50 protein-coding genes (2 of these 50 running past the window's edge) are annotated in these 56,618 nt (G+C 69.3%); 29 read left to right on the forward strand and 21 right to left on the reverse strand.

Translation table 11 applies throughout. The features are described 5' to 3' along the window. Nucleotides 1-360 carry the start of a hypothetical protein gene (locus ABDW59_RS05070; RefSeq protein WP_343628421.1) on the reverse strand. 372 nt of this gene lie to the left of the window's left edge, so 360 of the gene's 732 nt are visible here — the first part of the coding sequence; the start codon lies at nt 358-360; its stop codon lies beyond the left edge, outside the window. Between the two features lie 199 nt (nt 361-559). Here ABDW59_RS05070 and tssI (ABDW59_RS05075) point away from each other — a divergent pair, with 199 nt between their 5' ends. From tssI (ABDW59_RS05075) to ABDW59_RS05115, 9 genes are all read left to right on the forward strand, one after another. After that, on the forward strand, nt 560-2,599 hold the full coding sequence (tssI, locus tag ABDW59_RS05075) for a type VI secretion system tip protein TssI/VgrG (RefSeq protein ID WP_343628422.1): 2,040 nt from the start codon (nt 560-562) through the stop codon (nt 2,597-2,599). Between the two features lie 12 nt (nt 2,600-2,611). Continuing rightward, nucleotides 2,612-3,868, forward strand: a complete 1,257-nt coding sequence (locus ABDW59_RS05080; RefSeq protein WP_343628423.1) for a DUF2169 domain-containing protein — start codon at nt 2,612-2,614, stop codon at nt 3,866-3,868. Continuing rightward, the gene (locus ABDW59_RS05085; RefSeq protein ID WP_343628424.1) at nt 3,858-5,198 is read left to right on the forward strand and encodes a PAAR-like domain-containing protein; all 1,341 of its coding nucleotides are present in this window, start codon (nt 3,858-3,860) and stop codon (nt 5,196-5,198) included. Before ABDW59_RS05080 ends, ABDW59_RS05085 begins: the two co-directional genes overlap by 11 nt. Before the next feature lie 8 nt (nt 5,199-5,206). Beyond that, nucleotides 5,207-5,677, forward strand: a complete 471-nt coding sequence (locus tag ABDW59_RS05090) for a hypothetical protein (RefSeq protein ID WP_343628425.1) — start codon at nt 5,207-5,209, stop codon at nt 5,675-5,677. A 31-nt stretch (nt 5,678-5,708) separates the two neighbouring features. Continuing rightward, the gene (locus tag ABDW59_RS05095; protein ID WP_343628426.1) at nt 5,709-6,179 is read left to right on the forward strand and encodes a hypothetical protein; all 471 of its coding nucleotides are present in this window, start codon (nt 5,709-5,711) and stop codon (nt 6,177-6,179) included. Further along, the gene (locus tag ABDW59_RS05100) at nt 6,176-7,150 is read left to right on the forward strand and encodes a hypothetical protein (RefSeq protein WP_343628427.1); all 975 of its coding nucleotides are present in this window, start codon (nt 6,176-6,178) and stop codon (nt 7,148-7,150) included. The genes ABDW59_RS05095 and ABDW59_RS05100 overlap by 4 nt, the downstream gene beginning before the upstream one ends. Before the next feature lie 60 nt (nt 7,151-7,210). After that, complete coding sequence (locus ABDW59_RS05105) at nt 7,211-7,723, forward strand: hypothetical protein (protein WP_343628428.1); 513 nt, start codon at nt 7,211-7,213, stop codon at nt 7,721-7,723. A gap of 130 nt (nt 7,724-7,853) precedes the next feature. Continuing rightward, on the forward strand, nt 7,854-10,091 hold the full coding sequence (tssI, locus tag ABDW59_RS05110) for a type VI secretion system tip protein TssI/VgrG (RefSeq protein ID WP_343628429.1): 2,238 nt from the start codon (nt 7,854-7,856) through the stop codon (nt 10,089-10,091). Between the two features lie 101 nt (nt 10,092-10,192). Beyond that, nucleotides 10,193-11,449: a TIGR02270 family protein gene (locus ABDW59_RS05115; RefSeq protein WP_343628430.1), complete on the forward strand. Its 1,257-nt coding sequence runs from the start codon at nt 10,193-10,195 to the stop codon at nt 11,447-11,449. Between the two features lie 10 nt (nt 11,450-11,459). Here the strand turns inward: ABDW59_RS05115 and ABDW59_RS05120 are convergent, their stop codons facing one another. After that, nucleotides 11,460-13,199 carry an ABC transporter transmembrane domain-containing protein gene (locus ABDW59_RS05120; RefSeq protein WP_343628482.1) on the reverse strand — a complete coding sequence of 580 codons (1,740 nt, stop codon included), beginning with the start codon at nt 13,197-13,199 and terminating at the stop codon, nt 11,460-11,462. Between the two features lie 266 nt (nt 13,200-13,465). On the opposite strand from ABDW59_RS05120, the gene ABDW59_RS05125 reads away from it, so the two are divergent. The 4 genes from ABDW59_RS05125 (at nt 13,466) to ABDW59_RS05140 (ending at nt 18,524) form a co-directional block, all read left to right on the forward strand. Further along, a complete protein-coding gene (locus tag ABDW59_RS05125; RefSeq protein WP_343628431.1) occupies nt 13,466-13,990 on the forward strand; it encodes a MarR family transcriptional regulator in 525 nt (174 codons plus the stop codon). 88 nt (nt 13,991-14,078) lie between these two features. Beyond that, nucleotides 14,079-15,557 (forward strand): efflux transporter outer membrane subunit, encoded by a 1,479-nt coding sequence (locus tag ABDW59_RS05130; RefSeq protein WP_343628432.1) that lies wholly within the window; start codon nt 14,079-14,081, stop codon nt 15,555-15,557. A gap of 118 nt (nt 15,558-15,675) precedes the next feature. Next, nucleotides 15,676-16,926 carry an HlyD family efflux transporter periplasmic adaptor subunit gene (locus ABDW59_RS05135; RefSeq protein ID WP_343628433.1) on the forward strand — a complete coding sequence of 417 codons (1,251 nt, stop codon included), beginning with the start codon at nt 15,676-15,678 and terminating at the stop codon, nt 16,924-16,926. Next, nucleotides 16,923-18,524: a DHA2 family efflux MFS transporter permease subunit gene (locus ABDW59_RS05140; RefSeq protein WP_343628434.1), complete on the forward strand. Its 1,602-nt coding sequence runs from the start codon at nt 16,923-16,925 to the stop codon at nt 18,522-18,524. Before ABDW59_RS05135 ends, ABDW59_RS05140 begins: the two co-directional genes overlap by 4 nt. 88 nt (nt 18,525-18,612) lie before the next feature. On the opposite strand, the gene ABDW59_RS05145 is transcribed toward ABDW59_RS05140, so the two are convergent. The 8 genes from ABDW59_RS05145 to ABDW59_RS05180 all read right to left on the reverse strand — a co-directional run bounded on the left by ABDW59_RS05145 (nt 18,613) and on the right by ABDW59_RS05180 (nt 25,418). Beyond that, on the reverse strand, nt 18,613-19,578 hold the full coding sequence (locus ABDW59_RS05145) for a Gfo/Idh/MocA family oxidoreductase (RefSeq protein ID WP_343628435.1): 966 nt from the start codon (nt 19,576-19,578) through the stop codon (nt 18,613-18,615). Next, nucleotides 19,575-20,468, reverse strand: a complete 894-nt coding sequence (locus ABDW59_RS05150) for a class III extradiol dioxygenase subunit beta (RefSeq protein ID WP_343628436.1) — start codon at nt 20,466-20,468, stop codon at nt 19,575-19,577. Before ABDW59_RS05150 ends, ABDW59_RS05145 begins: the two co-directional genes overlap by 4 nt. Continuing rightward, nucleotides 20,465-20,863, reverse strand: coding sequence for a protocatechuate 4,5-dioxygenase subunit alpha (gene ligA, locus ABDW59_RS05155; RefSeq protein ID WP_343628437.1), 399 nt, complete (start codon nt 20,861-20,863; stop codon nt 20,465-20,467). The genes ABDW59_RS05150 and ligA overlap by 4 nt, the downstream gene beginning before the upstream one ends. 10 nt (nt 20,864-20,873) lie before the next feature. Next, nucleotides 20,874-21,869, reverse strand: a complete 996-nt coding sequence (locus tag ABDW59_RS05160) for an amidohydrolase family protein (RefSeq protein ID WP_343628438.1) — start codon at nt 21,867-21,869, stop codon at nt 20,874-20,876. Nucleotides 21,870-21,962: 93 nt separating this feature from the next. Continuing rightward, nucleotides 21,963-22,886, reverse strand: a complete 924-nt coding sequence (locus tag ABDW59_RS05165) for a DUF1932 domain-containing protein (RefSeq protein ID WP_343628439.1) — start codon at nt 22,884-22,886, stop codon at nt 21,963-21,965. A 2-nt stretch (nt 22,887-22,888) separates the two neighbouring features. Next, nucleotides 22,889-23,950, reverse strand: a complete 1,062-nt coding sequence (locus ABDW59_RS05170) for a tripartite tricarboxylate transporter substrate binding protein (RefSeq protein WP_343628441.1) — start codon at nt 23,948-23,950, stop codon at nt 22,889-22,891. A 43-nt stretch (nt 23,951-23,993) separates the two neighbouring features. Next, nucleotides 23,994-24,677: a 4-carboxy-4-hydroxy-2-oxoadipate aldolase/oxaloacetate decarboxylase gene (ligK, locus tag ABDW59_RS05175; protein ID WP_343628442.1), complete on the reverse strand. Its 684-nt coding sequence runs from the start codon at nt 24,675-24,677 to the stop codon at nt 23,994-23,996. Nucleotides 24,678-24,710: 33 nt separating this feature from the next. After that, a complete protein-coding gene (locus tag ABDW59_RS05180) occupies nt 24,711-25,418 on the reverse strand; it encodes a substrate-binding domain-containing protein (protein WP_343628443.1) in 708 nt (235 codons plus the stop codon). 138 nt (nt 25,419-25,556) lie between these two features. Between ABDW59_RS05180 and ABDW59_RS05185 the strand changes: the two genes are divergently transcribed. Then, on the forward strand, nt 25,557-26,444 hold the full coding sequence (locus tag ABDW59_RS05185; RefSeq protein ID WP_343628444.1) for a LysR family transcriptional regulator: 888 nt from the start codon (nt 25,557-25,559) through the stop codon (nt 26,442-26,444). 20 nt (nt 26,445-26,464) lie between these two features. Here ABDW59_RS05185 and ABDW59_RS05190 read toward each other — a convergent pair whose 3' ends face one another. Together ABDW59_RS05190 and ABDW59_RS05195 are read right to left on the reverse strand one after the other, a co-directional pair. Then, a complete protein-coding gene (locus tag ABDW59_RS05190; protein ID WP_343628445.1) occupies nt 26,465-26,767 on the reverse strand; it encodes an RES family NAD+ phosphorylase in 303 nt (100 codons plus the stop codon). 6 nt (nt 26,768-26,773) lie between these two features. Continuing rightward, a complete protein-coding gene (locus ABDW59_RS05195) occupies nt 26,774-27,250 on the reverse strand; it encodes a hypothetical protein (RefSeq protein ID WP_343628446.1) in 477 nt (158 codons plus the stop codon). Between the two features lie 332 nt (nt 27,251-27,582). Here ABDW59_RS05195 and ABDW59_RS05200 point away from each other — a divergent pair, with 332 nt between their 5' ends. Then, nucleotides 27,583-27,738: a DUF3309 family protein gene (locus ABDW59_RS05200; protein ID WP_343628447.1), complete on the forward strand. Its 156-nt coding sequence runs from the start codon at nt 27,583-27,585 to the stop codon at nt 27,736-27,738. Nucleotides 27,739-27,778: 40 nt separating this feature from the next. Here ABDW59_RS05200 and ABDW59_RS05205 read toward each other — a convergent pair whose 3' ends face one another. Continuing rightward, nucleotides 27,779-29,113, reverse strand: coding sequence for a 3-oxoacyl-ACP reductase (locus tag ABDW59_RS05205; RefSeq protein WP_343628449.1), 1,335 nt, complete (start codon nt 29,111-29,113; stop codon nt 27,779-27,781). 265 nt (nt 29,114-29,378) lie between these two features. On the opposite strand from ABDW59_RS05205, the gene ABDW59_RS05210 reads away from it, so the two are divergent. Further along, nucleotides 29,379-29,846: a DUF4148 domain-containing protein gene (locus ABDW59_RS05210; protein ID WP_343628451.1), complete on the forward strand. Its 468-nt coding sequence runs from the start codon at nt 29,379-29,381 to the stop codon at nt 29,844-29,846. Nucleotides 29,847-30,022: 176 nt separating this feature from the next. Here the strand turns inward: ABDW59_RS05210 and ABDW59_RS05215 are convergent, their stop codons facing one another. Then, complete coding sequence (locus ABDW59_RS05215; protein ID WP_343628484.1) at nt 30,023-31,069, reverse strand: alpha/beta hydrolase; 1,047 nt, start codon at nt 31,067-31,069, stop codon at nt 30,023-30,025. 422 nt (nt 31,070-31,491) lie between these two features. Here ABDW59_RS05215 and ABDW59_RS05220 point away from each other — a divergent pair, with 422 nt between their 5' ends. Both ABDW59_RS05220 and ABDW59_RS05225 read left to right on the forward strand, forming a co-directional pair. Next, a complete protein-coding gene (locus ABDW59_RS05220) occupies nt 31,492-32,649 on the forward strand; it encodes a hypothetical protein (protein WP_343628452.1) in 1,158 nt (385 codons plus the stop codon). 72 nt (nt 32,650-32,721) lie between these two features. Beyond that, entirely contained in the window at nt 32,722-33,498 is a 777-nt protein-coding gene (locus ABDW59_RS05225; RefSeq protein WP_343628453.1) for a FadR/GntR family transcriptional regulator, read from the forward strand. 25 nt (nt 33,499-33,523) lie between these two features. On the opposite strand, the gene ABDW59_RS05230 is transcribed toward ABDW59_RS05225, so the two are convergent. Then, the gene (locus tag ABDW59_RS05230) at nt 33,524-34,639 is read right to left on the reverse strand and encodes a sterol desaturase family protein (RefSeq protein ID WP_343628454.1); all 1,116 of its coding nucleotides are present in this window, start codon (nt 34,637-34,639) and stop codon (nt 33,524-33,526) included. A 56-nt stretch (nt 34,640-34,695) separates the two neighbouring features. Beyond that, nucleotides 34,696-35,481, reverse strand: coding sequence for a MipA/OmpV family protein (locus ABDW59_RS05235; protein ID WP_343628455.1), 786 nt, complete (start codon nt 35,479-35,481; stop codon nt 34,696-34,698). Nucleotides 35,482-35,870: 389 nt separating this feature from the next. Between ABDW59_RS05235 and ABDW59_RS05240 the strand changes: the two genes are divergently transcribed. The 9 genes from ABDW59_RS05240 (at nt 35,871) to ABDW59_RS05280 (ending at nt 47,908) form a co-directional block, all read left to right on the forward strand. Beyond that, complete coding sequence (locus ABDW59_RS05240; RefSeq protein ID WP_343628457.1) at nt 35,871-36,560, forward strand: response regulator transcription factor; 690 nt, start codon at nt 35,871-35,873, stop codon at nt 36,558-36,560. Between the two features lie 4 nt (nt 36,561-36,564). Beyond that, nucleotides 36,565-38,691: an ATP-binding protein gene (locus ABDW59_RS05245; protein ID WP_343628459.1), complete on the forward strand. Its 2,127-nt coding sequence runs from the start codon at nt 36,565-36,567 to the stop codon at nt 38,689-38,691. A gap of 261 nt (nt 38,692-38,952) precedes the next feature. Then, the gene (locus ABDW59_RS05250; protein WP_343628461.1) at nt 38,953-39,618 is read left to right on the forward strand and encodes a response regulator; all 666 of its coding nucleotides are present in this window, start codon (nt 38,953-38,955) and stop codon (nt 39,616-39,618) included. A gap of 27 nt (nt 39,619-39,645) precedes the next feature. Beyond that, nucleotides 39,646-41,184: a sensor histidine kinase N-terminal domain-containing protein gene (locus ABDW59_RS05255; RefSeq protein WP_343628462.1), complete on the forward strand. Its 1,539-nt coding sequence runs from the start codon at nt 39,646-39,648 to the stop codon at nt 41,182-41,184. A gap of 335 nt (nt 41,185-41,519) precedes the next feature. Continuing rightward, complete coding sequence (locus tag ABDW59_RS05260; RefSeq protein WP_343628463.1) at nt 41,520-42,620, forward strand: tripartite tricarboxylate transporter substrate-binding protein; 1,101 nt, start codon at nt 41,520-41,522, stop codon at nt 42,618-42,620. 233 nt (nt 42,621-42,853) lie between these two features. After that, complete coding sequence (locus tag ABDW59_RS05265; protein WP_343628464.1) at nt 42,854-43,939, forward strand: porin; 1,086 nt, start codon at nt 42,854-42,856, stop codon at nt 43,937-43,939. 85 nt (nt 43,940-44,024) lie between these two features. After that, a complete protein-coding gene (locus ABDW59_RS05270) occupies nt 44,025-45,077 on the forward strand; it encodes an ABC transporter substrate-binding protein (RefSeq protein ID WP_343628485.1) in 1,053 nt (350 codons plus the stop codon). A gap of 172 nt (nt 45,078-45,249) precedes the next feature. Next, nucleotides 45,250-46,851, forward strand: a complete 1,602-nt coding sequence (locus ABDW59_RS05275) for an iron ABC transporter permease (protein ID WP_343628486.1) — start codon at nt 45,250-45,252, stop codon at nt 46,849-46,851. Next, nucleotides 46,844-47,908, forward strand: a complete 1,065-nt coding sequence (locus tag ABDW59_RS05280; RefSeq protein WP_343628465.1) for an ABC transporter ATP-binding protein — start codon at nt 46,844-46,846, stop codon at nt 47,906-47,908. The genes ABDW59_RS05275 and ABDW59_RS05280 overlap by 8 nt, the downstream gene beginning before the upstream one ends. Before the next feature lie 289 nt (nt 47,909-48,197). Here ABDW59_RS05280 and ABDW59_RS05285 read toward each other — a convergent pair whose 3' ends face one another. Further along, entirely contained in the window at nt 48,198-50,660 is a 2,463-nt protein-coding gene (locus ABDW59_RS05285) for a DUF3772 domain-containing protein (RefSeq protein ID WP_343628466.1), read from the reverse strand. A gap of 262 nt (nt 50,661-50,922) precedes the next feature. Here ABDW59_RS05285 and ABDW59_RS05290 point away from each other — a divergent pair, with 262 nt between their 5' ends. Further along, the gene (locus ABDW59_RS05290) at nt 50,923-52,368 is read left to right on the forward strand and encodes an NAD-dependent succinate-semialdehyde dehydrogenase (protein ID WP_343628467.1); all 1,446 of its coding nucleotides are present in this window, start codon (nt 50,923-50,925) and stop codon (nt 52,366-52,368) included. 17 nt (nt 52,369-52,385) lie between these two features. Here ABDW59_RS05290 and ABDW59_RS05295 read toward each other — a convergent pair whose 3' ends face one another. The 3 genes from ABDW59_RS05295 to ABDW59_RS05305 are packed head-to-tail and all read right to left on the reverse strand — an operon-like array spanning nt 52,386 to nt 54,813. Continuing rightward, on the reverse strand, nt 52,386-53,003 hold the full coding sequence (locus tag ABDW59_RS05295; protein WP_343628468.1) for an OmpA family protein: 618 nt from the start codon (nt 53,001-53,003) through the stop codon (nt 52,386-52,388). A 21-nt stretch (nt 53,004-53,024) separates the two neighbouring features. Next, on the reverse strand, nt 53,025-54,263 hold the full coding sequence (locus tag ABDW59_RS05300) for a diguanylate cyclase (protein ID WP_343628469.1): 1,239 nt from the start codon (nt 54,261-54,263) through the stop codon (nt 53,025-53,027). A gap of 13 nt (nt 54,264-54,276) precedes the next feature. Continuing rightward, nucleotides 54,277-54,813, reverse strand: coding sequence for a YfiR family protein (locus ABDW59_RS05305; RefSeq protein WP_343628470.1), 537 nt, complete (start codon nt 54,811-54,813; stop codon nt 54,277-54,279). Nucleotides 54,814-55,017: 204 nt separating this feature from the next. On the opposite strand from ABDW59_RS05305, the gene ABDW59_RS05310 reads away from it, so the two are divergent. Beyond that, complete coding sequence (locus ABDW59_RS05310; RefSeq protein ID WP_343628471.1) at nt 55,018-56,382, forward strand: chloride channel protein; 1,365 nt, start codon at nt 55,018-55,020, stop codon at nt 56,380-56,382. Between the two features lie 83 nt (nt 56,383-56,465). Here ABDW59_RS05310 and ABDW59_RS05315 read toward each other — a convergent pair whose 3' ends face one another. Next, nucleotides 56,466-56,618: the 3' portion of an EF-hand domain-containing protein gene (locus ABDW59_RS05315; protein ID WP_343628472.1), read on the reverse strand. The gene runs 369 nt beyond the window's last position; the window shows 153 of its 522 coding nt (coding positions 370-522); its start codon lies beyond the right edge, outside the window — the gene reads right to left on this strand; its stop codon occupies nt 56,466-56,468.

Consider the following 56,618-nt stretch of genomic DNA (forward strand, 5'->3'; position numbering starts at 1 on the left):
GTACAGGCGCTCCTCCTCGACCGGAACGGTCTGAGCCACCGGGGTCAGGACTTGCGGGGCCGGGGTCGACACCGAGGTGGGATCGGCGGCCGGTCGCGGACCGGCCCGACGAATCGCCTCCTGCTTCGCGATCGCGATCCAGGTAGCCTCGTCAGGGCGAAGCTCAGGATGGTCGTGGACGGCGCGCTCCACCGTCTCAACCAGCACCGCGCTCATCGCGCGATCCAGCATCTGCCTGATGTCCTCATGCTCGACGCCCGGCGCCAGCAGCAGTGCCTGATGCAGGGCGCTGTCCAGCGCCGCGACGGCGTCGATGCCGCCATTCCTCAGCGCCCGGGCCGCGCCCAGCGTCAGGGTCATGGGGTCGTGAGCGGGGGGAGTCATGGCGTACGGGTGCGCGGAGCTGAAGACGCCCGCATTGGATCACGACGCGCCTCTCGCATCGAGTGCGCTCACCGCCCCCGCATCCCCGTCGGCGCCCCCGCCCGAATGACTTTCGTCCGTTGTTGCCCGGCGGGGTCCCCCTAACACTCGGGGTGTCGACCTGACCCTCCGTGCCATGGCCTCTCCCTTCCGACTCAAAACCTCCCTGCCCGACGACACGCTGCGCGTGCACAGCTGCGTCTCGCGCGAAGGACTGAGCGACGCCGGGGACACCACGCTCACCCTGCTCAGCGAGCGCAAGGACATCCAGGCCGCCGACTTGCTCGGCAAACCCGCCTCGCTCACCGTCGCCCTGCGCGACGACATGCCGCGCCACCTCAGCGGCTACGTCACCCGCTTCGCCCAGCGCGGCTTCGAAGGCAAGCACTGCGTCTACGAGATGCAGCTCAAGCCCTGGCTCTGGCTGCTCACCCGGACCTCGGACTGCCGCATCTTCCAGGAGATGTCCGTCCCCGACATCGTCAAGCAGGTCTTCGAGGACCACCCCGTCGCGCGCTACGAGTTCAAGCTCCTGCGCCCCTATCGCAGCTGGAACTACTGCGTCCAGTACCGCGAGACCGACTTCAACTTCGTCGCCCGATTGCTCGAGCACGAGGGCATCTACTGGTACGTCGAGCACGACGAGTCCGGTCACAAGGTCATCCTCTGCGACTCCGCCAGCGGCCACGACGCCGCGCCCGGTTGCGAGTCGCTGCCGTTCTACGGCTCGGGCGCGCAGGCCGCGCCGCAGCTCGAGTACGTGCAGAGCTGGACCAGCGCCCAATGCGTCAAGCCGGGCAAGGTCGTCATCACCGACTACGACTTCCAGCGGCCTTCCAGCGGCCTGGAGACCTCGCAGAACCGCAAGCGCGACTACGACCTGTCCGACGGCGAGGTCTTCGACTACCCCGGCGGCTACATCCAGACCGGCGACGGCTCGCAGTACGTCGAAGATCGGCTCGACGAGCTGCAGACGGGCTTCGAGACCTACGACGGCTCGACGAATGCGCAGGGCGTCCGTACCGGTCATCTGCTCTCGTTGACACGCCATCCGCGCGAGACCGAAAACGCGCAGTACCTGGTCACCGGCACCCTGCTCAACGTGCAGCAGGCCGCGTCGGAGGCGGGCTCGGGCGAGACCTCGCTGCGCTGCAGCTTCAGCTGCATTCCCGCCGCGCAGCAGTACCGGCCGCCGCGCCGCACGCCCAAGCCGCTGGTGCCCGGCCCGCAGACGGCCATCGTCACCGGCCCTGCTGGCGAGGAGATCCACACCGACAAGTTCGGCCGCGTGAAAGTGCAGTTCCACTGGGACCGCCGCGGTCAGCGCAACGAGCGCAGCTCCTGCTGGGTCAGCGTCGCCCATCCCTGGGCGGGCTCCAACTTCGGCGGCATCCACATCCCGCGCATCGGCCAGGAAGTCATCGTCGGCTTCATCGAGGGCGATCCCGATGCGCCCATCATCATCGGCCGCACCTACAACGGCGAGAATCTGCCGCCCTGGGACCTGCCGGCCAACGCCACGCAGAGCGGCTTCCTGACGCGCTCGACCAAGGGCGGCAGCTACGGCAACGCCAACGCGATCCGCTTCGAGGACAAGCAGGGCGCCGAGCAGCTGTGGATCCACGCCGAGAAGAACCAGGACATCGAGGTCGAGAACGACGAGACCCATTGGGTGGGCCGCGATCGGACCAAGACCATCGACCGGCACGAGACGGTCTTCGTGAAGGGAAACCGCACCGAAACCGTCGATCTGGACGAGACCATCACCGTGCATCAGAACCGCACGGAGCGCGTTGACCTCAACGAGACGGTCTCCATCGGGGACAACCGCTCGGTGACCATCGGCGGATTCAAGTCCGAGACCATCGCGCTGGCGAAGGCGGAGACCATCGGACTGGGCAAGGCGCTGACCATCGGGGCGGCGTATCAGACGACGGTGGGCGGGTTCATGAACACGACGGTCGCGCTCCAGCAGTCCGCGCAGATCGGGCTGAACAAGTCGACGACGGTGGGCAAGACCTACTCCATCGACGCGGGCGACGAGTTCCAGATCACCGTCGGCAAGGCCAGCCTGGTCATGAAGTCGGATGGGACGGTGCTGATCAACGGCACGCAGTTCGACTTCTCGGCCAGCGGACCGGTTGCCATCAACGGCAAAGACGTGGACATCAACTGATCGCCGCGTCGCATGGAATTCAGGAATCACACGCCGTTCCCGGGCTTGGCATTTCAGGGCGTCGATCAACGATCCCAAGCGTTTCACGTCGCCGTGCTCCGGCAGACGCTGACCTGGAATGACGCGGCGACGATGCGATTTGCCGACGAGCAGCTGCCGTTGTGCGAAGCGGACCTCGCGCTCTCGCCGGATCCCGACTCGCCCGTGCTGCAGGAATCGGATCTCTGCCACTTCAAGCCACGCTGCGATGTGATCGTCAACGCGACGGGGTATGCGCCGTCGCTCCCCAAGGCCGTGGCGTCGACCACCTTCCTCGTCGGCCTGCGCGTCAGCCGAGGCAATGAATTGCTGATCAACAAGGCCCTGCGCGTGCATGGCCCGCGTGACTTCGTCCAGGCCAGGAACATCCAGTCGAAGCGCCTTGAATGGCGCTTGACCCCGGCCGAGCCGATCGCGTCCTTGGCCTTGGACCTGCGCAGTGCCTGGGGCGGAGCCTGCCGCGTGGACGCAGGGACGGCGGCCGGTCAGCGTTGGCTGGACGACACCGGTGCGAAGAGCGCGGCCCCCGACGGCGCGCCCTTGAAGTGGGAGCACTGCGCGGAGAACGCTGCGGGCAGGGGCTTCATGAGGGATTGGTATCTGACGGCGGCCGGCGTGGAGCGGGTCCCCGCGCCGCAGCTCGAGACCATCGCTCAGCCGATCGGGGTCCGGCATCTGGAGGCGGTGCTCGCCGGAGACGACGCAGGATCCGAGGGGCTCGTCGCCGGACTGGGCGTGAGGCCCAAGGGCCATCCCGCGCGGGCGGCGATGGTCGGGACGGTGGATGAGGCCTTCATCTCCGGCGAGGATCCGCTGCCCGCGGACTTCGACTTCGCCGTGTGGAACGCCGCCTGGCCCGATCAGCAGGTGGATGAACTCCACGGTGATGAGCTCATTGAACTGGTGAACCTGGCCAACCCGCGCGATCGCGCCTTGCAAAGAGATGCGCACGGCAACTCCCGTCTGGTGCTGGCGCTGCCGGGTCACCGACCGTTCGTGCTGGTGCGATTCGAATCGGGTGCCATGGGCGAGCTGCCCGCCCGATTGGACACCGTCATCGTGGAGCCGGACCGTCGGCTGGTCCACCTCGTATGGCGTGCGGTGCTGGCGACGCAGCCGGCCGTGCGGGTGATCGAGTACCGCATGCTGGATCGCGACGTCGTCCAGGGCCACGCGGCGGGCGGTGCGGATCGGGACGCCGGTCGCCCGGGAGACGCCCATGGCGGCTAACCTCGGCGCCCGCAAGGACGGTGCATTCAAGGCGGTCTCGACCGCGCCCAGCATCAACAAGACGCCGGTCGGCAGCGCGACGCCGCCGCTGCCGTATCCCGTCACGCAAGACCTGGGCAGCAGCCAGGGGACCGTGGCGAGCGTGCGCTTCAACGGCGATCCGGCCTATGTGCTGAATCAGAGCTCGCAACCGAGTTGCGTTGGCGATGCGGCGGGCGCGGCCAAGGGCGTCAAGAGCGGGACGGTCAGCGGCGAGGTCAAGCCGGTCCGCGCCAGCACGACGGTGCGAGCGGGGAAGAAGCCGGTCCTGCGGGTGAACGATCCCTGCACGCTGAACGGGGGCAACTGCCCGGGAATCTATGTATCGCAGTCGGCGCCGGGATCGTCGCTGTCCGGCGGCGCGGCGCCGGCTGCCAACCCGCCCGCGGCGCCGGAGACGCCGGCCGAGGAGGGCTGGTGGAGCAAGGCCAGTCCCTGGGTGCATGGCGCGCTGGGCGTGGCGAGCTTCGTGCCGGGGCTGTCGGTGGTCACTGGCGGCGCCGACGCCTTGATCTACGCCGCTGAGGGCAATGTGGTCGAGGCCGGACTCTCGGCGGCCAGCATGATTCCGGGCGGCAAGGTGGTGACCACCGCGGGCAAGGCGGTGAAGGGCGCGGCCGGGTTGATGAAGGGCGCTCATGCCGCCGAAGAGGCGGCGAAGGCGGCCAAGGTTGCCGAGGAGGCCGCGCAGGCCGCCAAGCTGGCCAAGGAGGCCAAGCTCGCGAAGGAGGCGGAAGAGGCGGCGCGGCTGAAGAAGGCCGAGGAAGAGGCCCGCCATGCGAAGAAGCCTGATGCGGAGCCTGAAGCAGGAGCGGGTGGCAAGGGTGGGCGTGACGGCAAGAAGATCAAGCCCAAGAAGAAACTGAAGTGCGGCGAGTACGGCAAGTACGGGGATCTGAAGAAGAAGACCGGCGACGGCAAGTTCGATCGGGATCACATTCCGTCGAAGGCGGCGTTGAAGAAGCGTGCCGCCGAGTTGCTGAACCGCAAGCTCAAGCCAGCCGAAGAGAGGGCCATTGATAATGCCGCCGCGGCCATTGCGATCCCGCGTCAAGCGCACATCGACATCAGCCCCACGCATGGCCAGTCGCCGCTGGAGGCCGCGAAGGACGCGAAGGACCTCGCGGGCTCGGCCCGGCGCGACGTCGAGGCGATGCTGGGAAAGATCGACGAATACGATGCGGACGGTGGATGCAAGAAGGCCTATCAAAAGGCGGCCGGCCGCGTCCTGCGAATGAGCAACAAGGACTTCGACAAGTTCCTGGTCGACACCATCAAAAAGCTGAAATGAGAGAGCAAATGAGTACAGCGCTTCCCTACGATCTTCTCGGCATTGAGTTCGGCGACGCCCGCATCCAGGCGTTGCTGACCGAGTACGGACTGCCCCTGAAGCGACCGAAGGTGAAGCGAGGCGACTTCGATGTCGGTATCGAGGTGGAGAAGGAAGGCGTCGACCTGGTCTTCTCGCTGGTGGAGGCGATTCCGTCCATGGAGGGCAGCGGCCTGCCGGAAGGCGCTCTCGTCTTGTCCGCAGTGTTTCTCTATCCCGATGCCAAGGGCAAGCGGCCCGGATTCAAGTCGCCGCTGCCCGCAGGTCTCAGCTTCAACATGAGCAGACAACAGGTGGCTTCCGTGTTGGGCCAGCCGGATTCCACGAGTCCCGTCTTTCCGAATGACCGGTGGGACAAGGAAGGGCGATCGCTGATCGTCGATTTCGAAGAGAACGAGAAGGCCATCGACACCGTGACCATCCAGATCTCCGACGCTTGAAGCCGGCCACTCGATGTCAGGACTCCAGGCCATGGACTTTTCAGAGATCGCATCGCGACTCGGCTACTACTTCGGCGAGCGCGAAGTTTCCGAACTGGTGAATGCACTGGAGATCGTCGAGAAGCCCCAACTCCCCAAGGGCGACGACACCGCCTATCTGGTGAGCGAGCAACGGGGCGTCGAACTGACGTTCGTCGACGAACGCTACCTCGATGCGCCTCCGACGCGAGAGTATCCCGAGGGGGCGCTTGTGCTGAACAACGTGCGCTTCTATGGCGTGGCGGGATCTCGATTCAAGCGCTTTGACGGTGAACTGCCGCATGGGCTGGCGTTCGGACAGACGCTTGACGAATTGAAGGCCAAGCTAGGCGCGACCACTTGGGAGAGCTCGGACTCCGACCGGGCCAGGTGGGATCAGCCGGATCACCTGATCTTTGCCGGCTTCGATGACCAAGGGAGGGCGGATGTCTACGCGCTCCAGATGCTGGTGGTCGAGGAATGACGAACGCACTGGGATTCGATCGATTGCTGGCCACACTCGGCTGGTCGGCTGACTCGCCCGAGTTCGAGACTGTTTGGTCGGAGCTGAACACGCTCAGTCGCCCCGAGCATCCCGACGCCGAGGAGCGTCGATATCACGACTGGGTTCTGGTCCGCAGAAAGGGGCTGGAACTCGGCTTCGTCGATTCGGAATACCAGGCTGCCTCGGCGCGCTTCCGCTGGGGCCATGGCGACATGGTGTTGTCGCAGCTTTACTTCTACTCCGGGCATGACGACATCCAGCGGTATGCGGGAACGCTTCCCTTCGACCTGCAATGGGGCGATGGCCGATCAATCGCGCGCAGGCGTCTGGCCGCATTCGAAGACTCCCGCCATTCCCATCTGACGGACACCTGGGACGTGCCCGGGTATCGCCTGACGGCGGTGTACGCCGACGATACGGGCGGACTCTCTCGTGTCGTTTGCCGTCGTCTTCCCGAGCCGATCCCGAGTGGCCATGCCGCAGTCGTGCCGCCACTGCTTTCACTGATCGGGGCTTTCGGCGACTCGGTCGCCTCGCAGGCTTTCGCCGGCCTGTGGGATCCCGCGGTTTGGACTGCGGATCAACTGACGCAGGCCCGCGAGGAGGATGCGATCGATCTCAATGCGGCTTGCGGCGTCACGATCGGCGTCGTCGGAGAAGGCCGCGATCCGATGCTCAGGTCGGTGACCCTGCATCGGAATCGCGATCAGGATGGTTCGGGATGGAAGGGAACGCTGCCGTGTGGACTCGACTTCGAGGACAGCCCGGAAGCTCTGTTCAAGAAGGTGGGTTCCCATCCTGTTCAGCATGCCGATTCAGCCCTGACCGGGCATGCCGTGTGGCACGCGGAGTCATTCACGATGCATGTGCTGTACAGCAACGTCGATAACCGGCTGATTCGCGTGAAGCTGATGGCGCCAGGGACCTGGCGATGCGTCGCGGATGAATAGATGAAGACCTCGATCCAGATTTCCGACGCCTGACCCCACATCGCGGTATCGTCACCCCCCATGACCGCCACGCCGCCCATTCTTCCCGCCCACCTGCCCCAACTGATCGGCCTGACCGAGCTCGACGCCCCGCTCGTCGCCGCGATCCTCCAGTACGCCCCCGGCGTCGAGGGCGCGACCGAGCTCTCCCAGAAGCGCAAGAAGGAAATCCGCGCCGGCTTCGTGATGCTCAAGGAACTGGGCGTCGTGATGTCCTTCTCCCCGCGCGAGAGCCATGCCGCCGATTACGGCGAGCCGCATGGCGCGGGTGAATTCGTCCTCGGCGCGCTCTTCTACTACCCCGAGGGCAGCGAGGAGGTCGACGCCTTCGAGGGGCAATTGCCCTTCGCCGAGGGCGAGGTCGTCAATCGCGAGGACGCCCTGCGCGAGTACGGCGAGCCCGCCGACGGTGAGGAAGAGGACGATGTCGTCGAATGGGAGCAATGGCTGGTCGACGACTTCGAGGTCACCGCCGACTACGACGAGGACGGCACGGTGCTGACCCTCACTGTCGCGCGGCCCGTCGTGATCTGAGCCGGGCCGCGCTCCGCGTCACCCGCTCCGGTGACATCGCGTCACCTCCGTTTCCCTCGATGACATCGGGCCGCGCCGTGAATGACTTTGGTCGCTATCGGCGCAGATCGCACATGCCTACCGTGCGGGCATGGCCGTACCCTTCCGTCTCAAGACCGCCTTGCCCGCCGAGGACCTGCGCGTGCACGCCTGCGCGGCGCGCGAAGGTCTGAGCGAGCTCGGCGAGACCACGCTCACCCTGCTCAGCGAGCGCAAGGACATCCTCGCCTCGGACCTGCTCGGCAAACCGGCCACGCTCACCATCGCGCAGCGCGACGACGCGCCGCGCCACCTGTCGGGTTACGTCACCCGCTTCGCGCTGTCGGGCTTCGAGGGGCGCCACAGCGTCTACCAGATGACGTTGCGGCCCTGGCTCTGGCTGCTGACCCGCACCGCCGACTGCCGGATCTTCCAGGACCAGTCCGTCCCGGACATCGTCAAGGCGGTCTTCGACGACCACCCGGTCGCCAAGCATGAGTTCCGCCTGCAGCGTCCCTACCGAACCTGGACCTACTGCGTCCAGTACCGCGAGACCGACTTCAACTTCGTCGCCCGGCTGCTGGAGAACGAGGGCATCTACTGGTACTTCAACCACGACGACAGCGGCCACACGCTGATCCTGACCGACTCCGCCTCCGCGCATGACGCCGCGCCCGGCTGCGCCGCGCTGCCGTTCTACGGCGGACAGGGCAACACGCCGCCGGCGCTGGAGTTCGTCGACACCTGGATCGCGCAGGAGAGCCTCAAGCCCGGCAAGGTCGTCATCACGGATTTCGACTTTGAGCGCCCGTCCACCTCGCTCGAATCCAAGCAGGACCGGGCCCGGGACTACGACCTGTCCGACGGCGAGGTCTTCGACTATCCCGGCGGCTATCTGCAGACCGGCGACGGCGGCCAGTACGCCGAGGACCGGCTCGACGAAATCCAGTCCAACTACGCCCGTTTCGACGGCGACACCAACGCGCAGGGCGTGGCCACGGGTCATCTGCTGTCGCTGGAGCGTCATCCGCGCGACGACCAGAACGCCATGTACCTGGTCACCGGCACCACGCTGCAGCTGCGCCAGGCGGCGACCGAGTCCGACAGCGGCGAGTCCGGGCTGCGCTGCCATTTCCGCGCCATCCCGGCGGACCAGCAGTTCCGGCCCGAGCGCCGCACGCCCAAGCCGATGGCGCCCGGTCCGCAGACGGCCATCGTCACCGGCCCGGGCGGCGAGGAGATCTTCACCGACAAGTACGGCCGCGTGAAAGTGCAATTCCACTGGGACCGTCGCGGCAAGCGCGACGAGACCAGCTCCTGCTGGATCCGCGTGTCGCAGCCCTGGGCCGGCAAGGGCTGGGGCGGGGTGTCGATCCCGCGCATCGGGCAGGAAGTGGTGGTCGATTTCGTCGAGGGCGATCCCGACCAGCCGCTGATCACCGGCCGCGTCTACAACGCCGAGTCCATGCCGCCCTACGGCCTGCCGGCCGGCGCGGTCGTCAGCGGCGTGAAGTCCAAGACCCACAAGGGCAGCGGCTACAACGAGCTGTCCATGGACGACACGGCGGGCAAGGAGCTGATCACCATCCACGGCCAGTACGACATGGCCACGACGATCGAGCATGACCAGCGCTCGACCATCCACAACAACCGGACCGACGTGGTCGACGTGGACGATTCGGAGACGGTGGGCAACAACCAGACGCAGTCCATCGGGGTGAACCAGTCGGTCACCGTGGGGGCGGACCGGAGCAAGTCCATCGGCGCGAACGAGACGACGACCGTTGGCGCCAACCGCACCGAGAGCGTCGGCGCCAACGAGACCATCACCGTCGGCGCGCATCGCACCGAGACGGTCAACGCCGGCGAGACGATCACGATCAACGCGGGTCAGACGGTGACCGTGAACGGCATGCGCAGTCACACGGTCAACGGGATGCAGACGACGACGGTGTCGCTGGCCGAGGCCCACACCGTCGGGGCCGCGCGGGCGCATACGGTGGGCGCGGCGGAGGCCATCACCGTGGGCGCGGCGCAGGTCGTGACCATCGGCGGGCTGCAGCAGGTCAGCGTCGGCGCCTTGCAGTCGGTGACCGTGGGCGCGGCGCACCGGCTCTCGGCCGCGACCATCGGCCAGACGGCCAAGACGACCTTCAAGACCCAGGCGGGCGCCAGCGCCACGATCGAGGCGCCGACCATCGTGCTCAAGGCCGGCGGCAGCAAGATCGTCATGGACTCGAGCGGCATCACCATCCAGGCCGCCAAGATCACGGTCAAGGCCAGCGGCAAGGTGGACATCAAGGGCAGCGGCGGCGTCAACATCAAGGGCGCCAAGGTCGGAGAGAACTGAGATGGTCGCTCTGCCCATCCGCTCGCGTGGCGCGCAGCGCATCCGCGGCGTGTTCGTGGACCTCCATTGACCGGCGATCACGCGACGTCGGCGGGCCGGCCATGACGACGGATGTGGCGCAACTCGCGCAGTTCCGCGACGAGGCCGCCTTCCTGTGGACGCAGCGACGCGACGCGCTCGACGCGCCGCATTGCACGCCGGACCGGCTGGCGGAACTCGACGAGGATCTGGGCGCTCAGGTCGACGGCCTGGCTGAGGCCGGCGAGGCGGGCTGGCGCGTTTGCGAGGGCGCGCTGCGGGGTGATTGCGCCGAGGATTGCTTCGTGGCCGGCGTGCTGGCGCTCAATGGGCGGCAGCACGCGTGGGCGGGCCTGGTGGCGCGCGCGCGGCAGGCGCCGGAGGCGGCGCCCGGTCTGGCGGCGGCGCTGGGTTGGGTGTCGCCGAATGAGGCCTTGCAGGCCGAGACGCTGCTGGCGGGGAACGAGGATTCGCTGAGCCGGCGGCTGGCGCTCGAGGCTTTCGGCGCGCATCGGCTGGATCCGGGTGAGCGCTGGCAGGTCTCGTTGCGAGCGACGAATGCGGGGGAGCGGGCGAGAGCGCTGCGACTCCCCGGGGAACTGGGGCGGACCGGCGCGATGGCGGCGGTGCTGGACTTCATCGGGGACGAGAAGTCGGAGCCCCGGCATTGGGCCTTGTGGTCGGCGGTGCTGCTCGGTGATCGAGGCAAGGCGCTGGCGGCCATGACCGGCGCGGCGCTGCGGCAGGGTCCGCGGCAGATGGATGCGTTCCGGCTGGCGATGCTGGCCTTGCCGGCGGAGGAGGGGCATCAGCTGCTGGTGGAGGCGCAGCGCATGGCGGGCGCGGCGCGGTGGCGAATCATCGGGGCCGGGTTGTCGGGCCAGCTGCGGTATGTGCCGTGGCTGATCGATCAGATGGTCAAGCCGCTGATGGCGCGGATTGCGCTGGAGGCGTTCTGCTTGATCACCGGGGCGGATGCGGTGCGGGACGGGTTGGAGGCGGCGGGGCCGGACGACTTGGATGAGGGGGTGGCGGGGGATTCGGAGGGGGAGGACGCGGCGCTGCCGGTGGACCTCGCGCTGCCTTGGCCGGACCTGGAGCAGGTGAGGGCGTGGTGGCTGGCGCATCAGTCGAGGTTGCCGGGCGCGGCCCGGCTGTTCTTGGGGCAGCCGCTGGGAGAGATGGCTTGTCTGCGGGCGCTGCATGCGGCGGGGCAGAGGACGCGGGGGGTGGCGGCGCTGCACTTGAGCTTGCTCCGGCCGGGGCGGCCGCTGTTTCCGGTGGAGGCGCCTTGGAGAAGACAGCGGAGGCTGTTGGAGCGGGTGCCTGTGGAGGGATGAGCGTGGCGGGTCAGACGTTGAATTGCAACTCCGCCAACCTCGCATAAAGGCCGCCGCGCGCCACCAGCTCGGCATGCGTGCCTTGCTCGACGATGCGGCCGTGCTCCATCACCACGATGCGATCGGCGCGCTGCACCGTCGCCAGACGATGCGCGATGACCAGCGTCGTCCGATCCCGCATCGCCTCATCCAAGGCCTGCTGCACCAGGCGCTCGCTCTCCGCGTCCAGCGCGCTGGTCGCCTCGTCCAGCAACAGCAGCGGCGCATCCTGCAGCATCGCCCGCGCGATCGCGATGCGCTGGCGTTGCCCGCCTGACAGCCGCACGCCGCGCTCGCCCAGGAAGCTGTCGTAGCCCTCCGGCAACTGCCGGATGAATTCATCCGCATGCGCCGCTCGCGCCGCCGCGATCACGTCCTCGCGACTCGCCTCCGGCCGGCCATAGCGGATGTTGTCCAGCGCGCTCGCCGAGAAGATCACGCTCTGCTGCGGCACCAGCGCCATGCGGCCCCGCAGATCATTCAGGCGCACGCGATCCACCGGCGCCCCGTCCACCGACAGCACGCCCGACTGCACGTCGTAGAAGCGCTGCAGCAGCTGCAGCACCGTGCTCTTGCCGGCGCCGCTGGGGCCGACCAGGGCGACCGTCTCGCCCGGGGCGATGTCCAGGTTGAAATCCTCCAGCGCCGCGCGGTCCGGCCGCGACGGGTAATGGAATCGCACGCGGTCGAAGCGCACCCGCGCCGGACCGGTCGAGGCCGGCAGCGCCATCGGCGCGGCGGGATCCGCCACCGGCGACTGCGCGGCGAGCAGCTCCATCAATCGCTCCGTCGCGCCCGCGGCGCGCAGCAGGTCGCCCCAGACCTCGGCCAGCACCGCCACCGAGGACACCAGCAGCACCACGTACACCACCGTCTGACCCAGATGGCCCGCGCTGATGCGGCCCGCCATCACCGCCTGCGTTCCCTGATACAGGCCCCACAGCAGCGCCCCGAAGGTCGCGGTGATGATGAAGGCCACCAGGAACGACCGCACCCGCGTGCGCTTGCGGGCGGTGTCGAAGGCCGCCTCGCTGGCCGCGTCGAAACGCTTAGCCTCGCGCGCTTCCTGCGCATGAGACTGAACAACGGTGATCGCATTCAGCATCTCGGCCGCGATCGCGCTGGTGTCGGCGACCCGGTCCTGGCTGGCCCGCGACAAGCGACGCACGCGGCGCCCGAAGAACATCGCCGGCGCCACGACCAGCACCAGGATGAGCATCACCTGCGTCATGACCCACGGATTGGTCGCGATCAGCAGCACCACCGCGCCCAGACCCATGATCAGGTTGCGCAGCCCCATCGACAGGCTGGAGCCGACGATGCTCTGGATCACCGTCGTGTCGGTGGTGATGCGGCTGATGACCTCGCCGGTCTGCGTGGTCTCGAAGAATTCCGGGCTCTGCCGCAGGACATGCGAATAGACGGCGGTGCGCAGGTCGGCGCTGACGCGCTCGCCCAGCCAGGTCACAGCGTAAAAGCGCGCCGCCGAGAACACGCCCAGCGCCGCGCCCGTGGCGAACAGCCAGAAGAAATGCTCGCGCAGCGCCATCAGCCGGTCGCCCGGATCGGCGGAGACCAGGCCCTGGTCGATGAGCTGCCGCAGCGCGATCGGGAAGACCAGCGTCGCGCCGGCCGCCAGCATCAGGAAGACGATGGCGGCGGCGATGCGCCCCCGGTAGGGCCGCAGGAAGGGCCACAGCGCCGGCCACATCGCGCGCAGCGGCGGCGGGGCTGCGTCCTTGCGCACGGCGCTTGCCCCGGCGGGACGGGCCGAGGGGACGGCGGGAGTGAGAGGCGTGGTCGGTGGGGCGGACATCGGGGCAGTGTAGGGGGCTGAAATCCTTAACGAGCTCTGAACGAATGCCCCCACGCCGTCGAAGCTCATCCCAGGCAGTTATTGGCAGGGCAATCATTGCCTAAGCAATAATTGTCATCAGCTTTTTCCAGAAGCTCCGCCCCGGAAACCGGAAAACCGCCATGACCGCCCAGCTGCCACCGCCCGCCGACTTCTACAGCGCCGACAACTTCACCTGCGAACCGTCGCTGGGCTGGCTGCTGCGCCAGATCAAGCAGTCGATGGTCTGTCAGGCCGACAAGCTGCTCGGCGAGCACGACCTGACCCACGCCCAATGGGCGCCGATGCTGCGCCTGCGCTTCAACGGCCCCATGTCCAGCGCCGCGCTGGCGCGGGAATTGGCCATGGACGGCGGCGCGATGACGCGTCTGCTGGACCGGCTGGAAGCCAAGTCGCTGGTGCGCCGCGAGCGCTCCTCCGAGGACCGCCGCGTGGTCATGGTGTCGCTCAGCGAGAACGGCGTGGCCGCCATGGCCGCCGCACCGGGCGTGCTGTCCCAGGTCTACAACGACCACCTGGCCGGTTTCAGCGAAGCCGAGTTCCGCATCCTGGTCGACTTGCTGCAACGCCTGGTCGCCAACGGTCATGCGATCCGCGACGCGGGGCTGACGTCCGAGTCCTCGTCGCTGGTCGACCGCGACGGCTGACGCGGCGAGCCCTTGCCCCGTCCCCCGAAATCCTCCCGCTTCTTTCATCCCCTCCGTGCACAAGAACAACATCCCCGAGGACCGCCCCATGAGCTCCCGATCCCTTCACCGCACGACGCTCGCCCTGGCCATGGGCGCGGCGCTGCTGATGGTGCTCGCCGCCTGCGCGCCCATCCCCAAGCTGGCCGACCCGGCCGCGCCCATCGACGGCCCCGAGGCCGCCGCCCGCCTGGGCCTTGACGCCGGCGACAGCCAGGCGCTGGACCCGCAATGGTGGAAGCGCTTCGGCGACGCGCAGCTGGACGCGCTGGTCGATCAGGCCATCGCCAACTCGCCCAGCCTGGCGCTGGCGCGGGCCCGCATCGCGCGCGCCGCGGCGCTGACCGAGAACGCCGAGGCCGCCAAGCGCCCGAACGCCGAGCTCGAGGCCGACGTCACCCGCCAGCGCATCACCGAGCACGGCATCTACCCGCCGCCGCTGGCCGGCAGCGTGCGCACCCTGGCCAACATCCAGGCCGGCCTGAGTTACGAGTTCGACTTCTTCGGCAAGCATGAGGCCGCGCTGCAAGCCGCGTTGGGCCAGCGCCGCGCCGCCGAGGCCGACGCCGCCGCCGCGCGCCTGAGCGTGTCCAACGCCGTCACCAAGGCTTACGTCGCCCTGGCCCGCAGCCAGGCGCAAAGCCGTCTGCTGGAGCAGCAGAAGACCTTGCGCGACCAGAGCCTGAGCCTGGTCCGCCAGCGCAGCGCCGCCGGACTGGACAACGGCCAGGACCTGCGCGTGGCCGAAGCGCCGCTGCCCGACATCCAGCGCCAGCAAGTCGTTCTGGGCGAGCAGCAGACCCTGCTGCGCCACCAGATCGCCGCGCTGACCGGCCAGGGCCCGAGCGCCACCGCCACGCTGAATGCCGCGTTGCCGCGCGTGCTGGACTGGCAGCAGGAGCCCCACCTGGACCTGCTGGGCCGCCGCCCCGACCTGGCCGCCGCGCGCGCCCGCGTCGAGGCCAGCGCCCAGGACGTCCGCGCCGCCCGCACGCAGTTCTATCCAAGCGTCAGCCTGACGGCCTTCATCGGCCTCAACTCGATCGGCCTGGACGAGCTGTTCAAGAGCGGCAGCCGCCAGTACGGCGCCGGTCCCGCGCTGCATCTGCCGATCTTCGACAGCGGCCGCCTGCGCGCCAACCTGCGCGGCAGCGCCGCCGAGCAGGACGCGGCCATCGCCAGCTACAACGCCGCCGTGCTCGACGCAGTGCGCGATGCCAGCGACCAGGTCGCGACCCTGCAGTCGCTGCGCCAGCAACAGCAGCAGCAGGACGCGCTGGCGGCCAACGCCGACAGCCAGTTCGCGCTCGCCGATCAGCGTCACCGCGCCGGCCTGACCGGCCGCATCGCGGTGCTGAACGCGCATCAGAGCCAGCTGCTGCAGCAGCGCGCCCAGATCGACCTGCACGCCCAGACCGTGGACGCGCAGATCAACCTGATGCGCGCGCTGGGCGGCGGCTACGCCGAGCCGGGCCGCGCCGCCGCGCAGGCCGACGCGAAAGCCGACGCCAAGGCCGACAAGACCTGACCCCGCCGGCACCGTCCCTCCGACAGCCACCCCGACATCCGAAGCGCCGGACCGCTCCGCGACCGGCGCGACACCGAATCACGCGATCCTCGCAAGACAACATTTCTCAGAGCCCACCATGAGCGCAACGCCCGAGAACAACACGCAAGCTCCCGCCAAGAACGGCACCCGCAAGCGCGGCCTGACCCTGATCGCCGCGGCCGTCGTCATCGCCGGCCTGGCCTACGCCGGCTACGAGTGGATCGTCGGCAGCCGCTACGAGACCACCGACAACGCCTACGTGCAGGCCAACGTCGTGCAGATCACGCCGCTGGTCGGCGGCACGGTACGCGCGGTCTACGCCGACGACACCGACTTCGTGAAGGCCGGCCAGAAGCTGGTCAGCCTGGACCCGGTGGACGCCCGCGTCGCGCTGGAGCAGGCGCAGGCCCAGCTCGCCCAGACGGTCCGCGAGGTCCGCACCCTGTACGCCAACAACAGCGGCCTGGAAGCGCAAGTGAAGGTCCGCGAGGCCGACCTGCAGCGCAGCCTGACCGAAGCCGCCCGCCTGCAGGCCGACGTCAGCCGTCGCCAGCCGCTGGTCGCCACCGGCGCCGTCGGCAAGGAAGAGCTGGAGCACGCGCAGGCGCAGCTGACCGCCGCCCGCGCGCAGTCCGCCGCCGCGCAATCGGCGTTGCAGGCCGCCAAGGATCAACTGGCCTCGAACCAGGTCCTGACCGACGGCGTCAAGGTCGACGAGCACCCCAACGTGCTGCGCGCCGCCGCGAATCTGCGTCAGGCCTATCTGGCGCTGCAACGCGCGGAGCTGATCGCCCCGGTCGACGGCTGGGTCGCGCGTCGCTCGGTGCAGCTGGGCCAGCGCGTGGCCGCCGGCGCGCCGCTGATGGCCGTGGTCGGCCTGCAGCAGGTCTGGGTCGACGCCAACTTCAAGGAAAGCCAGCTGGCCAAGCTGCGCATCGGCCAGAAGGCGACGCTGGAAGCCGACGTCTACGGCAAGAAGACCGAGTACCACGGCACCGTCGAGGGCCTGGGCGCGGGCACGGGCGCGGCCTTCGCGCTGCTGCCGGCGCAGAACGCCACCGGCAACTGGATCAAGGTGGTTCAGCGCGTGCCCGTCCGCATCAAGCTGGACCCGAAGGAAGTGCAGGAGCACCCGCTGCGCGTCGGCCTGTCGATGGACGTTCAAGTCGACATCCGCGACCAGGACGGCCAGATGCTGGCCGCCGCGACCGGCGCCAGCGCGCCGCGCCTGCAGACCACGATCTTCGACGCCCAGGAGAAGGCGGCCGATGATCAGGTGAACAAGATCATCGCGGCCAACCTGGGCAAGGCGGCCGCCAAGACCTCGACGTCCACGCGCGTGCAATGAGCAACACCACCACCTCGGATGCGGCCCCGGCCCCGGCACCGGCCGCCGCGCCGCCTCAGGCCGGGCCGGCGCCGCTGACCGGCACGGCGCTGGTGCTGGGCACCATCTCGCTGTCGCTGGCGACCTTCATGAACGTGCTGGACTCGTCCATCGCGAACGTGTCGTTGCCGGCCATCGCCGGCGACCTGGGCGTCAGCCCCGTGCAGGGCACCTGGGTCATCACCAGCTTCGGCGTCGCCAACGCGATCTCGGTGCCGCTGACCGGCTGGCTCACCCAACGCTTCGGCGCGGTGCGGCTGTTCACGACTAGCGTGCTCCTGTTCGTGCTGGCGTCCTGGCTGTGCGGCTTCGCGCATTCGCTGGAGATGCTGGTGGCCGCGCGCGTGTTCCAGGGGCTGGTGGCGGGGCCGATGATCCCGCTGTCCCAGACGCTGCTGCTGTCGAGCTATCCCAAGCACAAGGCGGGCACGGCGCTCGCGTTATGGGGGATGACGACGCTGGTCGCGCCGGTGGTCGGGCCGCTGCTGGGCGGCTGGATCACCGACAACGTCACCTGGCCGTGGATCTTCTACATCAACGTGCCGGTGGGGCTGTTCGCGGCCGGCCTGACCTGGAGCATCTACCGCCATCGCGAGACCCCGATCAAGAAGCTGCCGATCGACACCGTCGGGCTGGCGCTGCTGGTGCTGTGGGTGGGCTCGCTGCAGGTGATGCTGGACAAAGGCAAGGAGCTGGACTGGTTCGAGTCCAACCAGATCATCGTGCTGGCGGTGCTCGCGGTCGTGGGCCTGGCGGTGTTCATCGTCTGGGAGCTGACGGAGAAGCATCCGGTCGTCGATCTGCGACTCTTCGCGCGGCGCAACTTCCTGTTCGGGGCGGCGGTGCTGTCGATCGCCTATGGGCTGTTCTTCGGCAACGTGGTGCTGCTGCCGCTGTGGCTGCAGCAGCACATGGGCTACACCGCCACGGCGGCGGGCTTCGCCTTGGCGCCGGTGGGTGTGCTGGCGATCCTGCTGTCACCGGTGGTGGGGAAGAAGGTCGCGGTCTGGGATCCGCGGATGATGGCGAGCTTCGCCTTCGTGATGTTCGCGATCGTGCTGGGGATGCGGTCGCTGTTCACCACGGACACCGACCTGGGGACCATCATGATCCCGACCATCCTGCAGGGTGGGGCGCTGGCCTTCTTCTTCATTCCGCTGACGACGCTGACCTTGTCGGGGATCACGCCGGATCGGATCGCGGCGGCGGCGGGTCTGTCGAACTTCGTGCGGATCACGGCGGGGGCGATGGGGACGTCGATCTCGACCACCTTGTGGGAGAACCGGGCGACGCTGCATCACCATCATCTGGCGGAGCGGTTGTCGCTGGGGGATCCGGCGGAGACGGCGGCCATCGAGACGCTGCAGCGAACGGGGTTCAGCCACGACCAGGCGCTGGCGTATCTGAACCGGCTGGTGGATCAGCAGGCGTTCACGCGGGCGGCGGATGACATCTTCCTGGCGTCGGCGGTGCTGTTCATCGTGTTGATCGCCTTCGTCTGGTTGACCAAGCGGCCGCCGAAGATGGGCGCGCCGGTGGACGCAGGTGGCGCGCATTGAGCGTCACTCCCTCGCCTGCGTAGGCGCTCGGTGCCAGTAACTCCCTCTCCCGCTTGCGGGAGAGGGCAGGGGAGAGGGTCTTCGAGCTCTACCGCGCATCCGCGCCCAGCTGCCTCTCCAACCCATCCAGCACCTCATAACACGGCAGCACCTGCGCCACGCTCGCCTGCGGCTCCCGTCCCTCGCGAATCGCCGCCACGAACTCCCGATCCTGCAGCTCGATCCCGTTCATCGAGACATCCACGCGGGACACGTCGATCTTCTGATCCTTCCCGTCGACCAGATCGTCATAGCGCGCGATGTAGGTCCCTGTATCCCCGATGTAGCGGAAGAAGGTCCCCAGCGGCCCGTCGTTGTTGAAGGACAGCGACAGCGTGCAGATCGCGCCGTTAGCCGCCTTGAGCTGGAGGCTCATGTCCATCGCGATGCCCAGCTGCGGATGAATCGGTCCCTGCATCGCATGCGCCTGCACCACCGGACTGCCGCATTGATGCGCGAACAGATCCACCGTATGCGCCGCGTGATGCCACAGCAGGTGATCCGTCCAGCTGCGCGCCTGCCCCAGCGCGTTGGTGTTGGTCCGCCGGAAGAAATAGGTCTGGACATCCATCTGCTGAATGCGCAGCTCCCCGGCCTGCACCCGGCGATGGATCCATTGATGGCTGGGATTGAAGCGCCGCGTGTGGCCGCACATCGCGACCAATCCGGTCTCGCGCTGACGCCGCACGACCTCGCGACCCTCGGCCAGGATGTCGCACAGCGGAATCTCCACCTGCACATGCTTGCCCGCGTTCAGACACGCGAGCGCCTGGCCCGCATGCATCTGCGTCGGCGTGCACAGGATCACCGCGTCCACGTCGGGCCGCGCGAGCGACTCCTCCAGCGAGGTGGTGACATGGCCGACGCCGTACTTGGCGGCGGTCTCGCGGGTCTTGTCGAGCTCACGCCCGATCAGCGAGACGACCTCCACACCGTGGATGAGCTTCAGCGCGTCCAGATGCTTCTGGCCGAAGGCGCCGGCGCCGGCGAGGGCGATGCGCAGGGGATCAGTCATTGGGGGGACTCCTTGGGGATGTTTTCCAGAACGAGGTGACCGACGGCCGTGTTGGACGCGGGCACGTGATAGAAGCGATGCGCGACACGCGGCGGCGGGCCACCGGCGAGGTCGCTCATGGCGCCGCGGGCGATCAGCCACATGACCAGCTCGATGCCTTCGGAGCCGGCCTCGCGGACGTAGTCCACATGCGGCATCTCGGCCAGACCGGCGGGATCGGCGATCAGACGGTCCATCCACGCGTTGTCCCACTCGCGGTTGATCAGGCCCGCGCGCGGTCCCTGCAACTGATGGCTCATGCCGCCGGTCCCCCAGATCTGGACGTTCAGCGGCTCGTCGAAGCTCTCGACCGCGCGGCGGATCGCCTGGCCCAGCTGGAAGCAGCGTCGGCCCGAGGGCACCGGGTACTGCACCACGTTGACGGCCAGCGGAATGACCGGGCAGGGCCACCCGGGCGCGTCGGCGCGCTGCGGACCGAAGAGCAGCGACAGCGGCACCGTCAGGCCGTGGTCCACCGTCATGCGGTTGATCAGCGTGAGGTCGAAATCCTGCTGGATCACGCTTTGCGCGATGTGGGCCGCCAGCGCGCCGTGGCCGAGGACGGGGGGCACCGCGCGCGGGCCCCAGCCTTCGTCGGCGGGCTCGTAGCGGTCGCCGGTGCCCAGCGCGAAGGTCGGGATCATGTCCAGGCTGAAGGCGTTGGCGTGGTCGTTGTAGACCAGCACGATCGCATCGGGCTTGTTGTCGACCATCCATTGGCGCGAGGGCTCATAGCCGGCGAACAGCGGTGCCCAGTACGGGTCCGCCGTGCGGCCCTGGTCCATGGCGACACCGATGGCCGGCACATGCGAGGTGTACACGGAGGCAGTGATCCGCGCATGCGAGCTCATTCGGCAGTCCCTTTTTTCTTGTTGCGCGGCGTGCCGTCGGGATGCCGGCCGCCGGCCAGCATCATGTCGCGGTAGTCGGACTCGGTCATGCCGGTCATGCCGGCCGCCATCTGCTGGTAGGTGCGCCCGTCGGCGGCGCCGATCTTGGCCAGGAAATAGATGTTCCCGCCCTCGCGGATGCAGGCGTTCAGATCGCGCGCGAGCACGGCCTGCTTCTGCGCTTCGGTCATGGCCCATTCGTCCAGATAGGCGCGTTCATCGGCCTTGAAGCGGGCGCGGTTCTCGGCCCTCATCAGCGACATGCAGAACTGGTTCAACCAGTAGCCCTTGCGCGCCTGGTCGGCGTCGAAGATGGTGGTGCCGGGAATGTCCCGGTACGGCTTGTCGAGTGACATCTCAAACTCCTCAGGGCGACGAGGGCAACGCGACCGAGGCGGCCCCGTTGCCCACGGCGACGGCCCCGGGCCCGCCGGCGAGCTCGGGCCAATACAGCCGCAACGGGTTGTCGACCAGCAGGCGGCGCTGCAGATCGTCCGTCGGCGCGATGCGCGGGATCACGTCGACCAGCAGTCCGTCGTCGGGCATGTGGCCTTTGAGGTTGGGGTGCGGCCAGTCGGTGCCCCAGAGCACACGATCAGGGAACTCCTCGACCACGCGGCGCGCGAAGGGGATGACGTCGCGGTAGGGCTCGGGCTCGCCGTCCAGCGCGGGCGGACCGCTGACGGACAGGCGCTCCGGGCAGGTGACCTTGCTCCAGACAAAAGGGTGCTCGCGCAGGAAGCGCAGGAAGAGCGCGAAGGCCGGCCCGTCCACTGGCTGGCTCACGTCGGGCCGGCCCATGTGGTCGACGACGACGGTGGTGGGCAGCGTCGAGAAGAAGTCCCAGAGCTCGGGCAGGTCGGGCGCCTCGAAGTAGACGACGACATGCCAGCCCAGCGCCTTCACGCGATGGGCGATCTCCAGCAGCTCGTCGCGGGGCGTGAAGTCGACCAGGCGCTTGACGAAGTTGAAGCGCACGCCGCGCACGCCGGCCGCATGCAGTTCCTCGAGCTGGGCGTCGGTGACGCTGCGGCGCACCGTGGCGACGCCGCGCGCCAGTCCGCCCGATGCCCGGCAGGCATCGACCATGGCGCGGTTGTCGTCGCCATGGCAGGTCGCCTGCACCACGACATTGCGGGTGAAACCGAGCCGGTCCCGCAACGCGAAGAGCTGCGTCTTGCTGGCGTCGCAGGGCGTGTACTTGCGCTCGGGCGCATAGGGAAACTCGGCGCCGGGGCCGAAGACATGGCAGTGCGCGTCGACCGCGCCGTCGGGCAGCTGGAAGCGCGGCCGCGACGGGCCCTGGTACCAGTCGAGCCAGCCCGGGGTCTTCTCGAAACCGCCGGTGGTGGAGAGCGTCATCGTGGGTCCTTCTCGATGCGATGAATGGGACGTGTCAGAGGAGCTGGGGCGCGAGTCGGGGCGAGCGGGCGCGATGCGATACCTGTTCCGGGGTCAGGACTTGCGCCGGTTCAGATGCGCGAGCAGGCGGTCGGCCTCGGTGCGCCAATCGGGACTGCGGCCGAAGGCGGGATCGCCGCGCTCGCCGAAGAGGCCGTCCTCGGCCAGGTCGGCCATCCAGGCCTGGCGCTCGGCGGTGCCCTCGGCGCTCCAGGGCGTGAGGCCGGCGTCGCGCACGGTCTCGGCGACCTCGCGAACTTCCTCGCTGCGGCGACGGCCATGCTGGATCACGCGCTGGAAGAAGTAGCTCGCCTGCTTTTGCCAGTCGATGCCGGGGAAGGTCTCCTGCAGCGAGGCCAGCACCGCGTCCTCGACGCCGTAATGGCGCGCGGCGGTGAGGCTCTCGATGACCATGGCCTCCAGCCCCTTGATCATCACGCTGCGGCACATCTTGGTCGCGCTGACGACGCCCAGCTCGGCGCTGCCCACGCGCGCCGCGAAGCCGAGCCGCTCCAGCAGCGGGGCCACCGCCTGCGCATGCGGGCCGCCCAGCAGCAGCGGCACCCGGATCCGATAGGGCGGGACGCTGGTCATCACCGCGCCCTCCACGTAGCGGCCGCGATGGGCGTGCACCGCCTCGGCGGCCTGGCGCTTCACGGCGGGCGAGGCCGAGTTGAAGTCGAGCACGAAGTCGCCCGGCTTCAGGCCGGCGGCGCAGGCGCGCGCCGCGTCCAGTGTCTGGCTCGCGGTGACCGCGCTGACGACCAGGTCCGACGGCGAGGCCACCAGCGCGCCCGAGGCCGTCAGCGTCACGCCGAAGCGGACGGCGTGCTCGCGCATCGTGTCGGCGTCGGCGCTGGGTGACTCCAACTTCAGGTCATAGGCGAGCACCGCGTGACCGGCGGCCCGCAGGTCCTCGGCCAGGATGCGGCCGACCTCGCCATAGCCGATCAGGCCGATGCGCAGGGCGTCGCTCATGGTCAGTCCAGCGAGATGTTCAGCCGCTTGATCAGCTCGGTGTACTTGGCCGATTCGCTGGCGATGAAAGCCTGGTACTGCTCCTTGGTCGTGGGGAACACGTCATAGCCGAAGGTGGCGTAGCGCTCGCGGATGTCGGGCTCGGCCAAGGCGGCTTCGATGTCGCGCTGGATCTTCTCCTGGACCGCCTTGGGCAGGCCGCGCGGCGCGGCGATGGTGGTCCAGCCGGTGACCTCGTAGCCGGCGGGCCCGCCCGATTCGGTGACGGTCGGGATGTCGGGGAAGCCGGGATGGCGCCTGGGCGCGGTCACCGCGATGAACTTCAGGCGGCCGGCCCGTTGCAGCGCGCCAGCGGTGGCCACCGATCCCAGCGCGAAGTTGAGCTCGCCGTTGGACACGGCGGTGTAGAGCATGGAGGTCTCCTTGTAGACCACGTGCTGCATCTGCGTCTTGGTCATCGCCTCGAGCTGCGCCGCGCCCAGGTGCACCGGATTGCCCACCGACCAGGACCCGTAGTTCAGGGCGCCGGGATGGGCCTTGGCGTCGGCCACGATGTCGCCGACGGTCTTGTACTTGCTGTTGGTCGCGACGGCGACGAAGAAGTAGGTCTTGAACAGCGGTGCGATCGGGTCGAAGTCCTTCACCGGGTCGTAGGGCAGCTTCTTGAACAGGCCGGGATAGACGACCAGGTGCACGTTGTCCAGCTGGATCAGGTCATGGCCGTCGGTGGCGCCGCGCTTGAAGGCGTCGATCGCCAGCAAGCCGTTGGCGCCGGGCTTGTTCTCGACGATCACCGGCTTGCCCCACTTCTTGGACAGCTTCTCGGCGACCACGCGGGCGACGGTCTCGGGGCCGGCGCCGGCCGGGAAGGGCGTGATGATGCGCACCGGCTTGGTCGGCCAGTCGGTGGCTGTGGCGGCGGCCGCCGCGCCGGACGCGGCGCCCTGCGCGAAGGCCGAGCCGGCGAGCATCACGGCGGCCGTGGCCGCGGCGAGGGTCAGGCCTTGCGCGAGCGCCGCGCGGCGTTTGGGCGTAGGGGCATCAGCGGGAAGGGAAGCGGTCATCGTCGCGGTCATCGTCGTTGTCTCCGTTGTTATAGGGATGGGATCAATCGATGTAGCGCAGGCCGGCCTGGGCCAGCGGCTCGCGCATCTTGTAGAGGTCCAGGCCGAGCACGCCGGCCGCGAACTTGTCCCGCTTCGCGCCCTCGTTGGCCTCGCGAGCGGCGGCGGCCTCCAGCGTGCGGGCGGCCGCTGCGGCGGGGACGCAGACGATGCCGTCGTCGTCGGCCACGATCACGTCGCCAGGGTGCACCAGCGCGCCGGCGCAGACCACCGGGATGTTCACCGAGCCCAAGGTCGCCTTGATCGTGCCCTTGGCGGAGATGCACTTGCTCCAGACCGGGAAGCCCATCTCGTTGAGCGTCCGGACGTCGCGCACACCGGCGTCGATGATCAGCGCCCGCGCGCCGCGGGCCTTGAAGGAGGTCGCGAGCAAGTCGCCGAAGTAGCCGTCCGTGCACTCGGCGGTGACGCCGGCGATGACGACGTCGCCCTCCTGGATCTGCTCGGCGGCGACGTGCAGCATCCAGTTGTCGCCGGGCTGCAGCAACACGGTCACCGCCGTGCCGGACACGGCCACGCCGCGCTGGATCGGCCGCATGTAGGGCTTGAGCAGACCGACGCGGCCTTGCGCCTCGTGCACCGTCGCGACGCCGAAGTGCTGCAGCGCGTCGGCGGCGATCCGGTCGGCGCGGTGGATGTTGCGGTAGACGACGCCGAGTTCGTACATGGCGGATTCCTTGAAGACGGGGAGGATGGGGATTCAGGCCGAGGGCGTGGACATGCCAAGCCGGCGGCGCAGCGCGTCGTGGCGGGCATCGGCCAGGAAGTCGGCGACGCGCTGGGCGGTGGCGGGCTCGGCGCTGTTGGCGGCGACGGCGGCGCTGAAGCGGGTGACGATCTCCAACCCCTTGGGCATGGGGCCGAGCACGGCGACGCCGGGCAGGTGCTGGAGCTCGCTGAGCTGCTGGAAGCCGAGCTCGACATCGCCTTGCGCGACCATGCGGCCGACCGGCACGCCGCCCGGGGACTGGCGCAGGCGGCCGGTCAGCGCCTCGGTCAAGCCCCAGGCGTCGATCAGCTTCAGCAGCGCGGTGCCGCTGGGGCCGGTGGAGTAGCCGACGGCGCTCGCTCGAAGGAGGGCCTCGCGCAGCGCGTCGGCGGTGGAAACATCAGGATGCGAGCGGCCTGACGCGCCGGCCTCGGGCGCCGCGATCACCATCGCCGAGTCGGCTACTGCGCGCAGCGATCCTGGCCGCAGATGGCCGGCCTTCGTCAGCCGCTCCATCGCGTCAGCCGCGAGCACGACCAGGTCGAAGGACTCGCCGGCCTCCACGCGGCGGGCGGCGTCGACGCCGCCGACGGACTCGATGCGGACTTCCAGGCCGAGCTCGGCGGTGCAGGCGGCGGCGAGCTCGGCGAGCAACGCGCGGGTGGCCATCGAGGAAATGCCGGCGAGGGGAGCGATCACGGTGCGGTCCTGTCGAATTGCGGCGGATTCTGGTCCGGCGCGATCAAACGATCCAGTTCTAGCTTCCACTAGCTGCTATTCCGATCGGGCATGGCCCGGATGGCGGATTCCGGCGACTTCATGCGAGCATCGGCGCCCATGAACCTGACGCAACTCGAGACCTTCGTCCATGTCGCCGAGCATGGGAGCTTCAGCAAGGCGGCGCTGGTGCTGGGCGTGGCCCAGCCGGCGCTGAGCCGGCAGGTGCGGGCGCTGGAGACGGAGCTGCACGAGACCCTGCTGCTGCGCAACGGCCGCGGCGTGCAGCTGACCGAGCCCGGCAAGCGGCTGCTGCAGCACGGACAGGACATCCTGAATCTGGTGAGCCATGCCAAGGACGACCTGCGCGCGCGCCGCAGCGAGCCGGTCGGGCAGATCACGATCGCGATGCCGCCCACCTTGGCGCGGCTGCACACGCTGGCGCTGATCCGCGCGTTCCGGGCTGAGATGCCGCAGGCGCGGCTGGCGATCATGGAGGGCTTCTCGGTCCACCTGACCGAATGGCTGCTGACCGGGCGGACCGATCTGGCGCTGGTCTACAACCCGGAGCCCGTGCCCGCGCTGGAGATCCTGCCGCTGCGCCGCGAGCGCCTGTGCCTGGTGAGCCCGCGCGATCAGGCGCCTGCGCGGCCGCCGACGCTGCCGCAGCTGTCGCGCTATCCGCTGGTCATGCCGCAGCGGGGGCACATCTTCCGCTCGCTGATGGAGCAGGCGGCGGCGATGGCCGGCGTGCAGCTGGATGTGCAATGGGAGGTGGCGAGCGTGCCGGCGATCCTGGACTGCGTCGCGGCCGGCATCGGTCATGCGGCGCTGGGCGAGGACGCGCTGAAGATCTACGAGAAACCCGAGCGCCTGGTCACCACGCCCTTCGCGAAGGCGGACATCCAGAGCACGCTGTGCCTGGTCACGCCGACCAGCAAGCGCGCCACGCCCTTGATGCAGCGGACGGCGGGGGTGTTGATGAGGATGGTGGGGGAGGCGCGCTGAGATCGTCGGGGGCCTGCATGTCAGCCTTTCGGTGGGATCCGAGCGCCTTGGCTGGCGACGGCGGACCACGCGCCGCCGCTGCCGGCGATATCGCTCAGCGCGGAACGCCAGAGCAGCTTGAAGAGCGACTCCGGTGGGTCGAAGAGGATGACGCAGTCATGTTCCCCCTGCTGAGCCGAACGATAGATCAGGCCATCGACGCCCTGCTGTTCCAGTTCCTCCGCCAGTTGACGCGTCTCCTTTCGCCGCTCGGATTGAAGGACCGGAAAGTGAGCGAGCGGCAGTGCATAGGGCAGGAGGCCGGGAAAGTCGGAGATCTTCATGGTGAATCATTGGTCCCCCCACTCGGCATAGACCAGCACGTGGCGGAGATGTCCGCGCTCGATGGCCGTCCGCGTCGTCATGCCCATCAGGCAACCCGGTGCTTCGTCAAGAAAGATGAGCAAGCTCCAAGGATTGGTGCTGCGCAATGCCTTCCTGATGTCCGGCAGATAACTCCACAGCGGGTCGAAGAACTGCCAGTACGGCAGTCGCAGCTCCCCCTCGGGCGTTGCGACGGCGATGGCGCGACCGGCGTCGATCAGCGTCCGGACCTCGTTCTCGGTCAAGCCTGTCATGGAAGCGGTCTGGGCCACCGTGTACATGTCGGGCTCCGTACTGCGATCCTGATTGCATTGATCGAAGCGCTGCTGTGGCGTCAGGTTGTTGGTATGGAAGGGCAGAGGGATGCGGGGGCAACCGGGTGGGCTGACGCGCAGGGAAGGGGGAAGAGAGGAGTCGATCAGGAATCGGTCGGCGAGTTGCATGGTGGGCGTCCAATCTCGTGAGCGGTGAAGGCTGAAATCCTGGCGCCGCCACGGCCCTGAAACAAGCCGGCCGGCGGGGGTCGCCCCGGGAATCCGAAGCACCTTTGACGCGCCGCAAACTCCCGAGCGATGCCGTCATCCTCCCGAATGCCGGGCACGCGCGCATCGCCCCGAGGGGTGCGTCGAGGAGGGACCACGAAAGGGGGAGAAACGCGGCCATTCGTCCGCATGGCGTCAGTTCGCCAGCGGGCACCCCGGTTGCCGTGTCCGGGTCATGAACCCCGCGTCATTCCCATGACGCGGCACCGATCCACAAGACTTCGGAGATCCGCATGATCAGCACCATCCTGCTCGTCGTCCTCATCCTGCTGTTGCTCGGCGCGCTGCCCACCTGGCCGCACAGCCGTAATTGGGGCTATTACCCCAGCGGCGGCCTGGGCCTCATCGTGGTGATCCTGGTGATCCTGCTGCTGATGGGCCGCATCTAGTCCGCACGGCCCTCACGACCCTCACCAGTCCTTGCAGGGCTCACGCCCCCAGCAAGGACTGCCCGCACACCCGCAAGACCTGACCCGTCAGCGGACGCGAGGGCGGCGTCGCCAGGAAGGCGATCGCCTCGGCCACGTCGGCCGGCGTGCCGCCTTGCTTGAGCGCGTTGAGCCGCCGTCCGGCCTCGCGCACCATCAGCGGCATCTTGCGGGTCATCGCCGTCTCGATGAAGCCCGGCGCGATGGCGTTGATGGTCGCGTCGCGCCCGTCGAGCGCGGTGGCACGCGCCGCGACATAACCGATCAAGGCCGACTTGGTCGCGCTGTAGTTGGTCTGGCCCGCGTTGCCCGCGATGCCGCTGATCGAAGAGAGACAGATCTCTCTGGCGCCTGCATTCAGCAAGCCCGCCGCGTCCAGCTTCGCGTCGATCGCGAGGATGGCCGAGAGGTTCACCGCCATCACCGAATCCCATTCCGCCGCGCTCATGCGCGCCAGCGTGCGGTCGCGCGTGATGCCGGCGTTGTGGACCAGCACGTCCACGCCGCCCAGCCGGCGCAGCGCATCGGCCAGCTCGTCGGCCGCGCTCGCGCCGGCGAGGTCCACCGTCAGCAGCGATCCGCCGATCTCCTGGGCCAGCGCCTCCAGCGGATGACGCGCGGCCGGCACGTCGACGCAGACCACTCGCAGGCCGTCGAGCGCCAAGCGGCGGGCCGTCGCGGCGCCGATGCCGCCGGCCGCGCCGGTGACCACCGCGACGCGGGGCGTCTGCGTGTCGGCGGCGCACGGCGTCATCGGCTCGTCGGTCTTGCGCCAGTTCAGCACCTGCCCGGAGACGTAGGCCGAGCGATCCGTGGCGAAGAAGCGCAGCGCCGCCTCCAGCGACGCCTGCGAGGCCGCCCCTTCTTGCAGTACCAGCGCGTTCGCGGTCGCGCCGCGACGGCCGATCTCCTTGGCCAGCGCGCGGACGAAACCCCGCACCGCATGCAGACAGGCCGCTTCGGACGCGTCGACGGCGACGGAGGAGCTCAGCACCAGGACGCGCCCGCCGGGCCGCAGCCGTGAGAGCGCGAGCTGCGTCTGCTCGAACAGCGCTCGCAGCGCGGCGACATCGCGGCAGCCCGTCGCGTCCACCACCAGCGATTGCACGCTGCCGCCCGCGCTGGCGCCGGCGCCTTGCGCCACGATCGCCGCCAGCAGCGAGGGCAGGGGTTCCGCGCTGCCCGGCGCGATGGCGAGCACCGCGCGTCCGGCGAGCTCCTTGTCCGACCAGGCGTCTTGACGGCGCAGCAGTCGCACCGGCTGCGGGAGGCCGAGCGCGCGCGCCACGCGGCGACCGAGCGGATGTTGGACGAAGGAGAGCAGGCGATCGGTCATGGTGGAGCGGCGGGCGCGGCGGGCGCGGCAGGGCGGTGGACGGCGCGCAGTGTAGGAGAGCGAGGGCGGACGCGGGATCGCGCCACGTTCTTCATTCGACCGCCACATGACAAAACGGTCATCGCCCTGTGCGGCTCAGGTCGAAGTCACAGGCTTAGAGTCGTTCCCAAGGCGTTTGAAACGCGCGCCGACGCAGCGAGCCCCTCTGTACTCCCGATTGAGAGGGCGCTCGTGTGCAGACGACTTTCAACACAAGGAGTTCATCATGACCACCCTGCGTTCCCTGCATCGTTTGTCGATTCCCATCGGCGTGGCTGCGCTGACCGCCGCGCTCAGCGTGCCAGCGATGGCGCAGGTCGAGGAAGAAGTGCTCTCCGGGCCGAAGTCCCGTGACCAGGTCGTTGCCGAGTTGGAGCAAGCGCGGGCCGACGGCTCTCTGGCCAAGATCCAGACCGAGCAGGGCTATTCACCCGACTTTGATGAGGCACGCGGATTGCCGGTCGAGTACTCCAACCATCAAGCTGACGCCGATGTGGCGGTGACGATGTCGCCGGACATGGCGGCAGGCAGCAACGCTGATCTGCGCTTCGCGGCGCCCGCCGCGGGTGGCAAGTCGCGAGCTCAGGTGATGGAAGAGCTCCAGCAGGCCCGCGAGGATGGCTCGCTGGACCGGATGTGGAGCGAATCAGGCTATGCGCCGGAGTTCGAGGCGGTGCATACATCGCGTCCTTGATCGCTTCGCGCGACTTGACGCCAGCCGCGAGGGTCCGCATGGATTCGACCGGGACGGCGCCCATCACGCGGACCGTGGATGCGGTCGTGGATGACCGGACCCAGCTGTAGAAGGTCATCCGACCTCGGGCGACGGGGGGCTTCGAAAGAGGCCCCCCGCCTTGTTTGCGCAGCGCCTCAGAGCTTGGTGACGTCGATGACGGCCTGCGCGAACTCGCGTGGCGCTTCCTGCGGCAGGTTGTGGCCGATGCCGCCGCTCAGGTCGCGGTGGGCATAGCGGCCGCTGAACTTCGCCCGGTACACCGACGGATTCACATGCGGTGCGCCGTTCGCGTCGCCCTCCAGCGTGATCGTCGGCAGCGCGATCACCGGACCCGCGGCGATGCGGGCTTCGGTCGCGTCATGGCGCGATTCGCCGTCCGCCAGGCCCAGGCGCCAGCGGTAGTTGTGGACGACGATGGCGACGTGGTCCGGGTTGTCGAAGGCGGCGGCGCTGCGGCGGAAGGTCGCGTCGTCAAAACGCCATTGCGGCGAGGCAATCTGCCAGATCAGCCGCGAGAACTCGGCGCGGTACTTCTCGTAGCCCAGCCGACCGCGCTCGGTGGCGAAGTAGTACTGGTACCACCACTGCAACTCGGCCGCGGGCGGCAGAGGCTGCTCGTTGAGCTTGCGGTTGGCCAGCAGATAGCCGCTGACCGATACCAGCGCCTGGCAGCGCTCCGGCCACAGGGCCGCGAGGATGCCCGCCGTTCGCGCGCCCCAGTCGCAGCCGGCGACGATGGCCTTGGGCATGCGCAACGCATCCATCAGCGCGATCGTGTCCTGCGCCAGCGCGCCTTGCTGACCGTTGCGGACCGTGCTCGCCGACAGGAAACGCGTCGTGCCGTAGCCGCGCGCGTAGGGGACGATCACGCGATAGCCGGCCGAGGCCAGCAGCGGGGTGACCTCCTCGTAAGTGTGGACGTCGTAAGGCCAGCCGTGCAGCAGCAACACCGGCGGGCCGTCGGCGGGGCCGGCCTCGACATAGCCGACGCGCAGTTCGCCGGCATCGATGTGCTTGAGCGTGCCGAAGGCGGCGGCGATCGTGATGCGGCCACTCGTGTCACTCGTTGCGTTTGCGCCGCCGCCGCTGCCTGCGGAATCGCCTGAGGCCGCCGCGCGCGCCCAGGTCGGCGCCAGTCCGCCTAGCGTCAGCGCCGCACCGGCCAGCGCGCCTGCGCCCATGCCGAGGAAGCCGCGGCGGGGAAGCGCGGCATGGCGAGTGGCGGTGCCGGCATCGGCATCCCAAGAGAGGTCGGAGGAAGGGGCGTGATCGCGGTCGGATCGGAGAGTCATGGCGGCCTCGCGGAGAGCGGTGGTGGTCGGATGTGGTGGAGGGAACGGAAGCCAGTGGACCCGTCGCGTGTATCCGTGGCTTGTCGGCTAGCGGGTCGATTCGCATCGCGATGTCGGCGAGCGCGGCCTCGATACACGGACATACAAAGCCGGCGACAGGCGGCGACATGCGATTTCTCTGACCTTCGTCAAAGCGCCCCATGGCATTGCGCGGGCGCTGTTCCTAGCCTGCGCGCAGCGGGTCGCGCGGGGCGACCGGCACCGACCAGGGTCGAGGCTGCGGGAGCGGTTCTCGGCGAGAGAGGATTCCGATGATCGACTGGCCCTTGGAGGACATCGTCTATTTCCCGGCGCTGCGCACGCGACCGCCCGAGCTGCGCGCGTTGCGGGAGCTGGACAAGCTGCGCAAGTCGCGGATGCTGCCGCTGATGAGCTTGATGGCGCTGCCCGACGGACCGCCGGATCTGAAGCGCGCCGCGCGTCGCGCCGCCGAGGTGATGCAGGGCTTGCCGCATCTGATCGAGCTGCCGCCCTCCAACGAGCGAGGTGGCGATCGCGATGAGCTGCTGCCGCGTCTGCTGGATCCGTCGGACGGGTTTCGCGCCTGGCGCGAGTTCGCGGCCGGATGCCGGCAGGCGGTGCCGGTGGTGCAGCTGGCGGAGCATCGTGTGGGCCGGGTGGTCGATCGCGAGGCGGAGCGGGAGACGGCGCGTCAGGCCCGCGCGATCGAGGAGGACTTCGGGCTGGTGGTGTTCCGGGTGCGCGGGCGCTGGGCGCGGCTCGAGCCGGTGCTGGCGGCGCTGCGGACCATGAAGACGCCGGAGCGCGCCGTGGTGATGGTGGACCTGGGCATCGAGCGCGATTGGCTGCTGGGCTGCGCGGGCATCGCGCGGGACATGCTGGACCAATTGTGGACCGCGAGTCCGTCCTCGCGACTGGTGGTGATGGGCAACAGCTTTCCGGCGCAGCCGCGCGGGGCGAATGGCGCCCAGGCGGCGATCGGCAGTCGACTGCCCATCCTGGAGCGGGAACTGCATCGGCGTCTGGGCGGCATGCCGTCGCTGGGTTACGGCGACCATGCGTCGGTGCATGCGGCGGATCTGGTCGAGCCTGAGCTGCCGCGCGGTCATGGCCGCGTCGACTACGCGCGCGACAGCGAGTGGCTGTGCGAGCGCGGACGGGCGGATTCGAACGACGCCGCCCACACCAGGGCCGCGCAGGCGATCGTCGACGCGGTGCCGGAGCTCGGTGAGCGCGGCGTGTGGGGCGAGCACGAGATCGTGGAGGCGGCGAACGGGCGGCTCTATGCGCAGGGCCGCGCCGCGTGGACGGCGGTGCGGGTGAATCTGCATCTGGCGGCGCAGGTGGATGCCGCTTCCAGGAACCAGTCAGCGGATTGCAAGATCCAGGCGGATCCGGGCGAAGCCTCACTGGTTCAAGTCATGGCGGAGCGGGGAACCGGTGTCTAGAGTGGACGCATGTCCTCTTGCGGTCCCTCATGGAGGATGAGCCGTCCCAAGTGGTGTTAGGCTCCCGCCCCCATGACCCCGCTCCCTCCTTCGTCGACCTACAGCGCCCGCTCTCGCGACACGGAGAGCAAGAGCATGCACACCCGCATCGTCGGGGAGCTGGGGCTGGCGATCGTCGCTGGGGAGTTCAAGCCGGGTGATCGCTTGCCCGCCGAGTCCCAGCTGCTGGATCGCTACGACGTCAGCCGACCGGTGCTGCGGGAGGCCATCCGGGTGCTCGCGGCCAAGGGGCTGATCGTGTCGCGTCAGCGCTCCGGCGCGATCGTGCGGCCGCGTACCGAGTGGCATCTGCTCGATCCCGACGTGCTGTGCTGGTTGATCTCCGCCAAGCCGCAGCGCGAGTTCCAGGCCACGCTGATGGACGTGCGGCGCATCTTCGAGCCCGCCGCCGCCGCGCTGGCCGCCCGTGCCGCCACCGACGAGCAGGTCAGCCGCATCGCGCAGGACTATGCGCTGATGGCCCAGGCCGGCAGCATCGAGCAGATGCTGGAGCCGGACCTCGCGTTCCACCGCCACATCGCCGAGGCGACCAACAACGATCTGGTCGCCTACATCGGCAACATGCTGTCGATGGCGCTGCGCGAGTCCATCCTGATCAGCGGCAAGCAGCCCAACGCGCATGAGCGCGCCTTGCCCCGCCATGAGGCCATCCTCGACGCAATCCGCGACAAGGATCCGCTGGGCGCGCGTCAGGCGACGCTGGTGCAGCTGCAGGAAGTCGCGGACAACTTGCGCGAATCCATCGAGGTCGAGGGCCCCTCGTCGCCCAAGCCCGGCACCCGGCGCTGAGTCCGCTCGGGGCTCGAGCGGGGCCTCACCACATCACGGTGAGCAAGGCCGCGTTGAGCGCCAGCCCGATCACGAGGATGGGCCAGCCGCCCCGGCGCGACAACAGCGCACCGACGCCATACAAGCCCGCCACCACCACTGCCGCGGCCACGAGGTTCCGAGCCTCGCCCAGGTCGTCGCTCTGGCCCATCCACGCGCCGGCCGCGGCGGCCGTGACCAGGAAAAGCCCCAGTGCGCGCCACCGGTCCAGCGGCCGCGTCGGCGGATCGAAGCGGGGCTGGCGCAGCCGCTCGGCATCGGGCTCGGCGTTGAAGCTCAAGCCCGGCGGTGCCCAGCCCGGCGACTTGAACAGCACCTTGAGCTTGTCGCTCCAGCGTGGCGTCGCCCGCATCCGCTGGAACAGCTCCCCGTAGAACTGCCCGACCGCGAACAGCGGATTCCAGCTGTGCAGCGGCTTCACCGTCCCATAGACGCAGGGTTCGGATTCCTCGACGAAGGTGCCGAACATCCGGTCCCAGATCACCAGCACCGCGCCGTAGTTCTTGTCCAGATAGCCCGGATTGACCGCGTGGTGGACGCGATGGTTGGAGGGCGTCGAGAAAATCCGGTCCAGCCAGCCCAGCCGGCCCACGTGCTCGGTGTGGATCCAGAACTGGTACAGCAGCACGAACAGCCCCGCCGCGGCGTATTGCTCGGCCGGGATGCCGAGCAAGGCCATGGGCAGGAAGAAGGGCGTGCCCATCACCGCGTAGAAACTCTCCTGGCGCAAGGCGGTGGTGAGATTGAAATGCTCGCTCTGATGATGGACGGTGTGAGCCGCCCAGAAGAGGGCGCTCTCATGACTGACGCGGTGCAACCAGTAATCGCAGAAGTCGTAGAGCACGATGGCCACGACGAAGCCCCAGCAGCCGTCCCACACCGAGGGCGAGACCAGCGCGATGTGGGGCTGCGCCATCAGATAGAGCCCGTTCTGGAACAGCGGCGTGACGGCCGCCACCGCCAGGCTCATCAGGCCCTGGCTGAGGCTGCTCAGCGAATCGGCCAGCCGGTAGTTGTCGCGGCCCTTGAGCCGGCCCCACAGCCATTCGAGCGCGATGCAGAGCCCGAACAGCGGGACGGCGATGAGGAGGACGCGATGCATGGGGGCGACGTGGCGGGTCAGAGGGGCGGACGACGGGGAGAGAGAGCGGCCCGGGCTCAGAACTTGTGCCAGAGGCTGAGACTGAAGCTCTGCTGCGAGCGGGATTGCGTCAGCGGCGAGTGCGCGGCGTCGCCGACCAGCCGCGCGTTGAGCCACTGGCCGCTGACGGACCAGCGCGAGTTGAACTTGTGCTCGCCGCTCAGGGCGATGCTCCAGTCCATCCAGCCGGCGTTCGGCCGCCAGACGGGCAATCCGCTGGCGCGGGACTCGGCGGGACCGATGCCGTAGCTGCTGCGCAGGTGGGCGGCGTTGGCCGCGGTGCCGGCGACGGTCACCGCGATGAGGTCGTCCCCGATGGGGATGCCGGAGGTGGCGCCGATCTCCAACTGCGCGCCGTCGTGGCGCCGTCCGCTGCCCCAGGACGCACCCGATTGCAGCACCAGCCAGTCGGTCGCCTGCACGTTGGCGAAGGCCTCGGTGGTCACCCGCGAGCCCAGCCGGTCCACCCCTTTGGGTGTCACCCGGCTGGGGCGTCCGAACTGTGGCCAGAGCCGCGCCCCGATCTGCCAGGTCTTGGCCGTCTCGGCGCTGGCCAGCAGCGGCACCAGGTTCCAGCCGACGCCCAGGTCGGTGGAGACGAAAGCGCCGTTGGGGTTCAAGTACTCGAACGCCGGCAGCAGGTCATTGCTGCGTGCACGCCCACCGGGCGCGGACGGCCAGCTGCGCGTCGAGACCCCGGCCGACAGGCTGGACTCGGCGGGCGGCGCGTCCATCAGGACCAGGCTGCCAGCGGCATGAGCCGGCGCGGCGCCCAGCGCCAACGCGACAGCGGCCGCGGCCACCGCCAGGGCGGTTCCATGGGAGGGTGAGCGGGGTCGGGCTGAGCGATGCATGGCGGAAACAATTGCGCGATTCTAGGAAGCGAGCTTGTCGCGAAGCTGGCGGGGACCTGACACAAACAAGTCAGCCACCGCCACAACTTCGGGCGTCCGCACCTACTTGACAGTGCCGGCAGCCCTCAAAGCACCGCCAAAAATACGTCAGGGTCGTGACAAGCTGAACTTGCAACTTCTGGACACAAGTGTTTCCAGGGTCCCTCCTACGGGTTCCCCCTAGAGAGGGGGCGACGCAAGTGACCATCGGCCTATCATCCGGGCCTTCTCCGGCAAGCAGTAAGGGGTTCACGACGACCGCGCCGGAGAGAAGCGGTCAGTCGAATCAGGGAGGCCCTATGGAAGCAGTGTCCGTTGCCCGTTCCTTCGAGGCGGTGGGAAGTGGCGGCTATGCGATGCCGGCGGTGAAGCGCCGGGTGTTGCTGGTCGACGATCACGAATTGGTGCGCGCGGGAATCCGCACGCTCTACCAGACGCTGGACGAGATCGACATCCAATGGGTCGAGGCGTCGTCGCTGCAGGAAGGGCTGCAGGCCTATGGGGAGCAGGACGCGGTGGACGCCGTGCTGCTCGATCTGAACCTGGGCGACTGCAAGGGCCTGCAAGGGCTGCGGCAGTTCATGGAGGCTTACCCGGACGCCCGCGTGGTCGTGTTCAGCGGCACGCAGGACGAATTCGTCGTGCGGCAGGCCCGGGCGCTGGGCGCCGTCGGCTACCTGCCCAAGGGCGCGCTGATGGCGGAGATGCGCAGCACCCTGCGCGCGCTGCTGGCCGACGGTCCCCGGCACCGCCCGGCGCAGTCGGGCACGCTGTTCCCGCGCTTCCCGTCCTCGGCCATGTATGACCGCGTCGCCGAGCTCGGCCCGCGGCACCTGGAGATCTTGGAGCTGGTCCTGTCGGGCTGCAGCAATCAGGAGATCAGCAACTCCACCCAGCTGTCGCTCGGCACGGTGAAGAACTACGTGTCCTCGCTGCTGCTGGCGCTGGACGTGAAGTCCCGCTCGCACATGATCAGCCTGTTCCGCTGAGCGGATGGCGGTCCACCGACCGGACCCCGACACCGGGGCCGCCAGCGGCTTCCCGGCGACCGAGATCCTGACCGATGAACGCATGCTGGAGGCGGGCGCCGCCTCCAGCGGCGTTGACGCGTCCGGCGCGGCCCGGGGCGCCGGTCCGTCGGCCATGTCCGTTCCTGCCAGCGACATTTCCGGTCCCGTCGCATCCGCTACCTCGTCCGGCGAGGGCTTCAGCGCTCAGATCGTCGACCCGGCCTCCGCGCCGCGCGCGCCTGGCGCGGCGCCCGCGGCCGCACCGCCTTCCGGACCCAAACGCCCCCGGCGCACCGGCGCCTCGCGCATCGGGAGCCGCTTCGTCGCCGTGGTCGGCGCCGGCCACGATGCCGAGGAAGACCTTCTGGAAGGCCGACGCCGCGAGCGTCGGGCCATCGCGCGCCGCCTGCAGGACGCCGGCTTCGACGAGGCTTGGGCGCACTGGCCCTGGCTGCTGATCGCGGTCGCGGTGCCGCTGGTGTCGGCGCTGGTCCGGGCCGATCTGACGCCGGGGCTGGTGGCCTGGATCGTCGGCGTGTTGGCCCTGGCGCTGGGTTGCGTGTTCACCGCGCGCTCGCTGTCGCTGCACCTGGATCGACCGGGTGCGCGGGCCTCGCTGAGCGATCGCGAGGGCCATCGCCTGCTGATGCTGCAAGGCGCCGGCTGCCTGCTGCTGATGTGCCTGCACCCGTGGCTGGCGGAGTCCCCCGGCTCGCGCGGCGTGCTGACCGGGCCGCTGCTGGCGGCCACGGCGGCGGTGGTGGGGGTACTGCTCGCGCCCATGGGGCGCGGGTCGGCGTTCATCGCCTTGCTGCCGGTGTCCGAAGGCATTGCGCGCTTGATGGATCCGGCGGCGCGGCCAGGCGCCGGGCCGATCTGGTTCACCGCGGCGGCCGTCATCGGCGGGCTCGCGCTGCTGGAGCATCACCGCTGGCAGCGCGCCAAGCGCGGCGCGATGGAGCAGGACCTGCAGGTCAGCACGCTGGAGCAGGAGCGCGACGGCGCCATCCGCGCCGATCAGGAGAAAAGCCGCTTCCTGGCCATCGCCAGCCACGACCTGCGCCAGCCGGTGCATGCGCTGGGGCTGTTCGCTGCCAGCCTGGAGCGCCGCCTCCAGGGCACCGAGGAGGAGCCGCTCATCCGCAACGTGATGCGCTCCATCGAGGGGCTGGAGCGGTCCTTCAACGCGATGCTGGACATCTCCCGGCTGGACGCCGGCACGGTCGAGCCGAATCTGCAGCAGTTCCCGCTGCGGGATCTGTTCCGGCGACTGCACATGCATTACGCGGGACAGGCCGAGGCGAACGGGCTGGGCTTGCGCTTCTCGCCGGGCGGGAAGTCGGTGACCAGCGATCCGCAACTGCTGGAGCGCATCCTCGGCAACCTGATCCAGAACGCGATCAAGTACAGCGAGCAGGGCGGCGTCGTGGTGGTGGCGAGGTCGACCGCGACCCACATCAATCTGGAGGTCTGGGACACGGGCATCGGCATACGCTCGGCCGACCTGCCGCGGATATTCGCGGAGTTCTATCAGATCGGGCAGAGCGAGCGGAGTCGCACACAGGGCCTGGGCATGGGCCTGGCGATCGTCAAGCGGCTGGCGCAGCTGCTGGGGTATCGCCTGATGGTGGCCTCGCGGCCGGGCAAGGGGACGATGTTCCGCTTGAGCATCCCGGTGGGGGGATCGCCGGAGATCCAGGACTTCGCGGTCGCCGCGGACACGGTGCCGATGCCGGTGATCGAGCCCAGGTCGGTGCTGGTCATCGATGACGAGGAGCCGATCCGGGTCGGGCTGCACCTGCTGCTGGAGGAGTGGGGGTATGAGGCGACCGTGGCGGCCACGGCGGCCGAGGCCGAGGCGGTGGTGCGGCAGCGCGGCGTGCCGCCGGATCTGATTCTTTCGGATCTGCATCTGGGGGATGGGCCGGATGGGATCGCGGCGATTCGGGCCGTGAGGCAGCTGTGCGGGAGCGATGTGCCGGCGATCCTCGTCACCGGGGATACGAGTCGGGAGGAGCTCAGGCGGGCCACCGAGAGCGGGCATACGGTGCTGTTCAAACCGCTGCAGCCGAGGAAGCTGTTCAATGCGTTGCGGGGGATGGTGGCGTGAGGCGGGGTGGGCGTGAGGCTCGCTGCCTGCGACGGCCCTCTCCCCAACCCCTCTCCCGCAAGCGGGCGAGGGGCAGGTTGACCGGGTCGGGCCATTGATGCGGTTGCGAGGGGCGGGTCGGGCAGGGTCGGGGCAAATGGGGCGGTTCACTCCCTCTCCCGCACGGCGGGAGAGGGCGGGGGAGAGGGTCGGCGAGCGTCCTCGGCCATTGTGGAAATGACCTAGGAGACGCCGTACGGCCGCGCGCTAGCATCGCGCGCCATGCGGATCCTGCTTGTCGAAGACGAAAAACCGCTGGCCGATTGGCTGGTGAAGGCGCTCGCCCAGAACGACTTCGTCGTCGATTGGGTCGACGACGGCCGTCTCGTGCTCGGCCAGCTCGGCGCCACGCGCTACGACGCGATGATCCTGGACCTCGGCCTCCCGGGCCTGGGCGGTCACGAGGTGCTGGCCCGCCTGCGCGACGCCGACTCGCGCGTGCCCGTGCTGGTGCTGACCGCGCGCGACTCGCTGATGGAACGCGTCAGCACCCTGCATGAAGGCGCCGACGACTTCCTCGCCAAGCCCTTCGAGCTGCAGGAACTCGAAGCCCGTCTGGTCGCGCTGATCCGGCGCTCGCGCGGCCGCGACCAGCCGCGCTTCGCCTGCGGACCGCTGGTCTACGACGCGGCTGCCAAGCAATTCACCCTCGACCGCGAGCCGCTGGCACTGTCGCCGCGCGAGCACGCGGTGCTGCGCACGCTGATCCAGCACAGCGGCGAACCCCTGTCCAAGCAGGAAATCCTGGAGCGTCTGTTCTCCGACGAGCAGGATGTCCGGCCGGAAGCCGTCGAGGTGCTGGTGCACCGGCTGCGGCGCCGCCTGGAGACGGGCAAGGTCCGCATCACCACGCTGCGCGGGCTGGGCTATGTGCTGGAGGCGACATGAGCGACGGCGCCGCGTGAAGGACGCGACGTGAGCCAGAACGTCGAGACCGGCGGCGAAGCGCGGGCCGACCCGCGGGCGGCGGTGGCGCGCCGATCCTGGCGCGATCGCGTGTGGCCCTGGCTGCGTCCCGCCCACTGGCATCGCCAGAGCGTCCGCCGCACGCTGCTGACCCTGGTGCTGCCGGTGATGCTGGCGACCGTCGGCATCGAGCTCGCGCTGACCTGGGGCACGGCGCTGCAGGCGGCGAACTCGGCCTACGACCGCTCGCTGCTGGGCGCGATCAAGGCCATCGACAGCAACGTCTCGACCGAGACGGGCGGTCTGTCCGTCGAGCTGCCGTATCGGATGCTGGAGTTCTTCGAGCTCACCGCCAGCGGGCAGGTGTACTTCCGCGTCAGCACCGAGGACGGCCTGGTGGAGATCGGCAACGCCGGCCTGCCGCTGCCGCCCGAGCGCCTGCAGACCGGGGTGCCGCGATTCATCGATGCCGAGTACTTCGGCGCGCCGGTGCGGGTGGGCGCCTGGGCGCGCGAACTGGATGCCGACAAGCCGGGCCGCCGGATGATCATTCAGGTGGCGGAGAGCACGAACTCGCGCAACGCGTTCTCGCGGGCGCTGCTGATGCAGGCGGTGTGGCGGGATCTGCTCACCGTCGCCATCGTCACCGCGACGCTGGCGCTGGTGATCGGCTGGGCGCTGCGGCCGCTGGACCGGCTGCGGCGCGAGGTGGAGGCCCGCGCCGACGACGATCTGTCGCCGGTGGACGAGACGCAGGTGCCCGCCGATGCGGCGCCGCTGGTGCGGGCGATCAACCACCATCTGCAGCGGCAGCGCGATCTGATCGACGGGCGGCGGCGCTTCGTGGATGACGCCTCGCATCAGCTGCGCACGCCGCTGGCGACGTTGGCCACCATGGTCGGCTATGCGCGGCGCGAGCGAGATCCCCAGCGGCAGGCGGAGGCGCTGGCGGCGCTCAAGCGGCAGATCGACGACACGGTGCGCCGGACCAACCAGATGCTGGCGCTGGCCCGGGCCGACACGGCGGAGTTCTCGACCGCGCCGCTGGATCTGAATGCGCTGGCGGACCGGTGCGCGCGGGAGTCGTGGCCGCTGGCCAGGGAGCAGGGCGTGGACCTGGGGCTGGAGCGGGCGGAGCGCGAGGTGATCGTGTCGGGGAACGGGGGGCAGTTGCGGGAGGCGCTGCTCAACCTGCTGCATAACGCGCTGCGCTACACGCCGTCGGGCGGGCAAGTGACGGTGCAGGTCGACGAGGACGGGCAGCACGCGATGCTGCGGGTGGTCGACGATGGGCCGGGGATTCCGGCGGATGAGCGGGCGCGGGTGGGGGAGCGGTTCTTCCGCGGGCGCAACGTGGATCTGCCGGGCTCGGGCTTGGGGCTGGCCATCGTGCGCGCGATCGCGCAGCGGCATGGCGGGGGGATGGCGGTGACGGCGGCGCAGATCCATCACGATGGGCGAGAGCGCGGGACGGCGGTGACCTTGCGAATCCCTCTAGACGGCGCTCTGGAGCCCCTCTCCCATGAAGTGGGAGAGGGGTTGGGGTGAGGGCGGTGGCACACCAGAGCCCCAATCCCTTCGAACGGTGCTCGCTGTCTGCCCCGGCCCTCACCCCAACCCCTCTCCCGCAAGCGGGCGAGGGGCAATCCGCGCGCTTGAACTCCCTCTCCCGCTTGCGGGAGAGGGGGTAACCCCGAGCGCGCTTCCGCAAGCGCGAACGGGGTTAACCCGAGGCCACGTGCCAGCGAGAGCGCCTGAAAGGCGACTGAAAGCACAGGCTTCTTAGAGTCCGGATCAAGCAGGTGACGAGCGACCGATCGGCGCCCCCGGATCAACTCCGAGGACGACCGCACGGCGATACAGATCACCGCGAGGAGACAAACATGCGAACCATCCTGATCGGGCTGTTGATGCAGCTCTGCGGGGCGACGGTACTGGCGGGATCAGCGCGACCGCCCAGCGCCACGTCGCCAGCCGCCACACACGCCGCGGCTCCGGCCACGACGTCATCGGCGACGCTTGGCACAGCGCACCCCACGACATCATCGGCAGCGACCGGCACGCCAAACGCGTCCGCCATCGCGACCGCCGAATGCATCGCCCCGGCCAAGCCCGGCGGCGGCTTCGACCAGTCCTGCAAGCTGGCCCGCGCCGCGCTGCTCCAGGCCGGTGTGACGCGCCAGCCCATGCCCATCAGCTACATGCCCGGCGGCGTCGGCGCCATCGCCTACGACGCCATCGTCACCCGCCGTCCCGCCGAGTCGCAGACCCTGGTGGCCTTCTCCAGCGGCTCGCTGCTCAACCTCGCCAACGGCCGCTTCGGCAAGCACACCGTCGACGACGTGCGCTGGGTCGCGGCCGTGGGTATGGACTACGGCGTCGTGCTGGTCAGCCGCTCCTCGCCGTGGAAGACGCTGCCCGAACTGCTCACCGCGCTCAAGGCCGACCCGGGCCGGATCAGCTTCGCTGCCGGCGGCACCATCGGCAGCCAGGACTGGGTCAAAGCCGCGCTGGTCGCGACCGCCGCGGGCGTCGACTACAAGGCCATGCGCTTCGTCGCCTTCGAGGGCGGCGGCGAGGCCATCGCCGCGCTCAAGGGTGGCCATGTGCAGGTCTATTCGGGCGACGTCTCCGAGATCATCGACAAGCAGCCGCTGAACGGCCCGTTCCGCGTGCTGGCCGTGTTCTCCGAGCAGCGCCTCCCCGGTCCCCTGGCCGGCGTCCCGACCGCGCGGGAGCAGGGCGTCGACATCGTCTGGCCCGCGATCCGCGGCTTCTACGTCGGCCCCAAGGTCTCCGACGCCGCCTACGCCGCCTGGACCTCGACCTTCGACCAGATGATGGCGACCCCGGCCTTCGACGAGCTCCGCGCCCGCCACGGCCTGTTCCCGCTGGCGCTCACCGCCGCCGCGCTGCGCCGCTACATCGACGATCAGAACCGGCGCTACGCCGAGATCGCCGTCCGCTTCGGGCTACGCCGATGAACTCGCCGATCCGCTCGCCGATCCCGGCGCCCATCGCCGCCGAACACGGGCCACCGCGCCCCGGCTGATGCCGCCGTCCTAGCGGCTGACGGTCAAACCGGCCGTCCCTCACCTTCGATTCCCGCGACAGCGGACCTGCTCCTTCCGGCAGGTCCCGGGGCCCGCTGTCGCCTGAGTTTTCCTAGCCCCCGTCCTCCCTCATCGACATCAACCACAAGAACCCAGGAGACACGATGCAGAACAAGCCTTCCACCCGCCGCGTCCAGGCGGCCCTGTTGGCCGCCGGCCTGCTCATGCTGAGCGCCGCGCCGTCCGCCTTCGCCCAGAGCAGCGTCACCGTCTACGGCATCGCCGACGTGCTGATGGAGTACCGCAACCACATGAACCCGGCGGGCGACCATCGCTTCTCGGTGACCTCGGGCGGCATGAACACCTCGCGCTGGGGCCTGCGCGGCAGCGAGGACCTGGGCGGCGGCCTGAAGGCCGTGTTCAACCTGGAGGCCGAAGTCGGCTTCGACACCGGCGCCGCGGGTTCGTCCTACTGGGGCCGCCAGGCCAACGTCGGCCTGGAGGGCGACTTCGGCCGCGTCGTCGCCGGCCGCTCGTACACCACGACCTACGACTTCATCCTGCCCTTCGACCCGATGGGCTACGCGCCGTTCTACTCCTGGGCGACCTCGGGCGGCCAGATCGCGACCAACGCGCGCAAGGACGGCATGGTCACCGGCATGTCCAACCTGATCAAGTACCAGGGGACCTTCGGCCCGGTGAAGCTGGGCGCGACCTACGCGCTGGGCGAGGTCGCCGGCAACGACTCGGCCGGCCGCTTCATCTCGGTCGCCGGTGCCTATACCGCGGGTCCGTTCGCGGCCGCCGTCGTCATCGATCAGCGCAACGGCTCGACCCTCACCGCCGGCAGCTACGACAAGGAGAAGGCGCTGCATCTGGCCGCTTCCTACGACTTGAAGCCGGTGAAGTTCTTCGTCGCGCAGCGCCGCTACAAGAAGGAGCTGGCCGCCGGCGGCGCCGACCTCAAGAGCACCATGACCTGGATCGGCGCGACCTGGTCCGCCACCGCGCAATGGAGCATCACCCCGGTCGTGTACTTCCAGAACATCGACAGCGGCGTCACCGGCACCAACGATCCGCGCCTCTTCGCGCTGCGCGCCAAGTACGAGCTGTCCAAGCGCACCAGCCTCTACGCCGTCGCCTCCACCGCCAAGTCCAAGACCGGCGGCGTGGTCAGCGTCTCGCGCGACGACAACGGCTATGCCGATTCGCAGTCGAGCTTCGGCCTCGGCATCCAGCACCGCTTCTGAGCCCAGCGCTCTGAGATCAACAAGGAGTCTCCCGATGCGATCCATTACCCGACGCACCTGCCTCGCCGCCGCGGCGATCACCGCCATGGCCGTCGCGCTGCCCGCCGCCGCGCAGGTCCCGACCGGCTATCCCGCCGGCTATCAGGCCGTCATCGACGCCGCCCGCAAGGAGGGCAAGGTCACCGTCTACACGCCGACCGACGCCGCCGCCGGCAAGCCGCTGGTCAAGGAGTTCGAGTCCCTGTTTCCCGGCGTCAAGGTCGAGTACATGGACATGAACAGCAACGAGCTGTTCAACCGCTTCATCAGCGAGACCGCTGCGGGGACGGCGAGCGCGGACGTGGTCTGGAACTCGGCCATGGACCAGTCGGTCAAGCTGGTCGCCGACGGCTACGCAATGGCCTACGACTCGCCCGAGTCCAAGGCGCTGCCGGCCTGGGCGGTCTATCAGAAGATGGCCTACGGCACGACCTTCGAGCCGCTGGGCATCGTCTACAACAAGCGCCTGATGCCCGCGGACCAGGTCCCCAAGACGCACGCCGAGTTCACCAAGCTGCTGGCCGATCCCAAATACAACGGCAAGGCCACGACCTACGACATCGAAAAGGCGGGCGTGGGCTTCCTCTTCCTGTCGCGCGACGTGGCGATCAACGCGCCGGGCACCTGGGACATGGTCAAGGCGCTGGGCGCCTCGGGCGTGCGGCTGCAGTCCTCGAGCAGCACGATGATGGAGCGCATCTCCTCGGGCGAGCAGCTGCTGGGCTACAACATGATCACGTCCTATGCCCACGCCCGGGCGCGCAAGGACAACAACATCGGCTACGCGCTGATGCGCGATCACACGCTGGTGATGAGCCGCGTCGCGTTCATCTCCAAGAACGCCAAGAGCCCGAATGCCGCCAAGCTGTGGCTGGACTACCTGCTGTCGAGGAAGGGTCAGACCACGCTGTCGACCGCGTCGGAGCTGTATTCCATCCGCACCGACGTCGAGGGCGAGATGACCGCCGCCGCGCTGGAGAAGGAGCTGGGCGCATCGCTCAAGCCCATCGCCATCGACCAGCAGCTGCTGACCTACCTGGATCAGACCAAGCGGCTGGAGTTCATCAAGACCTGGCGCTCGCACGTGGCGCGCAAGTGATGGTCTGAGCTGAAGTCCCGAGCTGAACCAGGAGTTCCCGATGTCCCTTTCCAAGACCTTGCCGCCGCCCGCGCTGCCGGCGCCGGTCGGCCGGCGACGGCCGATCGTGCCGGGCCTGACGCGCTGGCTGGTGATCGGCGTCACCGTGCTGGTGGTGCTGCTGCCGCTGGCGATGATCGCCTACCAGAGCCTGCTGTCGGCGCCGTTCTTCATGCCGAATCCGCAGGTCTCGCTCGACGCCTACCGCTTCGTCTTCGACGACCCGGACTTCTGGTTCGCGCTCAAGAACTCGCTGCTGATCGCCGGCGGCATGGTGCTGATCGCCGTGCCGCTGGGCGCGCTGCTGGCCTTCCTGATGGTGCGCACCGACCTGCCGGGCCGGCGCTGGATCGAGCCGTTGCTGCTCACGCCGATCTTCGTGTCGGCGGTGGTGCTGGGCCTGGGCTACGTGGTCGCGGCGGGTCCCAGCGGCCTGTACACGATCTGGTGGCGCCAGGCCTTCGGGCAGGAATGGTGGGACGTCTACTCCATCGGCGGCATCGCCGTCATCGCGGGCCTGACGCACGTGCCGCACGTCTATCTGTACGCCTCGGCGGCGCTGCGCAATCTGGGCAGCGACGTGGAGGAGGCGGCCCGCATCGCCGGCGCCTCGCCGCTGCGGGTGGCGCGCGACGTCAGCCTGCCGATGGTGATGCCGTCCATCCTCTTCGCCGGCGTGCTGATCTTCTTCCTGGGCTTCGAGGTCTTCGGCCTGCCGCTGGTGCTGGGCGATCCCAACGGCTACCTCGTGCTCACCACCTACATGTACAAGCTGGCCAGCAAGCTGGGCATCCCGTCCTATCACCTGATGGCGGTGGTGGCGGTGCTGATCGTGCTGGTCACTTTCCCGCTGGTCCTGCTGCAGCGTCGATTGCTGCGCAGCGCCAACAAGTACATCTCGATCAAGGGCAAGGGCGGACGGCAAGTCCCGCTGCGCCTGGGCGGCTGGCGCTGGATCGCGATCGCGGTCGTGCTGCTGTGGCTGTTCCTGACGGTGCTGGTGCCGGTGTCGGGCATCGTGATGCGGTCCTTCGTCTCGCAATGGGGCGAAGGCATCTCCCTGATCGACGCCTTCACGCTGCAGCATTACCGCGACGTCTTCGACCAGGACAACCTGGTACGGGCCATCGTCAACACACTGGGCATCGGCGTGATCGGCGGCGCGCTGGCGGTGGCCTGCTACACCGCGATCAGCTTCGCCGGCCATCGCCGCAACGACTGGGCGACCAAGCTGATGGACTACCTGGTGCTGGTGCCGCGCGCCGTGCCGGGGCTGCTGGCGGGCCTGGCCTTCCTGTGGGTGTTCCTGTTCGTGCCTGGGCTCAAGGAGTGGCGCAACAGCATGTTCGCGATCTGGATCGCCTACACGGTGATCTGGCTGGCCTACGGTCAGCGCGTGGTGCAGAGCGCGCTGATGCAGGTCGGTCCCGACCTCGAGGAGGCCGCGCGCACGGTGGGCGCCACGGCCTCGCAGGTGAGCCGCCATGTGACCTTGCCGCTGGTGCGCTTCGGGCTGCTGTCGAGCTGGCTGCTGGTCTTCCTGATCTTCGAGCGCGAGTACTCGACCGGCGTCTACCTGCTGTCGCCGGGGACCGAGGTCATCGGCGCGCTGCTGGTCTCCATGTGGGCATCGGGCGCGACCGATCTGGTCGCCGCGCTGTCCGTCATCAACATCGTCATGGTCGGTCTGGGTCTGGCCGTGGCACTGCGTTTCGGGGTGAAGCTCCATGACTAAGCTGAGCGTCAACGACATCCACCTGGGCTACGGCAGCACGCCGGTGCTGCGGGGCGTCTCTTTCAATCTGAAGGCGGGGGAGGTGGTCTCGCTGCTGGGCGCCTCGGGCAGCGGCAAGACGACCCTGCTGCGCGCGGTGGCGGGCTTGGAGCATCCGTCGCAAGGGACCATCCTGCTGGACGGCCAGCCGCTGTTCGACGCGGCCAAGGGCGTGGATCTTCCGGCGGAGCAGCGCTCGCTGGGGCTGGTGTTCCAGTCCTATGCGCTGTGGCCGCACCGCACGGTGGCGCAGAACGTGGGTTACGGCCTGGTGCTGCGCAAGGTGCCGCAGGCGGAGGTGAAGGCGCGGGTGCAGCAGGCGTTGGAGAACCTCGGGCTTGGGCATCTGGGCGAGCGGTATCCGTTCCAGCTCTCGGGCGGTCAGCAGCAGCGCGTGGCGATCGCGCGGGCGCTGGTCTACAACCCGCCGGTGATCCTGCTGGACGAGCCGCTGTCCAACCTCGACGCCAAGCTGCGCGAGGAAGCGCGGGCGTGGTTGCGGGCGTTGATCGTGAAGCTGAATCTGTCGGCGCTGTGCGTGACGCATGACCAGACCGAGGCGATGGCGATGAGCGATCGCATCCTGCTGCTCAAGGGCGGCCGCATCGAGCAGGAGGGCACGCCGCAGGAGCTCTACGGCGCGCCGCGCACGCTGTACACGGCGGAGTTCATGGGCAGCAACAACCGCTTCGATGCGAAGGTCGATCAGGTCGGGGCGGGGACGCTGCGTCTGCAAGGGCCGGGCGGGCCGCTGCTGGCGCAGAGCCGGGATGCGCTCAAGGTCGGCGACACGGCGCAGGTCGTGGTGCGGCTGGAGCGGGTGGTCGTGGCCGAGGGTCCGGGTGACAACCGGGTGCGCGCGAAGCTGGTGACGGCGATGTACTTGGGCGACCGGTGGGAGTATCTGTTTGAAGCGGGTGAGCTGAGGCTGCGCGCGTTCGGGCATGTGGCGCGGGACCCGGGACAGGAGTACTGGGTCGAGTTGCCGGCGGAGTCGTGCTGGGCCTACTCGGCCTGACGTGCAAGAGCGCAAGCGTGCGAGGGGCTAACTCCGCGCGCCTGAACTCCCTCTCCCGCTTGCGGGAGAGGGCAGGGGAGAGGGTCTTCCGCGGCGCTCCGCATGAATCGGGCAGTTCAGAGGGATTGGGGGCGTCGCGCGTGTGGTTTGCGAGAGAGCTCGAAGACCCTCTCCCCCACCCTCTCCCGCAAGCGGGCGAGGGGGTGACTCCGCGCGCTCTCCCGCTCGCGCAATAGGGCGGAAGTGCACGCCCTCTCCCGCTTGCGGGAGAGGGCAGGGGAGAGGGTCTTCAACGCGGCGCTGATCCCTGAGGCGGTATCGGGCCCTGCCCCGTCAGCGCCGCCAGCAGCGCCGGCCCCGCCGCCAACGGCAAGGCGTTGACCTCCCTCAACTGCTTGAGCACCTCAAACAGCACATCGCTCTTCACCCCATACGCCGCGCGCGGCGAGTTCACGAACCCTGTCGCGTTCAGAATCAGATTGGTCCCATCCACGCCGTCCAACTGCACATTGGGCGCGGGCGACGGCAACACCCCCGGATGCGCGCGGAAGATCGCCAGCACCATCTCCCGCACCTGGCTGATGTCCGTCGCGATCGGCAGCGGCAGCTTGAACTGCACCAGCCCCAGCGACTCCCCATAGGTGACGTTGCGCACGATCTTCGTGATGAACTCCGAATTCGGAACGATGACCGTGGAGCGGTCCCCCATCTGAATCTCGGTCGCCCGCACATTGATGCGACGCACGTCCCCCTCGACGCCCGACAACGACACCCAGTCCCCGACCTTGACCGGGCGCTCAGCCAGCAGGATCAAGCCGGAGACGAAGTTCTGCACCACGGCCTGCAAGCCGAAGCCGATACCGACCGACAGCGCGCTCGCGATCCACGCGATGCGTTCCAGGCCAAAGCCCGCGGTCGACAACGCCGCGGCAATCACCGCCACCGTGCCGGTGTAGCCGAACAGCGTGGTCGCGGAGCCGCGCATCCCCGCGTCCATCCGTGTCGTCGGCATGACGCGTTCGGTCAGCCAGTTCTTGAGCACGCGCACGGCCAGCATGCCCAGCACGATCACCATCGCCGCTTTCAGCAGCAGGGCTGGCGCCAGACTGAACTCCCCGATCGACAGCCCGGTCTGCAAGCTGCCCGCACGGCGGACCAGGTCCAGCGGACCTTCGCCATAAGGCGCAAGCAGCAGCACCAGCGCGAAGAAGCCGACCAGCACGCGGCACAGGCCGGAGAGCAGCACGGCGGCCTGCTCCCGGGCGCGGGCGAGCTGCGAGGGCAGGGGGTCGGCGGTCGCCGCATCGCCGCCCTTGGACGGCGCGCTCTCCTTCCCCTCCTTGCCGTCCTTCCCCTGCGCCGCAGCCGCGGCCGCCCCCGAGGGCGCGAGCAGCGTCATGAAGAGGTCGTCGACCAGCACCGTCAGCAGGTAGGTGGTGCTGAGCACGATCACCGCCCAGGCAAGCTGATTCATGCCGAACATCGCCAGCGGGATGAAGCCGATCAGCAGCGCGATCCCGGCGGCCACCAGCGCCAGCCAGCCCGCGCCGTGCAGCACCGACAGCCACATCGGATGCGGCGCGGCGGCCTCCTGCTCGGACGCCTCTTGCGCGCGCGAGGCCTCGGGCTCGCGGGGCCGACGCAGCAGCCCCAGACCACCCGCGAGGATCAACATCAGCAGCAGCGTCGAGACCAGATCGACCAGCCAACTGGTGGCCTCGCCGACATCGAGCATCGCGGCGGTGCGGCTGGCCAGCCAGCCCAGGCCGGAGACCAAGGCCAGCGCGCGCGGCAGCCAGGCCAGGCGGCTCGCGGTGGCGTCGGGGATGGGAGGCAGTCGCCAAGAGGGCTTCGAGGGAAGCAGCAGCGCCGCCCCCAGGCCCGCGACGAAGCCGGCGAACCAGGCAATGGCCTCGGCCGTGTCCAGCCAGGACGCCAGGCGTGTGCTGGGCGTCGCGGCGGAGAACAGCGTCAGCACCAGCCCGTGCGCAATGAGCCCGGGCCGCAGCGTGCGCAGGGCCACTTCGCCGAGCGCGTGGAGCGAGCGGCGCAGCCGGCCCGGCGGGATGCGGGTGGCGCTCAGGTGCGTCAAGCCGCGGCGCAGCAGCACGCAGACGATCAGCCACAGCACGACGGCGCCGGCCAGCAGGGCCCAGGCGCTCGGGGCGACGGATCGGGCGAGCGCGTTCAGCTCGCCGTTGAAGGCGCGCAGCGATCCGGTGTCGCGGTCCAGGTCCCTGCCGAGCTGTTGCCAGAAGCTGGCCTGCAGCACCGACGGCGCGCGCTCGGTCAGCCGCGCGCCGAGCTGCTGCCGGCGAGCCTCGTTGACCGTGGCGATCGCCTGCTCGGCATCGACCTTCAGCAGCTTCGCCCGCTTGACCTGACCGTCCAGCGTCGACACCTGCTTCTGCAATTGCGAGCGCTGGGCGGCGATGTCGGGCGGCTCCTTCCCGCCGGCGGGGGGCTCGCCCAACTGCGCGAGGCGCGTGTTGGCGTCGGCCAGCTCCGGCTGGAAGACCTCGGTCACCTCCACGGCACGCGCCTGCACGTCCTGCGCCTTCCTTCGCGCCGCCTGCAGGCCCTCATCGTTGAGCGCCTTGTCGCCGAGCGCCTTCCGGACCTGGTCCATGTCCTTGCTCGCGGCCTCCAGCTTCTCGGCCGGATCGACCGGCGCCGCGTCCTCGCCCTGTGCGAATGCTGGCGCGGTGAGGCCGAATCCGACGGCAAGCGCGACGGCAAGACAGAGAAACACCCGCCACACCAGGGCGCGGGTCGAGAGCAGGAGAGAGTGGGGCGGGCAGGCGCGCATCCGGGCGGTGACCAGTCAGGGTCCGCGAGGGCGGCAATCGGCGTTCCCGGTCCTGGCGGGCGACCTGCGGTCAATGGCCGGATGCGGGACGGGGACTGTCGCGCATGGGGCGAAGTCGTCACGCGAGCGGGGGTAGAGTCGTCGCCCATCTGTCCCGTATCCGGAGCCCGGCGCTCCGGGTCTCAACGCCAACAGGATGCCGCCCATGACGACCTCTTCCTATCCCGACACCCGCCTGCTGATCGCCAATGAATGGGTCGACGCCACCGGCGGCAAGACCATCGATGTCCGCAATCCCGCGACCGGCCAAGCCATCGGCAAGGTCGCCCACGCCGCCAAGGCCGACCTGGACCGTGCGCTGGCCGCGGCGCAGAAGGGCTTCGAGGCCTGGCGCGATGTACCCGCCCATGAGCGTGCCGCGACGATGCGTCGTGCGGCCGCGCTGCTGCGCGAACGGGCCGGCGACATCGCCCGACTGCTGACGCAGGAGCAGGGTAAGCCGCTGGCGGAAGCCAAGGTCGAGGTGCTGGCCGGCGCCGGCATCATCGAATGGTTCGCCGATGAAGGTCTGCGCGTCTACGGCCGCATCGTGCCCTCGCGCAACCTGGCGGCGCAGCAGCTGGTGCTGAAGGAGCCGGTCGGCCCGGTCGCGGCCTTCACGCCCTGGAACTTCCCGGTCAACCAGATCGTGCGCAAGCTGGGCGCCGCGCTGGCCACGGGCTGCTCCTTCCTCGTGAAGGCGCCGGAGGAGACCCCGGCCTCGCCCGCCGCGCTGTTGCAGACCTTCGTCGATGCGGGCGTGCCGGCGGGGACGGTGGGCCTGGTCTTCGGCGACCCGGCCGAAATTTCGAGCTACCTGATCCCGCATCCGATCATCCGCAAGGTGACCTTCACCGGCTCGACGCCGGTGGGCAAGCAGCTGGCGGCGCTGGCCGGTCAGCACATGAAGCGCGTGACGATGGAGCTGGGCGGCCACGCGCCGGTGATCGTCGCCGAGGACGCGGACGTGGCGCTGGCGGTGAAGGCCGCCGGTGCGGCCAAGTTCCGCAACGCGGGTCAGGTGTGCATCTCGCCGACGCGCTTCCTGGTGCACAACAGCCTGAAGGACGAGTTCACCGAGCTGCTGGTCAAGCACGCGCAGAGCCTGAAGCTGGGCGACGGTCTGGCCGACGGCACGACGCTGGGCCCGCTCGCCAATGAGCGACGTGTGACGGCGATGTCCAAGGTCGTGGCCGAGGCGCGCGAGCGCGGCGCCAAGATCGCCACGGGCGGTGAGCGCGTCGGATCGGCGGGCAACTTCTTCGCGCCGACGGTGCTGGCGGACGTGCCGCTGGACGCTTCGGTGTTCAACGACGAGCCCTTCGGTCCGGTGGCCGCGGTGCGCGGCTTCGATGCGCTCGAGGACGCGATCACGGAAGCCAACCGGTTGCCCTTCGGTCTGGCGGGTTACGCCTTCACGCGCTCGATCAAGAACGCGCATCTGCTGTCGCGCCGGGTCGAAGTCGGGATGCTGTGGATCAACCAGCCGGCCACGCCGTCGCCCGAGATGCCCTTCGGCGGCATCAAGGACTCGGGCTACGGCACCGAGGGCGGCCCGGAGGCGCTGGAGGCGTATCTGAATACGAAGGCGGTGTCGATTCTGGGGGTGTGAGCCTCTTCACATCCGCCTCACCCCGCCACGATCAACGCCACCCGCCGGTTCTGCGCGCGCCCGGCCTCCGAGCCGTTGTCCGCGATCGGCCGCTCCATCCCCAGGCCTCGCACCTGCAGGTCCGTGAACGGCAAACCCGAGGCCTGCAGCGCCTGGGCCACCGCCTCCGCGCGGCGCAGCGACAGGCGCTGGTTGTAGTCCGCCTTGCCGATGCTGTCGGTGTGGCCCTCGACACGCAGGCCAGTGATGCCGATCTCGATCAGGCTCTGGCCGAGCTTCTGCAACTGGGCGCGCTGGGCGCCGTGGAGCAGCACCGAGTCGAAGTCGAACAGCAGACTCATCGACAGGTTGAGCTCCCATCCCTGGTCGACCTGCTGGAAACCCAGCCGCTGCAAGGCCTGACGCTGCGTCTCGTTGAGGGTGCCAGGTCTTGCCGCGCCGGCGGACGTGGCCGGGGTTTGGCATCCCGTGAGCGCCATCACGCCCAGACCCCCGATGGCGCCCGCGAGCAGGCCGCTCAGCAGACGCCGCCGGGGCGTGTCAGGGCCGTTCGATTCCGAGAGCGACAGGACCTCGCGCCCGATGAGCGCTGAGGACCTGAGCGAAGAGCGGGAGGTTGTGCGGGGGAACTTCATGAACTGCGACCTCCTTGGGCGTCATGGCGCGTCCGGACCTCTGCGGGCCCGTTTGCGCCGGTACATCGATTCATCGGCGCGGCGCAGCAGCGCGGTCACGCTGTCGCCATCGCGGGGGAAGACCGCCGTGCCCACGCTGATGCCGGGCTTCACCCAGCCCGCCGGACCCAGGTCCAGCGGATGGCACACCGTGTCTTCCAGGTGCGCGATCAGCGCCGGCAGCGCCGCGGCGTCGTGCAGCGGTTGCACCAGGACCACGAACTCATCGCCGCCCAGGCGGCCCACCAGATCGTGTTCCCGCAGCCCCGCCCGCAGGCGATGCGCGATGGCGCTCAGCACTTGATCGCCCGCGTCGTGGCCCAACTCGTCGTTGATCTGCTTGAAGCGGTCCGCGTCGATGAACAGCAGCGCGAGCTGCTCCCGCTCGCGGCTCGCACGGCTGATGGCCTCGGTGACGCGCTGCTCGAAGTAGGCGCGGTTGGCGGCGCCGGTCAGGGCGTCGTGGCGGCTGCGTCGCGCCAGGTCCTCATGGGCGATCTCCAGCTGCGCATGCCGATCCCGCAGGTCGGCTTCCTGTGCCTGCACCTGGGCGAGCAAGGCGTTGAAGTCGCCGGCGAGCTCGTCAATCTCGCGCACGGCGGCGCCGGGCACGCGGCGGTCGAAGGCGCGGCTCCGCCGGATGTCGCGCGTGTGCTCCAGCAGCGCGCGCAGCGGCGCCTCCACCAGGGTCAGCTGTTGCCTGGACACGCGAACCACTGCCCAGCCGGTGACCAGCATGCCCAGCAGCACGCTCACCAGCAGCCAGCCCATGGTGGCCAGCAGCATGCTCGCGTCGCCCTGGAGGCGCACGCGGGCGATGGGCTCGCCTTGCGCGGTCACCGGCGCCTCGGCGTGCACGGCCCAGAGGTCGAGCAGGTGCTGCCCGAGCCGCCCGGTTTCGGCGCGTGAATGGCTGGCGAGGATGTGGCCGTCCTTGAGCTCGATGCGGGCGCTGACGATGCGCTCGCCCTCGACCAGATCGGCGAGCACCACGCGCGCGTTGTCGGCGTCGCGGAAGACCACGGCCGCCTCGACCGAATACGCGATCGAACGGCCCAGCAGTTCCAGGCTGTGCTGTTGGGACAGCCGCAGCATCACCGCCGCGCCCAACGTCAGCACCAAGCCGACGACCAGCAGCGCCGCCAGTGCGACGCGCAGTTGCCCACGTCGCAGCAGGCCGCGCAGACTGTGGGTGGAGGCGGGCGCGGTGACGGCGCTCATGGCCTGATCGCCCTCATGTGCGCTCTCCCTGGCGGGGGCGCGCCAGACGCAGCACCTGCGGATGCACGCGCAGGCCGCTGCGGGCGACCGCGTCCAGGTTCACCTCGAAGCGCGTGCCGGAGGCCTGCGGCTGAAGGCAGAACATGCCGCCGTCGGAGCAGAACTCGGGCCCCAGGCCCAGGCTGAGCACGGGGCGCTGGCTCAGCGCGCGCAAGGTCTGGCGCTGGGCGGTGAAGGTCCAGCCGTCGAAGAAGATCAGGTCGCAGTGCGCGGGCGGGGGGTCGTCGACCTCGATGTCCTGCACGACGATCTGGCGCTGGCCGTGGGTGCCGGCCAGCTGCGCGCGCAGCGAGGCGGCCTCGGCGCTGCCGCGGCTCAGACAGGCTTGCAGCGGCTGGGGCTCGGTCGGCCAGCGGGTGTATTGGAGGATGCTCGCCACGACGGCGGCGGTGCCGAGCGCGGAGTCGGCGACGCTGCGCAACCGGGGCGGGGCGTCTTGCGCGTGCGTGGGCCGGGCAGTCGCGAGCAGCAGGCTTGCCAGCAAGGGCAAGACAAGTCGACAGGACCGGATCAGAGGAGCACCACGCATGAGGGACGGCGGCGTCGGTGGAGCAGGCTTCAGCGGGCCGACGACGCCGGAGCAGTGTACGTGGCCGCACATGGGGCCGTCCGGCCCACCCCCCGGACCTCGGGGCCCGGCCGCACGGTGCGCTCCGCGCCAAAGTGCTCGGCCCAGCGGCGCGATACTTGCGCGATGCCCGACGAGAACCCGAACCAGGATGCGCTCCAGGACGCGCATGAGCCGGACTTCCTGGCCTCCATGCGCGAGGACCTCACCGACTGGCGGCACTGGCTGTCGCGCGCGGTGGTCCTGGCCTTCGCGATTGCGGCGGGGCTTGCCGTCGTCCTGTTCACCTGGGTCAGCGATCAGGCGATCACGGCCTTCGCCGCGATGCGCGCGTGGTCGTCCTGGGCGCCGCTGGTGTGGACGCCGTGCTGCGCCGCGGCCCTGGTCTGGATCACCCGCCGCTTCGCGCCCGGTGCCGGAGGCTCGGGCATCCCGCAGGTGATGGCGGCGCTGTCGCCGCGCGTGCCGGCGGACCAGCAGGGGCTGTTCGTGTCGCTGCGGCTGAGCGCGTCCAAGCTGCTGCTCGTGTCCGGCGGACTGCTGGGCGGCCTGGCCATCGGACGCGAAGGCCCCTCGGTGCAGATCGCGGCGGGCGTCATGCAGCACGCGCAGCGCTGGCTGCCGCGCCGCTCGCCCCTGAACCATGACGGACTGCTGGTGGCCGGCGGCGCGGCCGGCATCGCCGCTGCGTTCAACGCGCCGCTGGCCGGCGTGATGTTCGCCATCGAGGAGCTCACCCGCAAGATCGAGCATCGGACCAGCGGGCTGATCATCGCCGCCATCGTGCTGGCGGGCCTGATGGCGGTCTCGGTCTTCGGCAACGCCAACTACTTCGGTCGCCTGCGCGTGGATCACCTGACCTGGGCGCATCTGATGCCGGGGCTGCTCACCGCGCTGGCCTGCGGCCTGGCGGGCGGCGTGTTCTCGCGACTGCTGCAACGCAGCCTGCTGGGCGGGGACGACCGATTCAGCCGATGGAAAGCCCGGTTCCCCGTGCGCTTCGCCTTCGCCTGCGGCATCGCCATCGCGCTCATCGGATGGGTCAGCCAGGGCGCGACCGACGGCAGCGGCTACGAGTACACGCGCCGTCTGGTGGAAGGCCACCTGGACTTGCCGGTCCTGTACGTGACCTTGCGCATCGTCGCGACCTGGCTGGCGGTGTGGTCGGGCGTGCCGGGCGGGATTTTCGCGCCGTCGCTGGCCATCGGGGCGGGCATCGGCAGCGACATCGCGCAGCTGACGTCCACCTCGGAAGGCGCGGCGGCGCTGATCGCCATCGGCATGACGGCCTTCCTCGCGGCGGTCACGCAAGCCCCGGTCACCGCCTTCATCATCGTGATGGAGATGGTGGACGGCCACTCGATGGTGCTGAGCCTGATGGCGGCCGCCTTGCTGGCCAGCCTGGTCTCGCGCTGGATCAGCGTGCCCATCTATCACCGGCTGGCGCAGGCCCAGCTGGGACGGCTGCGGCCGGTCGCCGCAGCGCCCTGAGGGCTCGTCCGGGCACGGAAGACCCTCTCCCCCACCCTCTCCCGCAAGCGGGCGAGGGAGCCACGCGCAGCAAGGGCCGTCGCTCAGGGCGAGACGAAGCTGGTCTTGCCCGCCTTCTGGTCTTCCTCGGCCTGCTTGACGTCGATCTCGTCGACCACGCCGTCCTTGTTGCGATCGTGCAGGTCGAACATGCGTTGGCCGGCCGCCATGAACTCCTCCAGGCTGATGCTGCCGTT

It is taken from the genome of Roseateles sp., assembly GCF_039595295.1.
In the GTDB taxonomy this organism is placed as follows: domain Bacteria; phylum Pseudomonadota; class Gammaproteobacteria; order Burkholderiales; family Burkholderiaceae_C; genus Roseateles.

Bases quoted from the DNA above. Each gene is read 5' to 3' on its own strand.
- tssI (WP_343628422.1), top strand. From the start codon at position 560: ATGGCCTCTCCCTTCCGACTCAAAACCTCCCTGCCCGACGACACGCTG.
- ABDW59_RS05080 (WP_343628423.1), top strand. From the start codon at position 2,612: ATGGAATTCAGGAATCACACGCCGTTCCCGGGCTTGGCATTTCAGGGC.
- ABDW59_RS05085 (WP_343628424.1), top strand. From the start codon at position 3,858: ATGGCGGCTAACCTCGGCGCCCGCAAGGACGGTGCATTCAAGGCGGTC.
- ABDW59_RS05090 (WP_343628425.1), top strand. From the start codon at position 5,207: ATGAGTACAGCGCTTCCCTACGATCTTCTCGGCATTGAGTTCGGCGAC.
- ABDW59_RS05095 (WP_343628426.1), top strand. From the start codon at position 5,709: ATGGACTTTTCAGAGATCGCATCGCGACTCGGCTACTACTTCGGCGAG.
- ABDW59_RS05100 (WP_343628427.1), top strand. From the start codon at position 6,176: ATGACGAACGCACTGGGATTCGATCGATTGCTGGCCACACTCGGCTGG.
- ABDW59_RS05105 (WP_343628428.1), top strand. From the start codon at position 7,211: ATGACCGCCACGCCGCCCATTCTTCCCGCCCACCTGCCCCAACTGATC.
- tssI (WP_343628429.1), top strand. From the start codon at position 7,854: ATGGCCGTACCCTTCCGTCTCAAGACCGCCTTGCCCGCCGAGGACCTG.
- ABDW59_RS05115 (WP_343628430.1), top strand. From the start codon at position 10,193: ATGACGACGGATGTGGCGCAACTCGCGCAGTTCCGCGACGAGGCCGCC.
- ABDW59_RS05120 (WP_343628482.1), bottom strand. From the start codon at position 13,199: ATGTGGCCGGCGCTGTGGCCCTTCCTGCGGCCCTACCGGGGGCGCATC.
- ABDW59_RS05125 (WP_343628431.1), top strand. From the start codon at position 13,466: ATGACCGCCCAGCTGCCACCGCCCGCCGACTTCTACAGCGCCGACAAC.
- ABDW59_RS05130 (WP_343628432.1), top strand. From the start codon at position 14,079: ATGAGCTCCCGATCCCTTCACCGCACGACGCTCGCCCTGGCCATGGGC.
- ABDW59_RS05135 (WP_343628433.1), top strand. From the start codon at position 15,676: ATGAGCGCAACGCCCGAGAACAACACGCAAGCTCCCGCCAAGAACGGC.
- ABDW59_RS05140 (WP_343628434.1), top strand. From the start codon at position 16,923: ATGAGCAACACCACCACCTCGGATGCGGCCCCGGCCCCGGCACCGGCC.
- ABDW59_RS05145 (WP_343628435.1), bottom strand. From the start codon at position 19,578: ATGACTGATCCCCTGCGCATCGCCCTCGCCGGCGCCGGCGCCTTCGGC.
- ABDW59_RS05150 (WP_343628436.1), bottom strand. From the start codon at position 20,468: ATGAGCTCGCATGCGCGGATCACTGCCTCCGTGTACACCTCGCATGTG.
- ligA (WP_343628437.1), bottom strand. From the start codon at position 20,863: ATGTCACTCGACAAGCCGTACCGGGACATTCCCGGCACCACCATCTTC.
- ABDW59_RS05160 (WP_343628438.1), bottom strand. From the start codon at position 21,869: ATGACGCTCTCCACCACCGGCGGTTTCGAGAAGACCCCGGGCTGGCTC.
- ABDW59_RS05165 (WP_343628439.1), bottom strand. From the start codon at position 22,886: ATGAGCGACGCCCTGCGCATCGGCCTGATCGGCTATGGCGAGGTCGGC.
- ABDW59_RS05170 (WP_343628441.1), bottom strand. From the start codon at position 23,950: ATGACCGCTTCCCTTCCCGCTGATGCCCCTACGCCCAAACGCCGCGCG.
- ligK (WP_343628442.1), bottom strand. From the start codon at position 24,677: ATGTACGAACTCGGCGTCGTCTACCGCAACATCCACCGCGCCGACCGG.
- ABDW59_RS05185 (WP_343628444.1), top strand. From the start codon at position 25,557: ATGAACCTGACGCAACTCGAGACCTTCGTCCATGTCGCCGAGCATGGG.
- ABDW59_RS05190 (WP_343628445.1), bottom strand. From the start codon at position 26,767: ATGAAGATCTCCGACTTTCCCGGCCTCCTGCCCTATGCACTGCCGCTC.
- ABDW59_RS05195 (WP_343628446.1), bottom strand. From the start codon at position 27,250: ATGCAACTCGCCGACCGATTCCTGATCGACTCCTCTCTTCCCCCTTCC.
- ABDW59_RS05200 (WP_343628447.1), top strand. From the start codon at position 27,583: ATGATCAGCACCATCCTGCTCGTCGTCCTCATCCTGCTGTTGCTCGGC.
- ABDW59_RS05205 (WP_343628449.1), bottom strand. From the start codon at position 29,113: ATGACCGATCGCCTGCTCTCCTTCGTCCAACATCCGCTCGGTCGCCGC.
- ABDW59_RS05210 (WP_343628451.1), top strand. From the start codon at position 29,379: ATGACCACCCTGCGTTCCCTGCATCGTTTGTCGATTCCCATCGGCGTG.
- ABDW59_RS05215 (WP_343628484.1), bottom strand. From the start codon at position 31,069: ATGGGCGCAGGCGCGCTGGCCGGTGCGGCGCTGACGCTAGGCGGACTG.
- ABDW59_RS05220 (WP_343628452.1), top strand. From the start codon at position 31,492: ATGATCGACTGGCCCTTGGAGGACATCGTCTATTTCCCGGCGCTGCGC.
- ABDW59_RS05225 (WP_343628453.1), top strand. From the start codon at position 32,722: ATGACCCCGCTCCCTCCTTCGTCGACCTACAGCGCCCGCTCTCGCGAC.
- ABDW59_RS05230 (WP_343628454.1), bottom strand. From the start codon at position 34,639: ATGCATCGCGTCCTCCTCATCGCCGTCCCGCTGTTCGGGCTCTGCATC.
- ABDW59_RS05240 (WP_343628457.1), top strand. From the start codon at position 35,871: ATGGAAGCAGTGTCCGTTGCCCGTTCCTTCGAGGCGGTGGGAAGTGGC.
- ABDW59_RS05245 (WP_343628459.1), top strand. From the start codon at position 36,565: ATGGCGGTCCACCGACCGGACCCCGACACCGGGGCCGCCAGCGGCTTC.
- ABDW59_RS05250 (WP_343628461.1), top strand. From the start codon at position 38,953: ATGCGGATCCTGCTTGTCGAAGACGAAAAACCGCTGGCCGATTGGCTG.
- ABDW59_RS05260 (WP_343628463.1), top strand. From the start codon at position 41,520: ATGCGAACCATCCTGATCGGGCTGTTGATGCAGCTCTGCGGGGCGACG.
- ABDW59_RS05265 (WP_343628464.1), top strand. From the start codon at position 42,854: ATGCAGAACAAGCCTTCCACCCGCCGCGTCCAGGCGGCCCTGTTGGCC.
- ABDW59_RS05270 (WP_343628485.1), top strand. From the start codon at position 44,025: ATGGCCGTCGCGCTGCCCGCCGCCGCGCAGGTCCCGACCGGCTATCCC.
- ABDW59_RS05275 (WP_343628486.1), top strand. From the start codon at position 45,250: ATGATCGCCTACCAGAGCCTGCTGTCGGCGCCGTTCTTCATGCCGAAT.
- ABDW59_RS05280 (WP_343628465.1), top strand. From the start codon at position 46,844: ATGACTAAGCTGAGCGTCAACGACATCCACCTGGGCTACGGCAGCACG.
- ABDW59_RS05290 (WP_343628467.1), top strand. From the start codon at position 50,923: ATGACGACCTCTTCCTATCCCGACACCCGCCTGCTGATCGCCAATGAA.
- ABDW59_RS05295 (WP_343628468.1), bottom strand. From the start codon at position 53,003: ATGAAGTTCCCCCGCACAACCTCCCGCTCTTCGCTCAGGTCCTCAGCG.
- ABDW59_RS05300 (WP_343628469.1), bottom strand. From the start codon at position 54,263: ATGAGCGCCGTCACCGCGCCCGCCTCCACCCACAGTCTGCGCGGCCTG.
- ABDW59_RS05310 (WP_343628471.1), top strand. From the start codon at position 55,018: ATGCCCGACGAGAACCCGAACCAGGATGCGCTCCAGGACGCGCATGAG.